This is a genomic window from Thermophilibacter sp. ET337, from assembly GCF_024733715.1.
GTDB lineage: Bacteria > Actinomycetota > Coriobacteriia > Coriobacteriales > Atopobiaceae > Thermophilibacter.
In genome coordinates, this window is sequence record NZ_JANRHO010000001.1 from 338930 (window position 1) to 395508 (window position 56579).

Annotated in this window: 51 protein-coding genes and 1 pseudogene (2 of these 52 running past the window's edge); 33 read left to right on the top strand and 19 right to left on the bottom strand. The window is 68.9% G+C overall.

Features of this window, described 5'->3' with window-relative positions; genetic code table 11:
- From NW198_RS01535 to NW198_RS01555, 5 genes are all read right to left on the bottom strand, one after another.
- Positions 1–174, bottom strand: partial view of an MFS transporter gene (locus tag NW198_RS01535; RefSeq protein WP_258339743.1) — the start only. 1101 nt of this gene lie to the left of the window's left edge; 174 of the gene's 1275 nt are visible here — the first part of the coding sequence; the start codon lies at positions 172–174; its stop codon lies beyond the left edge, outside the window.
- 26 nt (positions 175–200) lie between these two features.
- Positions 201–1322 (bottom strand): butyrate kinase, encoded by a 1122-nt coding sequence (gene buk / locus NW198_RS01540; RefSeq protein WP_258339744.1) that lies wholly within the window; start codon positions 1320–1322, stop codon positions 201–203.
- Positions 1323–1446: 124 nt separating this feature from the next.
- Entirely contained in the window at positions 1447–2442 is a 996-nt protein-coding gene (locus NW198_RS01545) for a phosphate acyltransferase (protein ID WP_087313266.1), read from the bottom strand.
- 69 nt (positions 2443–2511) lie between these two features.
- A complete protein-coding gene (locus NW198_RS01550) occupies positions 2512–2763 on the bottom strand; it encodes an acyl carrier protein (protein ID WP_087313264.1) in 252 nt (83 codons plus the stop codon).
- An 85-nt stretch (positions 2764–2848) separates the two neighbouring features.
- Complete coding sequence (locus tag NW198_RS01555) at positions 2849–4642, bottom strand: CocE/NonD family hydrolase (protein WP_087313262.1); 1794 nt, start codon at positions 4640–4642, stop codon at positions 2849–2851.
- Between the two features lie 246 nt (positions 4643–4888).
- On the opposite strand from NW198_RS01555, the gene NW198_RS01560 reads away from it, so the two are divergent.
- The 6 genes from NW198_RS01560 to NW198_RS01585 all read left to right on the top strand — a co-directional run bounded on the left by NW198_RS01560 (position 4889) and on the right by NW198_RS01585 (position 14240).
- Positions 4889–6445, top strand: a complete 1557-nt coding sequence (locus tag NW198_RS01560; RefSeq protein WP_258339745.1) for a CdaR family transcriptional regulator — start codon at positions 4889–4891, stop codon at positions 6443–6445.
- Between the two features lie 334 nt (positions 6446–6779).
- Positions 6780–7748 carry a flavodoxin family protein gene (locus tag NW198_RS01565; RefSeq protein ID WP_087313258.1) on the top strand — a complete coding sequence of 323 codons (969 nt, stop codon included), beginning with the start codon at positions 6780–6782 and terminating at the stop codon, positions 7746–7748.
- Between the two features lie 258 nt (positions 7749–8006).
- The gene (locus tag NW198_RS01570) at positions 8007–9491 is read left to right on the top strand and encodes an FAD-dependent oxidoreductase (RefSeq protein WP_258339746.1); all 1485 of its coding nucleotides are present in this window, start codon (positions 8007–8009) and stop codon (positions 9489–9491) included.
- Positions 9492–9632: 141 nt separating this feature from the next.
- Positions 9633–11759 (top strand): FAD-dependent oxidoreductase, encoded by a 2127-nt coding sequence (locus NW198_RS01575; protein WP_258339747.1) that lies wholly within the window; start codon positions 9633–9635, stop codon positions 11757–11759.
- Between the two features lie 14 nt (positions 11760–11773).
- A complete protein-coding gene (locus NW198_RS01580) occupies positions 11774–12859 on the top strand; it encodes an NADH-ubiquinone oxidoreductase-F iron-sulfur binding region domain-containing protein (RefSeq protein WP_087313252.1) in 1086 nt (361 codons plus the stop codon).
- Positions 12860–13250: 391 nt separating this feature from the next.
- Positions 13251–14240, top strand: a complete 990-nt coding sequence (locus NW198_RS01585; RefSeq protein WP_087313250.1) for a flavodoxin family protein — start codon at positions 13251–13253, stop codon at positions 14238–14240.
- A gap of 209 nt (positions 14241–14449) precedes the next feature.
- On the opposite strand, the gene NW198_RS01590 is transcribed toward NW198_RS01585, so the two are convergent.
- A complete protein-coding gene (locus NW198_RS01590) occupies positions 14450–15766 on the bottom strand; it encodes a CdaR family transcriptional regulator (protein WP_258339748.1) in 1317 nt (438 codons plus the stop codon).
- Between the two features lie 76 nt (positions 15767–15842).
- Between NW198_RS01590 and NW198_RS01595 the strand changes: the two genes are divergently transcribed.
- From NW198_RS01595 to buk (NW198_RS01620), 6 genes are all read left to right on the top strand, one after another.
- Positions 15843–16529 carry a TetR/AcrR family transcriptional regulator gene (locus tag NW198_RS01595; RefSeq protein WP_158094534.1) on the top strand — a complete coding sequence of 229 codons (687 nt, stop codon included), beginning with the start codon at positions 15843–15845 and terminating at the stop codon, positions 16527–16529.
- A 191-nt stretch (positions 16530–16720) separates the two neighbouring features.
- Positions 16721–18007, top strand: a complete 1287-nt coding sequence (locus NW198_RS01600) for a thiolase family protein (RefSeq protein ID WP_258339749.1) — start codon at positions 16721–16723, stop codon at positions 18005–18007.
- Positions 18008–18038: 31 nt separating this feature from the next.
- Entirely contained in the window at positions 18039–18458 is a 420-nt protein-coding gene (locus NW198_RS01605; protein WP_087313244.1) for a Zn-ribbon domain-containing OB-fold protein, read from the top strand.
- A 61-nt stretch (positions 18459–18519) separates the two neighbouring features.
- On the top strand, positions 18520–18753 hold the full coding sequence (locus NW198_RS01610; protein ID WP_087313242.1) for an acyl carrier protein: 234 nt from the start codon (positions 18520–18522) through the stop codon (positions 18751–18753).
- 12 nt (positions 18754–18765) lie between these two features.
- Complete coding sequence (locus tag NW198_RS01615; RefSeq protein ID WP_258339835.1) at positions 18766–19761, top strand: phosphate acyltransferase; 996 nt, start codon at positions 18766–18768, stop codon at positions 19759–19761.
- Between the two features lies 1 nt (position 19762).
- Positions 19763–20872, top strand: a complete 1110-nt coding sequence (buk, locus tag NW198_RS01620) for a butyrate kinase (RefSeq protein ID WP_258339750.1) — start codon at positions 19763–19765, stop codon at positions 20870–20872.
- An 88-nt stretch (positions 20873–20960) separates the two neighbouring features.
- On the opposite strand, the gene NW198_RS01625 is transcribed toward buk (NW198_RS01620), so the two are convergent.
- Together NW198_RS01625 and NW198_RS01630 are read right to left on the bottom strand one after the other, a co-directional pair.
- Positions 20961–21359 carry an ABC transporter ATPase gene (locus NW198_RS01625; RefSeq protein WP_258339751.1) on the bottom strand — a complete coding sequence of 133 codons (399 nt, stop codon included), beginning with the start codon at positions 21357–21359 and terminating at the stop codon, positions 20961–20963.
- A 123-nt stretch (positions 21360–21482) separates the two neighbouring features.
- Positions 21483–22562 (bottom strand): 6-phosphofructokinase, encoded by a 1080-nt coding sequence (locus NW198_RS01630; protein ID WP_087313234.1) that lies wholly within the window; start codon positions 22560–22562, stop codon positions 21483–21485.
- Positions 22563–22726: 164 nt separating this feature from the next.
- Between NW198_RS01630 and NW198_RS01635 the strand changes: the two genes are divergently transcribed.
- The 4 genes from NW198_RS01635 to tatA all read left to right on the top strand — a co-directional run bounded on the left by NW198_RS01635 (position 22727) and on the right by tatA (position 25603).
- Complete coding sequence (locus tag NW198_RS01635; protein WP_258339752.1) at positions 22727–23146, top strand: hypothetical protein; 420 nt, start codon at positions 22727–22729, stop codon at positions 23144–23146.
- A 390-nt stretch (positions 23147–23536) separates the two neighbouring features.
- Positions 23537–24838 (top strand): phenylacetate--CoA ligase family protein, encoded by a 1302-nt coding sequence (locus NW198_RS01640; protein WP_087313230.1) that lies wholly within the window; start codon positions 23537–23539, stop codon positions 24836–24838.
- Entirely contained in the window at positions 24838–25266 is a 429-nt protein-coding gene (locus tag NW198_RS01645; RefSeq protein WP_258339753.1) for a hypothetical protein, read from the top strand. Before NW198_RS01640 ends, NW198_RS01645 begins: the two co-directional genes overlap by 1 nt.
- Before the next feature lie 139 nt (positions 25267–25405).
- Positions 25406–25603, top strand: coding sequence for a twin-arginine translocase TatA/TatE family subunit (gene tatA, locus NW198_RS01650; protein ID WP_087313226.1), 198 nt, complete (start codon positions 25406–25408; stop codon positions 25601–25603).
- Between the two features lie 130 nt (positions 25604–25733).
- On the opposite strand, the gene NW198_RS01655 is transcribed toward tatA, so the two are convergent.
- Complete coding sequence (locus NW198_RS01655) at positions 25734–26576, bottom strand: LysR family transcriptional regulator (protein ID WP_258339754.1); 843 nt, start codon at positions 26574–26576, stop codon at positions 25734–25736.
- Between the two features lie 332 nt (positions 26577–26908).
- Between NW198_RS01655 and NW198_RS01660 the strand changes: the two genes are divergently transcribed.
- Positions 26909–27136: a hypothetical protein gene (locus tag NW198_RS01660; RefSeq protein WP_087313222.1), complete on the top strand. Its 228-nt coding sequence runs from the start codon at positions 26909–26911 to the stop codon at positions 27134–27136.
- A 117-nt stretch (positions 27137–27253) separates the two neighbouring features.
- Here NW198_RS01660 and NW198_RS01665 read toward each other — a convergent pair whose 3' ends face one another.
- Positions 27254–28414 (bottom strand): M20/M25/M40 family metallo-hydrolase, encoded by a 1161-nt coding sequence (locus NW198_RS01665; protein ID WP_258339755.1) that lies wholly within the window; start codon positions 28412–28414, stop codon positions 27254–27256.
- A gap of 383 nt (positions 28415–28797) precedes the next feature.
- Between NW198_RS01665 and fucO the strand changes: the two genes are divergently transcribed.
- Positions 28798–29961 (top strand): lactaldehyde reductase, encoded by a 1164-nt coding sequence (fucO, locus tag NW198_RS01670; protein ID WP_258339756.1) that lies wholly within the window; start codon positions 28798–28800, stop codon positions 29959–29961.
- 315 nt (positions 29962–30276) lie between these two features.
- Positions 30277–31446, top strand: coding sequence for an Mbeg1-like protein (locus NW198_RS01675; RefSeq protein WP_258339757.1), 1170 nt, complete (start codon positions 30277–30279; stop codon positions 31444–31446).
- Positions 31447–31458: 12 nt separating this feature from the next.
- On the opposite strand, the gene NW198_RS01680 is transcribed toward NW198_RS01675, so the two are convergent.
- On the bottom strand, positions 31459–31821 hold the full coding sequence (locus NW198_RS01680; RefSeq protein WP_258339758.1) for a phage holin family protein: 363 nt from the start codon (positions 31819–31821) through the stop codon (positions 31459–31461).
- Positions 31822–31923: 102 nt separating this feature from the next.
- Between NW198_RS01680 and NW198_RS01685 the strand changes: the two genes are divergently transcribed.
- From NW198_RS01685 to NW198_RS01740, 12 genes and pseudogenes are all read left to right on the top strand, one after another.
- A complete protein-coding gene (locus tag NW198_RS01685) occupies positions 31924–32211 on the top strand; it encodes a YerC/YecD family TrpR-related protein (protein WP_258339759.1) in 288 nt (95 codons plus the stop codon).
- An 84-nt stretch (positions 32212–32295) separates the two neighbouring features.
- Complete coding sequence (locus NW198_RS01690; protein ID WP_258339760.1) at positions 32296–35568, top strand: PD-(D/E)XK nuclease family protein; 3273 nt, start codon at positions 32296–32298, stop codon at positions 35566–35568.
- Positions 35565–39083: a UvrD-helicase domain-containing protein gene (locus NW198_RS01695; RefSeq protein ID WP_258339761.1), complete on the top strand. Its 3519-nt coding sequence runs from the start codon at positions 35565–35567 to the stop codon at positions 39081–39083. Before NW198_RS01690 ends, NW198_RS01695 begins: the two co-directional genes overlap by 4 nt.
- Before the next feature lie 275 nt (positions 39084–39358).
- Positions 39359–43189, top strand: coding sequence for a DNA polymerase III subunit alpha (gene dnaE / locus NW198_RS01700; protein WP_258339762.1), 3831 nt, complete (start codon positions 39359–39361; stop codon positions 43187–43189).
- 124 nt (positions 43190–43313) lie between these two features.
- Positions 43314–43700, top strand: coding sequence for a desulfoferrodoxin (locus tag NW198_RS01705; protein WP_087313206.1), 387 nt, complete (start codon positions 43314–43316; stop codon positions 43698–43700).
- 129 nt (positions 43701–43829) lie between these two features.
- Positions 43830–45653 carry a nitrilase-related carbon-nitrogen hydrolase gene (locus NW198_RS01710; protein ID WP_258339763.1) on the top strand — a complete coding sequence of 608 codons (1824 nt, stop codon included), beginning with the start codon at positions 43830–43832 and terminating at the stop codon, positions 45651–45653.
- Between the two features lie 71 nt (positions 45654–45724).
- Entirely contained in the window at positions 45725–46231 is a 507-nt protein-coding gene (ruvC, locus tag NW198_RS01715) for a crossover junction endodeoxyribonuclease RuvC (RefSeq protein ID WP_087313202.1), read from the top strand.
- Positions 46228–46869, top strand: coding sequence for a Holliday junction branch migration protein RuvA (gene ruvA / locus NW198_RS01720; protein ID WP_258339764.1), 642 nt, complete (start codon positions 46228–46230; stop codon positions 46867–46869). The genes ruvC and ruvA overlap by 4 nt, the downstream gene beginning before the upstream one ends.
- Positions 46869–47930: a Holliday junction branch migration DNA helicase RuvB gene (gene ruvB / locus NW198_RS01725; RefSeq protein ID WP_258339836.1), complete on the top strand. Its 1062-nt coding sequence runs from the start codon at positions 46869–46871 to the stop codon at positions 47928–47930. The genes ruvA and ruvB overlap by 1 nt, the downstream gene beginning before the upstream one ends.
- A 105-nt stretch (positions 47931–48035) precedes the next feature.
- A complete protein-coding gene (locus NW198_RS01730; protein ID WP_258339765.1) occupies positions 48036–48491 on the top strand; it encodes a fructose PTS transporter subunit IIA in 456 nt (151 codons plus the stop codon).
- A 72-nt stretch (positions 48492–48563) separates the two neighbouring features.
- A complete protein-coding gene (locus NW198_RS01735) occupies positions 48564–49142 on the top strand; it encodes a DJ-1 family glyoxalase III (protein ID WP_258339766.1) in 579 nt (192 codons plus the stop codon).
- Between the two features lie 89 nt (positions 49143–49231).
- Positions 49232–49528: pseudogene (locus NW198_RS01740) on the top strand (peptide chain release factor-like protein); the annotation flags it as partial.
- Between the two features lie 196 nt (positions 49529–49724).
- Here the strand turns inward: NW198_RS01740 and NW198_RS01745 are convergent.
- The 7 genes from NW198_RS01745 to NW198_RS01775 form a co-directional block, all read right to left on the bottom strand.
- Positions 49725–50717 (bottom strand): Fic family protein, encoded by a 993-nt coding sequence (locus NW198_RS01745; RefSeq protein WP_258339767.1) that lies wholly within the window; start codon positions 50715–50717, stop codon positions 49725–49727.
- Positions 50718–51031: 314 nt separating this feature from the next.
- Positions 51032–52297, bottom strand: a complete 1266-nt coding sequence (locus NW198_RS01750; RefSeq protein ID WP_258339768.1) for an ABC transporter permease — start codon at positions 52295–52297, stop codon at positions 51032–51034.
- The gene (locus NW198_RS01755) at positions 52290–53225 is read right to left on the bottom strand and encodes an ABC transporter ATP-binding protein (RefSeq protein WP_258339769.1); all 936 of its coding nucleotides are present in this window, start codon (positions 53223–53225) and stop codon (positions 52290–52292) included. The genes NW198_RS01750 and NW198_RS01755 overlap by 8 nt, the downstream gene beginning before the upstream one ends.
- A gap of 41 nt (positions 53226–53266) precedes the next feature.
- Positions 53267–54031, bottom strand: coding sequence for a hypothetical protein (locus NW198_RS01760; RefSeq protein WP_258339770.1), 765 nt, complete (start codon positions 54029–54031; stop codon positions 53267–53269).
- Positions 54028–54537 carry an RNA polymerase sigma factor gene (locus NW198_RS01765; RefSeq protein ID WP_258339771.1) on the bottom strand — a complete coding sequence of 170 codons (510 nt, stop codon included), beginning with the start codon at positions 54535–54537 and terminating at the stop codon, positions 54028–54030. The genes NW198_RS01760 and NW198_RS01765 overlap by 4 nt, the downstream gene beginning before the upstream one ends.
- Before the next feature lie 149 nt (positions 54538–54686).
- Positions 54687–54986, bottom strand: a complete 300-nt coding sequence (locus NW198_RS01770; protein WP_258339772.1) for a HigA family addiction module antitoxin — start codon at positions 54984–54986, stop codon at positions 54687–54689.
- A 19-nt stretch (positions 54987–55005) separates the two neighbouring features.
- Positions 55006–55284 carry a type II toxin-antitoxin system RelE/ParE family toxin gene (locus tag NW198_RS01775; protein ID WP_258339773.1) on the bottom strand — a complete coding sequence of 93 codons (279 nt, stop codon included), beginning with the start codon at positions 55282–55284 and terminating at the stop codon, positions 55006–55008.
- A 100-nt stretch (positions 55285–55384) separates the two neighbouring features.
- Here NW198_RS01775 and NW198_RS01780 point away from each other — a divergent pair, with 100 nt between their 5' ends.
- Entirely contained in the window at positions 55385–56107 is a 723-nt protein-coding gene (locus NW198_RS01780) for a DNA alkylation repair protein (RefSeq protein ID WP_258339774.1), read from the top strand.
- 38 nt (positions 56108–56145) lie between these two features.
- Complete coding sequence (locus tag NW198_RS01785) at positions 56146–56391, top strand: hypothetical protein (RefSeq protein WP_158094529.1); 246 nt, start codon at positions 56146–56148, stop codon at positions 56389–56391.
- Between the two features lie 32 nt (positions 56392–56423).
- Here the strand turns inward: NW198_RS01785 and NW198_RS01790 are convergent, their stop codons facing one another.
- A protein-coding gene (locus NW198_RS01790) for an MmcQ/YjbR family DNA-binding protein (RefSeq protein WP_258339775.1) crosses the window boundary here: on the bottom strand, positions 56424–56579 show its 3' portion. Its footprint extends 228 nt past the window's final position; the window shows 156 of its 384 coding nt (coding positions 229–384); its start codon lies beyond the right edge, outside the window — the gene reads right to left on this strand; it ends in the stop codon at positions 56424–56426.

Below are 56579 nucleotides of genomic sequence, written 5' to 3' on the forward strand. Positions count from 1 at the left end.
GAACTCCGCGGTCGCCACCCCAAAGTACTGCGAGACCGGCGTGAAGAAGATGCCGGCGCACGACAGCACGAGCGCGCAGGGGAGAAACGTTATCGCTATGCAGGACGCGACGATGGCGTAGGCGTAGTGGAACCCGCCCGCCCTCGCGCCAGTCTCGACGTTCTTCTCGGTCATGGGCCTTGCGTCTCCTATCTCTTGTCCTAGCCCTCGACGTCGGCGATGGCGCCGTCCATCGTGAAACCCTTCCAGTTGGGCTCGCCGGTGTAGGTCATGACGGGCTCGGTGCCCTCGAGCGCGCGGATGGCGCCCGCGGCGAGCGCGTCCATCTCGAAGTCGCCGGCGTAGACCTTGACCGGGGCGATCCAGCCCACGCGCTCGGTCACGTAGGACACGAAGCGCGGGTCGTGGGAGACGCCGCCGGTGAGCACGATGCCGTCGACCTTGCCGGCGAGGACCGCGGCGAAGGCGCCGATCGCCTTGGCGACCTGGTAGGCCATCGCGTCGTAGACGACCTCCGCCCAGGCGTCGCCGGCCTCGATGCGCGCCGTGATCTGGCGCGCGTCGTCGGTGCCGAGCAGCCCGAGCAGGCCGCCGGTCTTGCCGATGACGCCGTCGAGCTCCTTCTTGGTCGCGCCGGAGTAGGCGAGCTTCACCACGGGCTTGAGCGGCGCGTCGCCGGAGCGGTTGGGCGCGAAGGGGCCGGAGCCCTCGAGGACGTCGTTGGTGTCGACCATGCGGCCGTGGTCGTGGCAGGCGACGGAGAGGCCGCCTCCCACGTGCGCCACGATGAAGGAGCCGCCCTCGTAGGTGAGGCCGAGCTCGGCGGCGCAGCGGATCGCGCACTCCTTCTGGTTGAGGCAGTGCACGTGGCTCTTGCGGTAGACGCCGGGAAATCCGGTGATGCGCGCCACGTCGACGAGCTCGTCGGTGTCGGGCTGGTTGACGGCGTAGGCGGGCTTGCCGGTCGCCTGCGCAAAGGCGTGCAGCAGCGGCGCGCCGAGGATGGCGGGGTGGTTGACGCCGGCGTTCATGACGTGGTCGCAGACCGTGTCGTCGATGGCGAAGATGCCGCCGACGGTGGGGCCCATCGCGCCGCAGTAGCCGGAGAAGGCGTCGATGTCCTCGAGGGCGATGCCCTGCTCGGCGAGGGCGTCGAGGATGGTCTGGCGGCGGTACTCGAACTGGTCGGCGGCGTTGTCGAAGGCCGCGATCTCCTCGGCGGGGTGGGTGACGTTGAGACGGAAGAGCGCCTCGGTCCCGTCGAAGACGGCCACCTTCGTGGAGGTGGAGCCGGGGGAGAGCGTGAGGATCTTGTGGCCCATGCGGTTCCTTTCTGCGGGCGCGCCGTACGGCGATTGTGCGCGGCGCGGCGGCCCCTGTCTTTGTGCGGACACAACAAAATGCGGGCGAGAAGAACGGACGCGTCCCTCTCGCCCGGCGTCGGCGCTAGCGGGCGGCGAGGACGAGCATCGCGATGTCGCCGACGATCTCGTCGACGGTGGCTCCGCGGGAGGAGTCGGCCACGGGGCACTTGAAGCCGGAGAGCGTGTGACCGTAGGCGGCGCCGTGGGCGAAGCGCTGGACGATCTTCACCGCGAGGTTGGCGGAGTTGAGGTCGGGGAAGATGAGCACGTTGGCGCGGCCCGCGACGGCCGAGTCGCGACCCACCTTCTTGGCGGCGACGGCCTCGTCGATGGCGGCGTCGAGCTGGAACTCGCCGTCGGCGGCGATGTCGGGCCTGCGCTCGTGCACGAGCGAGATCGCCTCGTTCACGCGGTCAACCGAGCTGCCGGCGCCCGAGCCGCAGGTGGAGTACGAGAGGAAGCCCACGCGCGGCTCCCAGCCCATGATGGCGGCCACGTTGTCCGCCGCGGAGATGGCGATGGAGGCGAGCTCGGAGGCCGTGGGCTCGGGGTTGAGCCCGCAGTCGGCGAAGCAGACGACGTTGCCCTCCGGGCCCTCGAAGCCCTCGGTCTCCACGAGTGCGAAGATCGACGGGACGTCCACGCCCTCCTTGAGGCCGATGATGGTCTGGGCGGCCATGAGGACGTCGCCGGTGGTGTTGGTGTGGCCGCAGAAGGTGCAGTCCACGTCGCCGAGCTCCTCCATGACCATCGCGTACCACATCGGGCTCTTGATCTTGCGGCGGGTGCCCTTGGCGGAGAGCAGGCGGGCGCCGCCGGCCATGTAGCGCTCGGCCAGCGCGTCGGCGGCCGCCTCGTCGGAGGAGTCGACGATCTCCATGCCATCGAGCGCAACTCCGGCCTCGGCGGCCGTGGCCTCGATGACCTCGCGCGGGCTCACGAGCACGGGCGTCCCCACGCCCTCGTCGAGCACGCGACGGGCGGCGAGCAGGGTCTTTGCTGCTTCGCACTCGGGCAGGGCAACGCGGCGCGCGGGCGCCGCCTTGGCGTCCTCCACGAGCTTCTCGATAAGCGTCATGTCAGGTCCTTTCGATAGAAAAAGGGCCCGGCGGCGGCCGAGAGGGGCCGCGCTGCCGGGCCGTTCGTGCTACATGGACAGGGCGTCATCCACGAACTTGGCGGCGTCGGCGAAGGTCGCGCACTTGTTGAGCTGCATGTAGGGGACCTCGACCTCGTACTCGTCCTCGAGCGCGGACGCAAACTGCACGATGTTGACGGACTTGCAGTGCAGGTCGTCGACGAAGCGCGTCTCGGCGGACAGGGTGGAGGCGTCCACGCCAAAGATCTCGGCCGCCTTGTTCTTGAGGATGTCCACGACCTCTTCCTGGAACTCGTTCATCTTGCTTCCTTTCGCTTGTGGAAGAGGGACCGCCCCTCTTCCGCGTTTGCCGTATGTGGAGAGGGGAGCGCCCCTTTTCCTCGCGTTAGCCGCGGTAGACGTAGTCGCCGACCTGGTACTTGGGCGGCACCACGGGGATCTGCAGGTAGGAGTCGTGCTCGCCGCCGGTGTGGATGACGTGCATGCCGTCGCCGTTGTCGGTCTTGTGGTTCATGTCGTTGTCGTGGAACCACTCGGTCTTGATGAAGCGGCCGGCGATGACCACCTGGATCTTCTCGCCCTTGTGCCAGAAGCGGGAGTGCGGATACATCTCCACGTCCACCGGCACGATCTCGCCGGGCTGCATGCGCTCCTCCTTGGTGTGAGCGTGCACCGGCTGGAAGTCGCTCGCGTACTTGGGGTCGAGCTCGCGGTGGCTGCAGCGCAGGAACCCCCATGCGCCGCGGAAGGGCGCACCCATGACGCGGATCGGCACGTAGTTGCCGTCCTTGTCGAGCTTGATGACCCAGGGGAACAGGTCCATGTTGTCGTAGCCGCGGCACTCGACGTTCAGGTGCAGCTTCATGAAGCCCGTGATCTCGGTGTCCTCGGTGAACTGATAGGTGAACGTCGTGGTCTCGGTCTTGGGGTCGTAGACGACCTCGGCCTCCTGCCCGGGGTTCTCAAAGCTCGCGGAGCCGTCGGCGGCGTTGAGGTAGAGCTTCTTGTACTCGGTGCGCTTGAGCGGGAAGGACTCCTCCGGGCGGCGGTCGGCGTAGTCAAAGTCATAGCCGTCCATGACGTCGATGCGCACGCGCGGCGTCATCTCCCAGCCGTTGTGGATGTCCTTGCAGTAGCGGTCGAAGAAGCGGCGCAGGTCCTCGAGATTCTCGGGCTTGTAGCTGTCGGGCCACTCGAAGTCGCGGTGCGCGCGCATCCACTTCTTGGGCGAGCGGATGCGGCGGAAGCCCTCGAAGGCGCCGCGCAGGTGGTGGTGGACCCAGCCGGCCGTCACGTACGTGGGGATGCGGATCTTGTTCCAGTCGACGATCTTGTCCTTGTAGTACGCGTTCATGAGCGGGTACTGGGCGACCATCGCCGGCGTGTCCTCGATGTAGTTGTTGACCGCGAGCGCCTGGATGATGTGGGTCTCGTAGTCGGGGTTGGGGATGCCGCCGCAGTAGTAGCTCTCGCGGTAGAGGTCGCCCTGGCCCTCCCAGGCCGCCAGGCACGCGAGGTGGGGCGGACGGGTGGCGGCGATGCGCCAGTGGGCCATGCACACGCCGGAGTTGCCGATCATCGTGGCCTTTCCGTTGCACCACTCCTGAGCGGTGACCCACTCGATGAAGTCATAGCCGTCCTGGGCGTCCTGGCTGCCCCAGAGGTAGACGTCGCCCTCGGAGTTGCCCACGCCGCGCGGGTCCACGTTGGCCACGGCGTAGCCGTAGTGGCACCAGTAGCCGGGGTCGGGCGCCTCGAACTTGGCGTACTGGGAGACCGTCTTGGGCGGCACGCCCATGAGCTGCCAGGAGTCCATGCCCTCGGAGGGGTTCTTGCCAAACGGGGCAAAGACGCAGATGACCGGCACCTTCTCGGTGGTGTTGGCGGGACGGTAGATGTCCGCGTAGATGGTGGTGCCGTCGCGCAGGACGCAGGCCTGGTCGCGCTCGCACATGACGCCGGGGATCTCGGTCATGTAGGTGTGCGGCTGGTAGGGGGCGCAAAATCCCATCGTGGCGACCATCTCGCCGTCGCCGGCGTCGGGGTCCTCGGCCAGGCGGCGCTTGATCTCCTCGAGCTCCTCGCGGGACTTGCCGGGGTTGCCCTTGGCAAAGGGGACCTCGAACTCCTCCCCGCCGAAGGTCATCTTCTTGACGATGCCCTCTCTCTTCTCGGCCATGCGGCGCTCCTCTCTGACGAGCCCCCGGGCGTGCCCGGCGGGCGCTTTCCCTGCCCCAGAGTGTGGGCGTTTGGGCCAAGAACTTCATTGGACTGGGTTACAAACTTTGGGGCCCCGTGGCGGGCCCGCGCGGTACCGCTGCCCATCGCCCAGCTCAGGGCCCTTGGTCAACAGCACAACGCGCTGCTATCATGGGGGCGAGAAGAGCGGGCGGGCCGTCCCGCCGTCGGGTCCGGAGGGGGAGCCATGAAGCTGAGAACGGTCGTCAACGAGCTGGCGTGCGGGGCGCTCTGGCCGGCGCGACCGGAGCTTTTGGACGCCAACGTCCTGCTCACCCCCGAGTACGGCTCGACGACCCCGGGGGACATGCTGTTCGTGCGCCTGTGCCGCCTCGAGGACTGGGCGGACGGGAGGGTCAGCGCGGGCGAGCGCGAGCTTCTGCTCGTCCACGCGGGGCCCAAGATCCCCGCCGACGCCTCGCCCGCGGGCAATGTCGTGCTCATCTCCCATCCGAGCTGCTACGAGGACCTGCGGGCCCAGTTTCTCGACCTGCCCTCCCGCATCGCGGTGCTGGAGCTGCTGCGCGAGCGGATGTTCAACGCGTTTCTCGGCTCCTACGACGTGGCGCAGTTCGCGCGCCGCTCCTCGGAGGTGCTCGGCAATCCCGTGATCGTCCTCAACTCCGACCAGCGCGTGCTCGCCACTGCCGGCGAGTTCCCGGTCGACGCCCTCGACGTGCAGGAGGTCCTCGCGCAGGGCTACATCTCCGAGATGGTCAACGCCGACATGGAGGCCGACGGCATCATCGAGGGCGTGCGGCGCTCGCATCACTCCATCCTCGCCTTCAGCGCGCGCTACGCCCGAAGCTGGGTCACCTCGATGGTCCACTTCCATCATCTCGAGATGGGTCGCTTCGACGTGATGGAGAAGGACCGCCCGATATCCGGCATCGACCTCGAGCTCATCGACTACGCCTCCCAGCTCGCGGGCATCCTCATCGACCGCCTCGGCCTCGCCGGCGAGCGCGTGGGGTTTGGCTCCTCGGTCCTGCACGACCTCGTGACCGGCGGCTTCGTCAACGAGGAGACCATGCGCGCCCAGCTTGGGGTCACGCACCTCCCGCGGGACGGGTCCTACGCGATGCTCACGTTCTCCGGCCAGCGCGACGCCGACCGCGACTACCTCGCCCGCGTGGGCTCGATGGTGGGCCGCGCGGTGCGCAGCTGCCTGTGGTGCATCGAGGACGGCGTCCTGTGCGCGCTGGTGCCAGTGGGCAGGAGCGAGGCCGTTGGCTACGACGACTACGCGCGCTGCGTCCGGCGCCTCTCCGCCAACTCCGCCCTGGCCTCGATGCTCGAGAACAACGACCTGCGCGCCTTCGTGAGCGAGCCCTTTGACGAGGTCGACCGCGCCGGCGCCCGCCTCGAGCAGTGCCGGCTGCTCATGCGCGTGCCCGACCCGCGCGCCCGCGGCCGCGTCTGCTACTTCTGGGAGAACCGCTTTGGCGTGCTGGCTGCCGTCGCGGGCACGCGGGAGCGCGTCGACATGATGCTTGACAAGCGCGTGGTGGCGATGGACGCCTACGACCGGGAGCACGGCACGGCCTACCTCGAGACCGCCATCATGTCCGTGCGCCATCCCGGCAGCCCCGCCGAGGCGGCCGCCGCGCTCTCGGTCCACCGCAACACCTACTTCTACCGCATGAACAAGGTCAAGGAGCTCTTCTTCGTAGACCTCAAGGACGGCGAGGACCGCCTGGCGCTCTCCTTCACCGCGCAGGTCCTCGAGGCCTCGCGCCGGTAGCGTGCGCCTGTTGACAGTGGCGTCAGGTTATATTGTCAACTTGACAATCGCGTCAGGTTATATTGTCAAGTTGGCCGAGAAGAACGTCCGGATGCCGCACGGGGCTGACGGTGGCGTCGGGGTTGACAGTGGCGTCAGGTTATATTGTCAACCCCTGTCGGGGGTTGACAATATAACCTGACGCCACTGTCAACCCCGACGCCACCGTCAGCCGTCCAATGTGCAATCGCACAGACACGTTCTTCTCGCCTGGGCGTTTATCAAACGTCAGCCTAACGGGTTTGCCCATACGCTTTTCCCAACGGAACCCAAGCCGGAGAGGAAAGGGGTCGCCATGACCAAGATCGTGGGCGTTTCGTTTGGCACCAAGAACGGCAACAACGACTGCATCTGCAAGGAGGTGCTCAAGGCCTGCCAGGAGGAGGGCTGCGAGATCGAGTTCATCCGCGCGATGGACCTTGACATCAAGCACTGCACCGGCTGCATTACCTGCGTCAAGATGCTCATGAGCGGCACCAAGAACATGTGCGTCCACAAGGACGACTTTGACTGGCTCGCCTTCGAGATGTTCAACGCCGACGGCGTCATCATGGTCGACCCGATCTTCGAGACCGGCGCGTCGGGCCTCTTCCACACCATCATGGACCGCTTCGGGCCCCGCATGGACACCGGCAACAACTTCATCGGCACCCAGATCGCCCAGGGCCGCCTTGCCCAGGGCGGCGCCGCCGCCAAGGGCGTCGAGGTGCCCAACCCCGCGATCATGAGCCCCAAGGTCGTCTCCTACATCGGCATCGGCGGCTCCGACTGGGGCACCCACGTCCAGTCCGAGCACCAGCTCCAGGCCATGACCCCCAGCTGGAAGGTCATTGACAACGAGTGGGTCGCCTGGTCCAAGACCGCCCTCATGGACGACTCCCTGATCGAGCGTGCCCACCAGATCGGCGTCAACCTGGCCAACGCCGCCAAGGACATCGAGCACGCCACCTACCAGGGCAAGCCCGGCATCTGCCCGCACTGCAACTGCAACGACTTCTATCTCGTCCCCGGCGAGAACCGCGCCATCTGCTGCGTCTGCGGCCTCGAGGGCACCGTCTCGGTCGAGGACGGCGTCGTGAAGGTCACCTACGCCGACGAGGACCTGCACAAGGCCCACGACATCCAGTCCGGCAAGGAGATCCACGGCAAGGACATCGCCGAGAACGAGGGCAAGCTCGCGGAGATGAAGAAGACCCAGGCCTACAAGGACCGCGTCGCCTACTATCGCGATCTCATCCAGCCCACGATGCCCCCGCGCGCCTAGCGCGTCGGCAGGCCAGAAGAACTGCCTTTAGGACCCGGCCGCGACCACGTGGCCGGGTCTTCTCGTCCCGTGCGGGGCTCCCGGGCGCCAGGCCCGAGACCGTCGAAAAGCGCATGGGTCGAGCGCACAAACCACGCGGGACATTTTGGCCCGATATGTGTTGCGCGCACATTGTTGGCGAGACGCCCGTGCGCGATGGTGTACGCGTGCAAGAAGGTGCCGAGAGGCACACATGGCAGCAGATAGAGGAGGATTCGCATGAAGCAGCTTGAGACCGACGTCGTCGTCATCGCGGCCGGCCTCTCCGGCCTCGCCGCGTCCGTGGCGGCCGCCGAGAGCGGCGCGAGGGTCATCACCCTCGAGAAGGCGTCCAACACCGGCGGCGCCGCCAACATGGGCATGGGCCCGGCCGCGGCCGGCTCGCCCCTCCAGAAGGCCTCGATGATCGAGGTCACCCCCGGCGAGCTCTTCCGCCGTCACATGTTCTACACCCACTACCAGGTCGACGCCCGCCTCGTGCGCGACTACTACTTCAAGAGCGGCGACACCATCCAGTGGCTCATGGACATGGGCGTCGAGTTCAACAGCGTCCGCCCGGCGTTCCGCGCCCGCGAGCGCACCCGCGCCTACGCCGACGGCGAGTACACCTGGCATGTCGTCCAGCCCGAGGACGGCTCCGAGCCCGGCCCGCGCGCTGCGACCACGATGACCAAGCGCATGACCGAGCACGCCCAGGAGCTCGGCGTCGAGTTCATGCTCGAGTGCCCCGGCACCGGCCTCATCACCAACGACGAGGGCGCCGTCGTGGGCGTCACCGCCAAGGACAAGAACGGCGAGGAGTACGAGATCTCCTGCTCCTCGGTCATCGTCGCCACCGGCGGCTTTGGCCACAACGCCCAGATGATCAAGGACACCATGGGCTTCGAGTGGGGCAAGAACCTGTTCTCCTTCGCCATCCCCGGCATGGACGGCGACGGCATCAACATGTGCCACTCCGTGGGCGCCGGCCACACCCCGGTCACCATGGAGATGATGTACCAGATCCCCGACAACATGAACCACTTCTACGTCGAGGGCGCCTTCCGCCAGCCCTGCTACTGGTGCAACCGCATGGGCGAGCGCTTCATGCCCGAGGACGAGATCTTCAACACCACCTTCGTGGGCAACGCGATCAACCACCTGCCCGGCAAGGTCGCCTACGCGATCTTTGACTCCAAGATGCTCAAGCACTGGAAGAAGGACGGCCCGGACATCGTCTCCCACGTCCACCCGCACGACCTCTACGAGGGCTTCGACGAGCAGTGGGAGCGCGACCTCGCCGACGGCTACGAGCCCATCTGCCAGGCCGACACCCTCGAGGAGCTCGCCGAGAAGGCCGGCATCGACGTCGACGGCCTCATCGCCAACGTCGAGGAGTACAACGAGATGTGCGAGAGCGGCTGGGACGAGATCTTCGAGAAGGAGCGCGAGTTCATGCAGCCGCTCGAGAAGGGCCCGTTCTACTGCTGCAAGCAGTACATCGGCGCCTACGGCACCCTGGGCGGCGTGCTGATCAACCACAACATGGAGGTCATGACCGACGACTACAAGGTCATCCCCGGCCTCTACTGCGTGGGCACCGACGCCTGCACCATCTACGGCGACTCCTACAACTACTGCATCCCGGGCAACACCATGGGCTTCTGCCTCAACTCCGGACGCATCGCCGGCGAGAACGCCGCCGCCAAGCTCTTCGAGTACTAGTTCCGTGACGCGCGGGGCCCTGCGGGGCCCCGCGCCCAAGCCGCGGAGAGGCGAGAGGGACGCGGGCTTGCGGACTTTCGAAGGGGGGAGCCGCGAGCCCGCGTCCTTCTCGGCGCGGCACGATCTGACAGAGGGGGTCATGTGAAGCTCACGATCAACGGCCAGCAGGTCGAGGCACGCGAGGGCCAGTCGGTCCTCGACGCGGCGCTCGAAGCCGGCATCTTCATCCCGCACCTCTGCAAGCACCCCGACCTCGAGGCCGTGGGCGGCTGCCGCCTGTGCATGGTCGAGGTCGACGGCGCGGAGGAGCCCGTGTGCGCCTGCAAGACCGAGGTGCGCGAGGGCATGCAGGTCAACGTCAACGGCGAGCGCGCCGACCGCGTGCGCCGCATGGCGATGGAGCTCATCCTCGCCACGCACCCTACCGACTGCACCGGCTGCCCCAAGTACGGCAAGTGCGAGCTGCAGTCGATGTACCAGTACCTGGGCGTCTCGCCCACGCGCTGGCGCGTGAAGAGCCGCCCCGTCGCCACCGACGAGTCCAACCCGCTCATCACCCACATGTTCACGCGCTGCATCCGCTGCGGCCGCTGCGTGCGCGCCTGCCGCGAGCTGCGCGGGGTTGGCGTCCTGGACTACCAGCACACCGAGGAGGGCATCCGCATCGGCACCGACGGCTCGGTCTCGCTCGAGGAGGCGGGCTGCCGCTTCTGCGGCGCGTGCATCGAGGTCTGCCCCACGGGCTCGATCATCGACGTGCTCTCCCGCGTGCACGAGGACCGCTCCCGCGAGGAGGACGTCGTGCCCTGCCGCTTTGGCTGCCCGGCGCACATCGACATCCCGCGCTACCTGCGCCACGTCCGCGACGGCGAGTGGGAGGCCGCGACGGCCGTCGTGCGCGAGAAGGTCCCGTTCCCCGAGACCCTCGGCACCATCTGCAACCACAACTGCGAGAGCGAGTGCAAGCGCAACGACCTGACCGCGCCGCTCTCGGTCTGCCGCCTCAAGCGCGCGGCAGCGGTGCGCGACACCGGCGAGTGGAAGAGCCGCGTGCGCCACGAGCCGCTCACGGGCAAGCGCGTGGCCGTCGTGGGCGCCGGCCCCGCGGGCCTCACGGCGGCTCTGTTCCTCGCCGAGAAGGGCCACCTGGTGACGGTCTTCGAGGCCAACGAGAAGGTCGGCGGGCAGCTGCGCTACGGCATCCCGGCCTACCGCCTGCCCGACGCCACCGTCGACCACGAGGTCGACATCATCCGCGAGATCTCCCAGGGCACCGACGCCGAGCCGCGCATCGACATCCGCTGCGGCGAGCGCGTGGCCGATCCCAGGGCGCTTCTCGGCGAGGGCTATGACGCCGTGCTCGTGGCCGTGGGCACCCACGTGGGCACCCGCCTTCCGATGGAGGGCTCCGACCTCGAGGGCGTCTACGTCAACACCGACTTCCTCAAGGCGGCCCGCACCGGCGAGCCGATGGACGTGACCGGCCGCGTGGTGGTGCTCGGCGGCGGCAACGTGGCCTACGACTGCGCTCGCACGGCCGTGCGCCTGGGTGCCGAGAAGGTCGACGTGGCCTGCCTCGAGTCCATCGATAAGATGACCTCCACGCCCGAGGAGCGCGAGGAGGCCGCCGAGGAGGGCGTGGAGCTCCACGACGCCTACGCCTTCACCTCCATCAACGAGTCCGAGCCCGGCTCCGGCCGCGTTGGCTCCGTCACGATTCACAAGATCGAGCGCTTCTACTTTGACGAGAACCACCGCGCGGTGACCGAGCTCGTCGAGGGCGGCGAGCTCACGATCCCCGCCGACCACGTGATCTTTGCCGTGGGCCAGAAGCCCGAGGGCACCGACGCGATGGGCCTCGAGCTCACGCACGGCCCCTACATCGCGGCCGACGCCGAGCTCGCCACGAGCGCCGAGGGCGTCTGGGCCGCCGGCGACTGCGTCACGGGCACCAAGTCCGTCATCGCCGCCATCGAGCAGGGCCGCGAGGCCGCGAGCTCGATCGACCGCCACCTCGGCGGCGACGGCGACATCACGGCCGAGCTGCTCGACGCCGACGCGCCGCAGCAGCGCGTGGGCAAGGTCCCCGAGGGCTTCTACGGCGGCCGCGTCGAGCCCAAGATCGCGCCGGCCGAGGAGCGCGCGCACACCTTCGACGTCTTCGAGTGCCCGTTCACCGAGGACGAGGCCCGCTGCGAGGCGTCGCGCTGCCTGCAGTGCGATCTGCGCCTGACCCTCACCACCCCGCGCCTGTGGAACGAGTACTAGGAAGGGAGCGAGAAATGACGACTATTGTGAGCTTCATGCCGACCTACGCGGCGGCGCCCGTCTCCCTTCACCTCCTGAAGGCCGACGTCGAGGGCGCGGCAGAGAGGATCGCCGGCCTCGGGGGAGAGGTGGCGGTGCTCGTGCCGTCCTCGGAGCCCGAGCTCGCCGCGCGCCTGCGCGAGCTTCTCGGCGACGCCGCGCGCGTGGTCGAGGCCGACGCGTCCCTCGGCTTTGTCTACGCCAACGACACCGCGTGCGCCTGCGTGCTGGCGGGCGAGAAGCCTCTGCCCTCCGAGGTCACCGGCACCACCCCTGAGCTGCGCCTCGTTGCCGGCTCCGAGCTCCTCGGCGCCGAGGGTTCCCGCTGGACCTGGTTCGAGGGCGTGCAGGCCCCCGTCGAGCTCCCCGCGTCCACGACCGTGGGCGCGCTCGTCGCGGCCTCCGGCGTGAGCGACGCCAAGGCGGTCTACGTGGGCTATCCCACCGGCGCGTTCTTCTCGGCCTCGAACGCCGACGCCGCCGTCGAGCTCGGCAGCGACTACGTGCGCGTGTACGGACAGGAGTCGTGCATGGCGAGCGCGCTCGACCAGGTGTGCCAGCTCTACCGGCACGAGACCTGCGGCCGGTGCGTCTTCGGCCACGAGGGCGGGCACCAGATCGCGCAGATCGTGAGCGACATCTGCCGCAAGAAGGGCAAGGCCTCCGACGTGGCGCTGCTGCGCGACCTCTGCCCCGTCATGGAGACGCAGAGCCTCTGCGAGATGGGCCGCGTGATGGCGCGCACCGTGCTCTCCGCGCTCGACGCCTTTGGCGACGAGATCGAGCAGCACTTCACCAAGAAGGTCTGCCCGGCGGGGGAGTGCAAGGCGTACATGACCTACCACATCCTGCCCACCAAGTGCGTGGGCTGCGGCGAGTGCGTCGACGCCTGCGAGGACGAGGCCATCCTCGGCAAGCCGCGCTTCATCCACGTTATCGACCAGAAGGCGTGCACGCAGTGCGGCAAGTGCGTGAGCGTCTGCGACGAGGAGGCCATCATCATGGCCGGCGCCGACAAGCCGCGCACCCCGCCGCGCCCGATCCCCATCCGCAAGCGCTAGCAGCGCGTTGGGGACTGTCCCCAACGTGCAGGTGACGTCCCTGGGCCGCCTCCCCCGAGGCGGCCCTTTTCGTCGGCCGAGAAGGGCGCGCCGCCGCGGATTTGTCCCGTGCGCACAAAGGCGGCCCCTCCCGCCCGCCAGGCTCTGGTCCCGCGAACATGCCGCCGCGTCGGGCGCCGTGCGATACTACTCGCAACATGACCCTCTCGCGCTCTGTTTGCCATGCCGGAGCCCGAGGGGGTCACGCCTTTGTCCGTGCGCACGAAGCCGCGCCCGCCACGACCAAAAGCGTCGTTCGCCCAGACGGTGAACGCCCGCGCGCGCCGCCGTAGCATTCCCTCAGAATGCGCGGACGGGGGTCCGCGCCCGACGCTCGAGGAGAGGAGCGGACATGTCTTTCAAGGTCATGGCAATCTGCGCCGGCAGGCACGGAGGCAACGGCGAGGCGCTCGCCAAGGAGGCGCTCTGCGCGGTCCAGGAGGCCGGCGGCGAGGTCGAGCTGATCAACCTCTTTGACTACAACATCTTGCCGTGCACCGGCTGCGAGGGCTGCACGATGCAGATGGGCAAGGTCGGTGCGGGCCTCCAGAAGGAGTATCACGGCTGCGTCCTCAAGAACAAGGACGACGTCGACGCCATCGTGAGCGAGCTGCGCACCTGCCACGGCGTGATCTTCGCCGTCCCGACCTACGACCTCACCCCGAGCTCGGTCTACACGCGCTTCGCGCAGCGCTTCCTTGCCTACGAGCTGTCGTTCCTTCTCGCCATCGGCGCGGTGAAGGAGAACCCGCACACCGTGGCCGGCCTGATCGCGGTGGGCGGCTCCATGCACGACTGGCAGAGCCTCGCCCTCGAGAGCCTGCAGGCCACCATGTTCACGATGTCGCTGCAGGTCGTCGACCGCTACATGGCGCAGCGCGACGGCCGCCCGGGCAATGCCTTCGTCTGGGGCGACGACGTCGAGTGGGGCGGCCAGCTCGCCCGCGCCCGCAAGATGGGCGAGAACATCGTCAAGGCCATCCAGACGCCGGTCGAGGAGCGCACCTGGCTCGGCGACCCCGATGACGGCGTGTGCCCCAACTGCCACAGCTCGCTCGTCTACCCCGGCGACAAGCACTGGGACGGCATCGAGTTCCCGTGGGAGTGCGCGGTGTGCGGCGCCGGCGGCGACCTCGCCGTCAACGAGGAGACCGGTCGTCCCTACCTCAAGATCGCCGAGAACGGCCTCATCCGCGACCGCAACGACGACAAGGCACGCGCCGAGCACCTCAACGAGATCAACAAGACGCGCGACGAGTTCTTCGCGCACCTCGACGAGGTCAAGCCGCTGATGGAGAAGTACGCCAAGATGGAGTTCCCGACGCTCAAGATCGAGCGCTAGTCAGACGGGCCAGAGGGGGAGTCGTCCCCTCTGGCCCGCGTGCGGATTCCGGACGGTTTGGACCGCGAAAGCGTCCGGAGTCCGCACGTCTCCGGAAGAGGTGCGAGTTCCGGTCGTTCTTCTCGACAAAAGCGTCCGGAATCCGCGCGCTTCCTCGAAACGTGCGGGTTCCGGACGATCCGGCCGAGAAGGGCGACCTCCTCGCGCCCTCACTTGTGGTGCGCGCGGAGGTCGTCGCTCGTGCGCGGCTTGGTGCGCGTCTCGAGCAGGCCCAGGTAGATCAGGGCGCGGATGGAGAGGTGGAACAAGAACAGGTCCTCGCCGGACGTGAGGTCGTTCTCGCAGATTTCCTTGATGCGGCCCAGGCGGTAGAGCAGCGTGTTCTTGTGCAGGCACAGCAGAAGCGCGGTGCGCGCGGTGCTGGAGCCGTTTTGCATGTAGGCGTAAAGCGTCTCCACCAGCTCGCTGCCGTGGCGCTGGTCGTGGTCGTAGAGCGCCCAGATCGCGGGATGGACGTAGTTGAACAGGTTCACCCGGTCGTTGGCTAAGTCGAGCAGCTCCATGTAGGTGTAGTCGCAGTAGTTGTAGACGTGGGTGTCGTCGAGCACCTTGGTGTAGGAGGAGCCAAAGTGGATCGCGGAGCGCGCCTGGGCGAGGTGACGGCGCACGTCGCAGATGTCGTCGAAGGCGTTGCTCACGCCCACGAGCACATCGTTGTCCTTGGCGACGCGCGCGAGCAGGCGCCGGTCGTAGGCGGAGAGCATCGGCCCCTCCGCACGGCTCGCCACGATCACGAGGTCGCCGCCGTAGGAGGTCGTGAGGCTCTTGACCAGCATCGGCTGGAGCTGGCCGCGCAGGCTCTCCTCGTCCCGAGCGCCGAGGGCGCCGCCGGACGCGTCGCGGACCACCACGACGAAGAGCGTGGGCAGCGGCTCGAGGCCAAGAAGCGCCAGGCGGCGCGCGGTGGCCTGGGGCGTGGGCTGCTCGTCCTCGAGCAGGCGGCGCAGGAAGTAGGACTCCATCTGGGCGCTGCCCACGGTGAAGACCTCCCCCTTCTGCAGCTCCTGCCCGACGACGTTGCACAAAAGCGAGAAGTCCTCGACGTCACCCTCGGCGAAGGGCCTCTCGTGGGCCATCATCATGACGCGCGCCAGGCAGATGCCGTGTACCATGACGTTTTGCGTCATCGTGGTGAGGGCGAGGTTGGCGTTGTCGCGCACCACGGGCCCGCGGGCGCGGGCGAGCCGCTCGTTGATGCCGTCGTCCTCGATGAAGGCCACGCCGTCCTCGAGGATGTCGCCGAAGGCCATCTCCTCGCGCATCACGCGCGCGTAGGCGGAGTCGTCATCGGCCGCCGGGGACACGCCGCCGCTCGCGACGTAGTGGTAGCTCGGGTCCACGACCACGATGGGGTTGCCGAGGGCGTCGGCCGCCTCGTCGACGAGGTGCCTGATGCCCCGGTCGGAGAGGAGCGCCGCGAGGATGCGGTCTCTTCTCGCCTGCGTGGAAGGGTCGCCCTGCTCCATTCACGGCTCCTTTCGGCGGTGCGCTGCTGACGGATTTCCGCGACACATGATAATGGAAATGAAAGGGAGGGCGACCATGACGGTCTGGGGAGGCAGCGACAGGATGGACCCCGTCGACGCGCGCATCGAGGACGCGGTCTTTACGCTCATGGAGACGACCGACATCCCCGACATCCGCGTGGCGGACGTCGTGCGCCTCGCCGGCATCTCCCGCTCGACCTTCTACCGGCGCTTTGGCTCGGTCGACGACGTGGTCAAGGCCTTCGAGACCGACGTGCTGGCCAACATGCACTCCATCAACAGCTACGCCCTCAAGGCCCGCTTCGGCCAGTCCGAGCTCGACCCCACGCCCACGATGATCCGGCGCATGGAGGTCCTCGCTGAGCGGCGCGACAAGATCGTGGCGCTCAACGGCCCGCACGGCGACCCGCAGTTCGTGCACAAGGCCACGATCCTCATGCACGACCACTTCCGCGAGCGCCTCTCCGACGTGGAGGGCTCCGACACCTACCGCGATTTCTACCTCGCCTTCGTTCTCGCCGGCCACCACAACGTGATCCAGTACTGGCTCGAGGAGCGCCCGGAGGTCTCCCCGGAGGTCGTCGCCGGCGTGCTCAACCGCCTCTTCTACGCGCCGTTTTTCCTCGACGAGACCAACGCGCGTCACGTGCCCGCGTCGCCGTTCCGCGGAAGGGGCGCGCGGGGCGAGAAGGACGGGCGGGACGTGCGGGACGAGAAGGGCGAGCGGCGCCGCCAGCGGTAGGTTCCGACCGCCGAGCGGCAGACCCGCTCCCTCTCGAACAATACCTTTCACCAGCGAAAAGAAACACCGTACGCAAAGTTGTCCCACAGGGCGGAACGCCCTGAGCCCAGAGGTTCTTCTCGGCATTTGGCATGCGGCATAGCATGCGAGACATGGAAGGTACGCAATGCTTCGGAAAAGGATGTGATGCTATGGTCAAGCTTGGCAGGAACATGCGCAGCGTCTCGATCGTGGGCGTGGGCTGCACCCCGTTCAAGGACTTCGAGGACCACCCAGAGACCCAGGGGATCGGCGAGGGCGAGGCGTTTGGCTACGCCGCGCTCGAGGCGATCGCCGACGCGGGCCTCGAGCCGCGCGACGTCGACTTCTTCTATCACGGCGCCGCCAACCCCTATCTGATCAACGACTGCATCACCCCCAACATGCAGGTGGCCGACTGGCTTGGCATGCGCTCCAAGGGCTCGGTGCACCACTCCGAGGCCTGCTGCACCGGCTACGTGGCGCTCGAGCAGGCCGTGATGGCCGTCGCCTCCGGAACCTACGACGTGGTGCTCTCCGGCGCGGTGGACCTCGCCTCGACGCTGCCCGTCGAGCACATGCCCTCCCACGTGCGCCAGGACTTCCCGCTCGAGGTCATGATCCCCTCACTCGACAAGATCTACGACCGCGCCTACGGACGCCCGCTCGACGGCGCCTTCGGCGTCTCCTTCGACAACTGGATCAACGAGTACTCGATGATCTACGACCTCGACGCCGACAAGATCGACGACGCGCTCAACGGCCTCACCAAGAGCCTGCGCCGTGGCGCGGTGGCCAACCCGCTGGCCTACTACGAGACCACCGTCGAACAGGACGCCGCCGAGATGGGCTTCGAGACGGCCGACGAGTACCTCAAGAGCATGTACAACCCCAAGGTCACCCAGTACCTGCGCGTGACCGGCTTCGAGAAGAAGTGCGACGGCGCCGCCGCCATCGTGGTCATGCCCACGGAGAAGGCCAAGGCCATGGGCGTGCCGCACGCCCCGATCGAGGTCCTGGGCACCGGCGCCTCCGCCGTCGAGGCGGGCCTCGTGCACAACGAGCACTGGGCGACCGAGATCGCGGCCAAGCAGGTCTACGAGCTCACCGGCGTCTCTCCGGACGAGGTCGACCTGTTCATGTGCAACGACTTCTTCCTCGCGTCCGAGATCTGCTCCGCCGAGGAGTGCGGCTACATCCCGCGCGGAGAGGCCTGGAAGTACGCCATCGAGGGACGCACCGCCTTTGACGGCGACAAGCCCATCAACCCGCACGGAGGCCGCTGCAACTTCGGCCACGCGCACGGCGCCTCCGGCATCGCCGACATCTACGAGGCCGTCAAGCAGATGCGCGGCGAGGCCGGCGCGACGCAGATGGCCAAGGTGCCCCGCACCACGTTCCTGCGCGGCTTCGGCGGCTCCCAGAACGTCCGCTGCCAGATCCTGCGCACCGTCGAGTAGAAGAGCCGAGAGGACAAAGGAGGCATACCCCATGCAGCTTGATCAGATGGAGCCCGTCGTCAAGAAGTTCTACCAGGGCCTCGAGGAGGGCAAGCTCTACGGCCGTCGCTGCCTCGAGTGCGGCGCGATCGAGTTCCCGCCCCACCTGGCCTGCAACGCCTGCGGCTATCACGCGACCGAGTGGTGCGAGGTCTCCGGCCACGGCCGCCTCATCGACTTCACGCTTCCCGGGCCGCAAAACGACAAGCCCTACCTGCGCGAGGTCGGCAAGTACGCCTACGGCGCCGTCGAGCTCGACGAGGGCCCGGCCTACACCTACGTGATCTTCGGCATCACCAAGAAGAAGGCCGCCGACATCCGCGCCCGCCTCATCGCCGGCGAGAAGGTCGGCGTCCACCCCAAGATCATCGACCGCCCCGGTTACAAGGAGCTCTGCTTCGAGCTCGACTAACGACGAAAGGGGACAGACCCCTTTTGACCCATTCTGAACACGACAAAAGAAAGGAAACGCCATGAGCCAGGAAGTCCTCGAGCAGGTCTGCGAGTTCGCCAAGTCCGCCTACAAGTACGACGGCGAGGTCACCGCCGAGACCACCTTCGCCGAGCTCGGCAAGGGCTCGATGAAGATGATCGCCCTCACCTCCATGATCGAGAACGAGCTCGACGCCGAGGTGCCCATCCGCGAGGTCATGACCATGAAGACCATCGGCGAGCTCGTGGAGCGCGTCGAGGAAGAGATGGAGTAAGCCGTGGGCCTGATGGAGACCCTGCGCGATCGCGCCGCCGCGCGCCCGATGCGCGTCGCCTTCCCCGAGGGCGACAACGACACCATGATGCGCGCCGTGGCCGAACTCACCGAGGCCGGCCTCGCCAAGTGCGTGCTCGTGGGCGACGCCAGCGAGCTCGCGCGCCTCGCCGAGGAGCGCGGCGTCAGCCTCGACGGCGTCGAGGTCGTGGACGTCACCGACGAGGCGGGCAACGCCGCCTGCGCCGAGCGCTACCTCGCGCACCCCGACTGCAAGTACAAGGCCAAGGGCGTCGCGCGCCGCATGACGCGCCCGCTGGAGCGCGCCCTGATCATGCAGGTGCTCGGCGACGTGGACGTCATGTTCGCCGGCATCGCGAGCGCCACGGGCGACATCATCCTCGCCGCCCAGACCATCGTGGGCCTGGCCGACGGCGTGGACACCATCAGCTCCTGCGGCATCGCCGACGTGCCGGGCTGGGACGGCGGCGAGGGCGGCCTCATCGGCTTCGGCGACTCGGCCGTGTGCGTGAACCCCACGCCCGAGGAGCTCGCCTCGATCGCCATCGCCTCGAGCGAGACCGTCGCGGCGCTGACCGGCTGGGACGTGCGCTGCGCGCTTCTCAGCCACTCCACGGACGGCTCGATGGACAACGAGCTCGTGGACAAGGTGCGCGCGGCGCGCGACATCGCCAACGAGCGTCGCCCCGACCTCAAGATCGACGGCGAGTTCCAGTTCGACGCCGCGATCAACCCCAAGGTGGCCGCCAAGAAGGTGGCCCGCGAATCCGAGGTCGCCGGCCGCGCCAACCTGCTCATCTGGCCCGACATCAACGTCGGCAACATCGGCGTGAAGATCATCCAGAACCTCACCGGCGCCGACGCCTACGGCCCGATGCTGCAGGGCTTCAAGAAGATCGTGTGCGACTGCAGCCGCTCCGCCCCCGTCTCCGAGATCGTGGGCAACGTCGTGATGAGCTGCGTGCGCGCCCAGGCGCTGGAGGGCTAGCATGGCCGAGAAGAACTATCGCGTGCTCGTGATCAACCCCGGCTCCACCTCCACCAAGGTGGGCCTGTTCGACGGGGAGACGGAGGTCTTCTCCGAGAACGTCGCGCACTCCGCCGAGAGGCTCGCGCAGTTCGGCGGCATCTCCGAGCAGATGCCCTACCGCCGCGACACCATCCTCGAGATGCTCGACGCCCATGGCGTCGACCTCGCGAGCGTCGACGCCTTCGTCGGGCGCGGCGGCGGGCTTCTGCCCACGCCGGGCGGCACTTACGCGGTGAACGAGGTCATGCTGCGCCACTCCCACGACGGCGCCAACGGCATCCAGCACCCCGCGCAGCTCGGCCCGCAGCTCGCGAGCGAGTTCGCCCAGGCGGCCGGCGGCAAGCCCGCCTTCGTGGTCAACCCGCCCGACACCGACGAGCTCTGCGACCTTGCGCGCATGACCGGCGTGAGGGGCGTGTACCGTCGCGTGCACCTGCACGCGCTCAACCTCAAGGAGACGGCCATCCGCCATGCGGCGTCGCTCGGGCGGCGCTACGAGGACTGCCGCTTCGTCGTGTGCCACATCGGCGGGGGCATCTCCGTCTCGGCCCACGACCGCGGCCAGATGGTCGACGGCAACGACATCGTCGGTGGCGACGGCCCGATGGCGCCCACGCGCTGCGGCGCCGTGCCCGTGGTGGAGCTGCTGCGCTACCTGGAGAGCCACACCACCGGCGATGCGCGCGCCCTGTGCATGAAGACCGGCGGCTTCGTTGACCTTCTCGGCACCTCCGACGCGCTCGAGGTGAGCCGGCGCGCGGCAGCGGGCGAACCCGCCTGCAAGCGCGCCTGGGACGCGATGATCTATCAGATCTGCAAGACCATCGGCGAGATGGCCTGCGTTCTGGAGGGCAAGGTCGACGGCATCCTGCTCGGTGGCGGCATGGTCCATAACGAGGGCCTGGTCGCCGACATCCGCAGGCGCTGCGAGTGGATCGCCCCGGTCACGGCCTATCCGGGTGAGTTCGAGCTCGAGGCCATGGCGGCCGGTGCCCGGCGCGTGCTCTGCGGCCAGGAGGAGCCGCGCACCTACACGGGCGTGCCCGTCTTCACCGGCTTCGACGACTAGTTTTCCGGGCTTTGGGGGCAACAGGCGAGGGGCGCGGACGAGGTTTTTCTCGCCCGCGCCCCTTTTGCCCTCATGTTGGGAGAGATGATTACTCGCGCGGCTTGAGCGCGTGGAAGAGGACGACCGACGTCGCGTAGCCGATGATCACGAGCCAGACGTAGGAGTTGAGCCACGCCGCGACGAGGCCGGCGCCGCCCGTGTGCACGAAGGCTTCGGTGAGCGAGATGATCGTCACGAAGATGAGGTTTTCGATGAAGATCTGTGCGTAGACGCGCCATGAGGCGTCGCCGGCCCAGCCGGTGAGCGCGCGGGCGACGGCGCCGGTGGGCAGGACGAGCTGGCCGATGATGTTGGTGGCCAGCGCCACGCAGGTGAAGGTGTACCAGGTGTGGTCGAACGGCGCCCCGTCGATGATCGTCGCGCTCGTGTTGATGACGATGGCCAGGACGAGGTCCTGGATGATGACGTTGCGGTTCCACTCGCACATGACGCTGCCCCTTCTCGCTGGTTCTGTCGAGAAGAGCGTACGTCTCGTAGAGGTGCGCAAAAAAGGTGCGGGGTCTCAAAAGAGACCCCGCACGCAGGCGCTCGTTTGTGCGAGAGGCACAGCCTACTCGTCGCCGAAGCTGATGCCGAGGGCCTTGGCCTCCTTGACGAGGTCGCTCTTGGGGTCGACGTACTTGAGCTTGCCGGCGACCTCCTCGAGCGGGACGCGGCACATCTTGCCGTTGACCTGGGCGATCATGACGCCGAACTTGCCCTTGAGGCAGGCGAGGGCCGCCTCGACGCCGCACTGCGTCGCGAAGATGCGGTCCTGGGCGTCCGGCTGGCCGCCGCGCTGGGTGTGGCCGGGGACGGCGATGCGGATCTCGCGTCCGGTGCGCTTGTCGATCTCGGCGGCGATGTCGTAGGCGATCGAGGGGGAGGTGCGCTCGGCGACGAGCTTCTTGTACTCCTTCTTGGAGAGCGCGGCCTCCTCCTTGGAGATGGCGCCTTCGGCGACGACGACGATCGTGAAGCGCGAGCCGGCCTTGTCTCGCTCCTCGATGACGCGGACGACGTTGTCCATGTCATAGGGGATCTCGGGGATGAGGATGACGTCGGCGCCGCCGGCGACGCCCGCGTAGAGGGGGATCCAGCCGACCTTGTGGCCCATGATCTCGATGACGAAGACGCGGCCGTGGCTCGAGGCAGTGGTGTGGATCTCGTCGATGCAGCGGGTGGCGACCTCGACCGAGCTGGTGAAGCCGAAGGTCATGTCGGTGCCAAAGGTGTCGTTGTCGATGGTTTTGGGCAGCGCGATGACGTTCAGGCCCTCCTGAGAGAGGCGGTTGGCCGTCTTGGTGGAGCCGTTGCCGCCGAGCATGAACAGGCAGTCGAGCTTGAGCTTGGCGTAGGTGTCCTTCATGGCCTGGACCTTGTTGACGCCGTCCGCCTCGGGCGTGTCGAGGAGCTTGAACGGCGTGCGGCTGGTGCCGAGGACGGTGCCGCCGCGGGTGAGCAGGCCCGAGAAGTCGCGGTTGTCCATCATGCGGTAGCGCTCGTAGATGAGACCCTGGTAGCCGTCCTCGAAGCCGTAGACCTCGACGGGCTCCTTGGACTGGCGGTAGAGCGTCTTGACGATGCCGCGCATGGTGGCGTTGAGCGCCTGGCAGTCGCCGCCGCTCGTGAGAAGACCGACTCGAAGCATAGCTGTTCCCTTCCTCTTGTCCACAGATAGACGCATTATTGCGCTTTCAGCCAGCCGTGCGGCGTCGCGTCCGCAAACGGTATCGTTCTCAGCGGCGTGTGTCGCGCCTCGTCGTCCCACATCTGTCACACTGGTCGTGAGGGACATTGGGAAGGGGGAGTGTCGTGACGGCAGATGAGAGGCGAGAGGTGCGCGAGGCGGTGCTTGCCGGGAGACGGGCGCTGGAGAGTCTCGAGGAGGCGTCCGAGGCGCTCGACAGCGCGAGCAACTGGGGACTCTTCGACCTGCTCGCGGGCGGTCTCATCACGAGCCTGGTCAAGCATGCGCGCCTGGGTGACGCTCGCGAGGCGCTCGAGCGGGCCCGCGCGGACCTCTACGCCTTCACGCGCGAGGTGGACGACGTGCGCACCATCGAGAGCCTGCGCGTCGACGTGGGCGGTATCGCGACGGCGCTCGACGTGATCGCGGACAATCCGTTCGTGGACCTCTACGTGCAGAAGAAGATCGACGACGCCCAGGACGGCGTCGAGGCGGCCATCGGGGCCACGCGCACCGTGCTCGCGCGCCTCGAGGCGCTTCGCTAGCGTCTGACCGGCGCGGGCGCCTGCACTTCTTGCCTTCAGTCCATATTTCGCGGCGCCCAGAAACAAAACCGGGCTTCGATCCATGAGTTTTGGCAGCTTCTCAAGCGTTGCCCTCTCTATGACTTTGCATCATTAAACCAATAGTGAACTGATGCTGATGGAGATGCCGCCAAGGGGCCAAATCCGCATGGATCGAAGGCGACTTTTGTATCCGAAGGGATCGCAATATGGACCGAAGGCACGTTTTGCATGCCGCGAAGCGCCCGTCACGTCCGTGACCCGCGTTCCCATGGTTTCCGTTTGCGAACGCGCCGCCCGCCCGCGTCCTTCCCGCACGTCGCACGCCGTAAAATCCCTGTGTCCGCGTGCTTTCAGGAAAGGGCGAGCAAGATGCAGGAGATCCTCCACGCGCCCCACGAGCAGATCGAGCAGATCCAGCTCGAGGGCATCAAGAAGACCGTGATCGCGTGTTACGAGAACGTGCCGTTCTACAAGAAGAGCTTCGACGAGGCCGGCTTTGACCCGTATGCCGTCAAGAGCCTCGACGACCTCCAGAAGGCGCCGTTCGTGACCAAGCAGGACCTGCGCGACAACTATCCCTACGGCATGTTCGCCACGCCCCTTTCCGAGGTCAAGGAGATCCACATGTCCTCCGGCACCACGGGCGTGGCGACGGTGGGCGGCTACACCCAGCACGACCTCGACATCTGGGGCGAGTGCTTTGCGCGCGGCATCGAGTACGCAAACGGCGGCAAGGACGACGTCGTGCACGTCTGCTACGGCTATGGCCTCTTCACCGGCGGCCTGGGCGCCCACTACGGCGGCCTCTACTCCGGGGCAACCACGATCCCCATGTCCGCGGGCAACACCGAGCGCCAGATCCGCGTGCTCAAGGAGATGGGCTCCACCATCATTTGCTGCACGCCGAGCTATGCCATGCACATCGCTGACACCGCCCTCGAGATGGGCATCGACCCGGCGCGCGACTTCCATCTGCGCGCGGGCATCCACGGCGCCGAGCCCTTCAGTGACAACTTCCGTCGCGACCTCGAGCGCAAGCTCAACTACCACGTCCTCGACGTCTACGGCCTCACCGAGACCATGGGCCCGGGCGTCGCCATCGAGTGCTGGGAGCAAGATGGCCTGCACCTGGCCGAGGATCACTTCTACGCGGAGATCATCGACCCCAACACCGGCGAGGTCCTGCCCGACGGCGAGTGGGGCGAGCTCGTCCTCACCACGATCGACCGCGAGGCGTCGCCCGTGGTGCGCTACCGTACGCGCGACATCACGCGCATCCTGCCGGGGGAGTGCGCCTGCGGCTGCACGCACCGTCGCATCGACCGCATCCACGGCCGCACCGACGACATGCTCATCATCCGCGGCGTCAACGTCTTCCCGAGCCAGATCGAGGACGTCATGAAGACCTTCGACCAGGTCTCCTCCTGGTACCAGATCGAGGTCGACACCGATCACCGCTCGCTCGACATGGTCACGCTCAAGGCCGAGGTCAACCCCGACTTTGCCTTCGACTCCGTCGCTGCAGTCGAGCGCCTGCAGAAGGAGATCTCTGCGCGCCTCAAGACGGCGCTGTCCGTGGGCGTCAAAGTCAAGCTCGTGGAGCCCAAGACCATCGCGCGCAGCGAGGGCAAGGCCAAGCGCATCGTCGACCTGCGAAAGGGGATCAAGTAATGATCGATCAGATTACGGTTTTCCTCGAGAACAAGCGCGGCCGCATCGCATCGCTGTGCCGCACCCTCGGTGACGCCAACATCAACATGGCGGCCCTCTCCGTGGCCGACACCACCGAGTACGGCATCGTGCGCATCATCTGCAGCGACACGGCCGCCGCGCTCGCGGCCCTCGAGGCCGGTGGCTACCGCGCCATCAAGACCAAGGTCATGGCGATCTCCGTCCCGCACCACCCGGGCGGCGCTGCCGACCTGCTCGAGAAGCTCGACGACCTCGACGTGGACATCGAGTACTTCTACTGCTTCTCCACCACCGACGACATGGCGGTGCTGGCGCTCAAGATCGCCGACCCGGCGAGCGCGGCGGAGGCGAGCTGGGCCATCGAGAAGGCGGGCTTCCACGTGTTTGATCAGTCAGAGGTCGAGTAACGACAGCTTACGGAATGCGTCTGAGGGGACTGCCATATATCGTTTATATGGCAGTCCCCTTTACTATGTATTTTACGATTGCCAGCGGCAGGCCTACCATGGTCTCGTACGGTGACGAGATCTTCTGGAGGCGACACGCATGATTCTTGGCATGGGCATTCCCGAGCTGGCGGTGATCCTTCTCATCGTGCTCGTTATCTTTGGTCCCAAGAACCTGCCCAAGCTGGGGTCTGCCCTAGGAAAGACGGTCAAGAGCGTTCGAGAGGGCATGGAGGAGGGCTCTGGCGACTCGGAGCCTTCCCCCGCGTCCACGACCGAAGACGACCTCGCGCAGTAGCCTCTTCGAGCAAGCCTTCCTCCCAGCCCCCGGGACCCTTTCCCGCCCGGGGGCGTTTCTGTGCGTCGGGACCTTCCGGCCATGGTCCGCGCGCTGTCCTCGACGCGCGGGACTCGAACGGACGAGCGGGTTAGGCGAGCTCGCCGAGAAGGGCGACGGCACGCTCGGCGAGCGGGGAGAGCGCACGGTCGGCCTTCCAGATGACGGCGGCGCGCGACTCCAGGTCCTTCTCGGCGACGACCTTGATAAAGCACGCCCCCGTGTCGCAGGTCGAGAGCAGCGACCGCGGCACAAGCCCCACTCCCAGGCCTGCGGCGGAGCAGGCGCATGTGGCGCGATCGTCTTCGGTGAGGCAAAACGGCGTCTGAGCGAGCTGGGCCGCCACGCGTCGCGAGCAGGCGAGCGGGACGTCGGCGAGCTCGGTGAGCCTGACCTCGAGCTCGTCGCCGCGCTCGAGCTCCTGGGGCATCACGGCGACGAGCGGCTCAGCGGGGGCGTATCGGCAGCGCAGCCCCTGGGAGGAGAAGGGCGTGCGCACGACCCCGACCTCGGCAAGGCCGCTCGCGACGAGCTCGAGGACCTTGGGTACGCTCCCGTCGAGCATCTCGATCGAGACCTCCGGCGCGAGGCGCGAGAGCTCCGCGAGCCGAGTGCCCGGGGCAAGTCCGGCGGCGGAGTCGCAGACCGCGAGGCAGAGCGTTCCCGTGAGCCCCTTTCCCACGCTCGAGACCTCGCGTGCCGTGGCGGTCGCCATCGCGAGGATGCGCGCGGCGCGCTCGTGCAGGAGCCGGCCCGCCTCGGTGAGCGTGACGCCGCGCGGCCCACGGCGCACAAGCTGCGTGCCGAGCTCGCGCTCGAGCTGGGCGAGCTCGTAGGAGAGCGGGGGCTGCGAGATGTGCAGACGTCGCGCGGCTGCGGTGATCTGGCCCTCCTCGGCGATGGCGACGAAGTACTCGAGCTGCTTGAGATTCACGAAACCTCCTGCGAACGGCTGCGATATAGCAAGATTGTATCGTTTGACAGCAGCGTGACGTCGCGCGGCGCCGTGCATGCCCCACGACACAAAACCAAGCGTCTGATGGGGCGTTTCTACCCTCTGCGGCATGCTGCCGCGAACGGTCGACCGTGAACGACTCGTGAAGGCGTCGGGACAATGCGCCTCTCGACAGACATTTTATAAACCCCAGCTTAACGACGTCTTAACGACTCATGTAGGAGTTGTAAACGTTCTGTCAAGCCTCTTTCGGTTAGCGGGCAAATTGGGTATAAAAATCGCGTCACGATACAGACGAAAGGAGGGAAGGCATGACCAAGATCAAGGACATGAGCAAGCGCGAGCGCAAGGTGCTCGACGCGTGTCACAACGGCTGGTTCATGAGCGGCGAGTATCGCGCCATCATGGACGGCCACGAGCGCCGCTTCCATGCGGACAGCAAGGGGCTTCTGTTCAAGGACGTTGACGAGTGGTTCTCCTCCCACGAGCAGAATCACGCGGATTCGCCCCTGCTCGTCAAGTGCGTGTGCGCGGCGTAAGCGTCACATATCCCACTTAGGGAGGAGGAGCCTGCGGGCTCCTTTTTCTTTGTCGAAGTGCCAGGCAGGAAAAACCCTGCTTTGTAGGTGACGAGAGCCGTGCGTCGGACGCCGCGCTCACGCCCGCGCGTGCGCGAGCAGCAGGGCGAGCGTGACGGCGAGCCCTCGACGAAGGCTGTCCTTCTCGATCCACTCCTCGCGCGTGTGGAGCAGGTCTCCCTCGACGGCGCCCACGGTATGGGCGGGGATGCCGAGTGAGAGCGGGATGTTGGCGTCGGTCGAGGACTCCTGGTGCGTGGGCTCCACGCCGCCGAGCTCGCGCAGCACCTCGTCGGTGCGGGCGATGAGCTCCCACTGGCCCTCGGGCGTGTGCTCGCCGGAGGCGGGGCGGCGGCCGATCAGCTTGGCGTCGATGCGCGTGTTCTCCTTGAGGTGCTCCTCCACGAGCACCACGAACTTGCCGTACATCTGCTCGAGGCACTCCTCGGAGGCCGAGCGGTACTCCACGAGCACGCTCGCGTCCTCGGCGATCGAGTTCACCGTGGTGCCGCCCACGAAGCGGCCCACGTTGATGGTCGTCTTGGCCTCGCGGGGCAGCTCGAGCGCATAGAGGTCCTCGATGAACGAGCAGAGCGCCTCGATCGCGTTGTCGCGTCCGAAGTTCTCCCAGGAGTGGCCGCCCTCGGTGTGGCACTTCACGCGCCAGCGGTGGCTGCCCACGGCAGACACCACGTGCATGCCGAGGTAGAGGTCAAAGCTCGTGAACTCGGCCACGCGTCCGGCGTAGTGGCGGAAGAGCTCGCGCGTGCCCGCGAGGTTGCCGAGGCCCTCCTCGCAGGAGTTGGCAACGATGAGCAGGGGTCGGTCGAGCGGCACCTGGTTGCGCAGCAGGTAGCGCCCGGCGAGCATGAGGCCCACGAGGTTGGCCGTGTCGTCTCCCACGCCCGGGGCGAGCAGGCGCGTCCTTGACTCGGCGAGCGGCAGCGGCTCGGTGTCGGGGAAGACCACGTCGGTGTGGGCGGCAAAGACCGCGATGCCGCCGTCGGGCTCGGCGTGCGGGCCGGCGGGCAGCGACAGGATGACGTTTTTCGCCTCGTCGATGCGCACCGCGCCCACGGGCGCGCCCTGGGCGAGCCACCAGTCGCGGATGAACTCCGCGCGCCTCTCCTCGTGGCCGGAGGGGGCCGGGATCTGGGCGAGCTCGCGCAGCAGCTCGAGCTCCTCCTCGAAGCACGCATCGGCGTAGGCCGTCGCGATCTCTCTGGTCTTCTCGTCCATGCTGGCCGCTCCCGTGATGCGTGGTCTTTTGCCTTGAGCTTACCTTAGCCGCGACCTTCGGGGTGGCGGAGCGGCCGGGCGGTGGCAAAAATGGCGCGATGTGAGCGGCGCGCGAAAGGGGCGCGGCGTGCGGGGGCGCCTGCTCCACGGGTTTTGCCAGATGGCGATCGTCCGCCCGCAGCGGGCCCGGCGGCGCGGCATGCACAAGGGGCAGAAAATGCCAACAGCCGGCTTGAGTGGCGCCCCGTCGTCCATGCGCGCCCGCTTCCCGCCGAGAAGTACGTGCCGTCGGCGGAGCGGTGCGCCTGTGCGGGGGCGGGGAGGGGCATACTACCCCGCGGAACGCTGGCGTTCCGGCACGCATCAACCCAAGGGGGAATCAGATGGCTGTCAACCGTTTCGTCCTCAACAACATCTCCTTCCACGGCTCCGGGGCCATCAAGGAGATTCCCGGCGAGCTCACCCGCCGCGGCTACCAGAAGGCCTTCGTCTGCTCCGACCCCGACCTCGTGAAGTTTGGCGTCGTGTCCAAGGTGACCGACCTGCTCGACGAGGCCGGCATCGCCTGGGAGCTCTACTCCGAGATCAAGCCCAACCCCACGATCAAGAACGTCCAGGACGGCGTCGAGGCGTACAAGGCCTCCGGCGCCGACTGCATCGTCACCATCGGTGGCGGCTCCTCGATGGACACCGCCAAGGGCATCGGCATCATCGTCGCCAACCCCGAGTTCGCCGACGTCGTCTCCCTCGAGGGCGTGGCGCCGACCAAGAACCACGCCGTCTTCACCATCGCCGTGCCCACCACCGCTGGCACCGCGGCCGAGGTCACGATCAACTACGTGATCACCGACCCCGAGAAGGTCCGCAAGTTCGTGTGCGTCGACGTCAACGACATCCCCGACGTCGCCGTCGTCGACCCCGACATGATGGCCTCGATGCCCGCCGGCCTCACCGCCGCCACCGGCATGGACGCGCTCACCCACGCGATCGAGGGCTACACCACCCAGGGCGCCTGGGAGCTCTCCGACATGTTCCACTACAAGGCCATCCAGCTCATCTCCCAGCACCTGCGCGACGCCGTCGCCGAGGCCAAGAGCGGCGTCCCGGGCTCCGGCCGCGAGGGCATGGCGCTCGCCCAGTACATCGCCGGCATGGGCTTCTCCAACGTGGGCCTGGGCATCGATCACGCCATGGCGCACACGCTCTCCGCGCACTACGACACCCCGCACGGCGTCGCCTGCGCGATGCTGCTGCCCGTCGCCATGGAGTACAACAAGCCCGTCGTGACCAAGCGTCTGGCAGAGGTGGCCGTTGCCATGGGCGTCGACACCGCCGGCATGACCGACGACGAGGCGGCAGACGCCGCGATCGCCGCCGTCCGCCAGCTCTCCGCCGACGTCAACATCAAGCCCACCTGCGACGGTCTCGTCGAGGCCGACCTCGACCAGCTCGCCGACGACGCCATCGCCGACGCCTGCTTCCCGGGCAACCCGCGCGAGGCCGACCACGCCGCCGTGGTGGGGCTGTTCCGCAAAGTCATGGCGTAGCGTCCTTATCGTCGGGATGGCGCCCCGCTTCCTTGCTAAGCAAGCTGCTTCGCGCTTCGCGCTCAGAAAGCTTGCTTAGCAAGGAAGCGGGGCGCGTCGCTGCGGGGCTGCTTGGCAACCAAGGGAAGCGATTTCGCGCTTCGCGCTCAGAAAACATGCTTTGCAAAGGGGCGGGGCGCCGACGTATCGGGGCTGCTTGGCGACCAAGGGAAGCGATTTCGCGCTTCGCGCTCAGAAAGCTTGCTTAGCAAGGAAGCGGGGCGCGTCGCTGCGGGGCTGTTTGGCGACCAGGGAGAAGAGAGGGGTGGTGACGGGGTGGCGGACGTTCGGGACTATCTGGAGCTGAGGGGCGACGTCACGCTTTCGGAGCGGCCGTTCAACGACGTCGACAACCTCGCGCTGGCGACGCTTTCCTACCTGGACCTCACGGGCATCGTGGGCGGCCCCGGCGAGCGGGGCGTCCGGCTCACCGATGCCTGCGGCGAGCTGCTCGCCCGGTCGGGCGGGGACCTCGCCGCGCGCGTGCGCTCGCTCGCGACGGTTGACGAGCGCTTCGTGGTGGCCCTCGGCGGCTCGGCGCGGCTCGGCGACGCCGTGCTGCGCGACTACGTCGACGTGCGCGACGACGAGCGCGTCATGCAGTTCTCCGCCGTCACCGCGGACCTCGACGACGGGCAGACCTACGTCGCCTTTCGCGGGACCGACACCACGCTCGTCGGGTGGCGCGAGAACTTCGTCCTGAGCTTTGCCGTCACGCGAGCCCAGGAGGCCGCGGCGGAGTACCTGGCGGCGCAGCTCGCGCGCGCGGGCGCCTCGGGGCGGCCCGTGCGCGTGGGAGGCCACTCCAAGGGCGGCAACCTTGCGGCCTATGCCGCGACCAGTGCGCCCGTTTCGCTCGCCTCCTCGATCGCGTGCGTCTACAGCAACGACGGGCCCGGCATGGACCGCTCCGTCATGCCCGTGAGCTGTCACGACTTGATGGGGGAGCGCTACGTGCGCATCATCCCCGCCTACAGCGTGGTGGGGAGGTTCTTCTCGGACGACGCGCCGGCGACGATCGTGCGGAGCTCGGCGGAGCGCAGCCTCCAGCACGACCCGCTGACCTGGCAGGTGGGGCCTGCGGGCTTTCTCGAGGCGGACGGGCCCGACCCCGAGTGCCTCGTCGTGGCAAGGTCCTTCTCGTCGTGGCTCGAGCGGCTGGGGCCCGAGGACCGCCGTCAGCTCACCGACGAGCTCTTCGACGCGCTGGCGGCGGGCGGCGCGACGACGTTCGAGGACCTCTTCTCGAGCCCGGCGGCGGCGCGCGAGGTGATGGCCGCCCTAGGCGGGGTCGACCCCCGGACGCGCGACATGATGCTCGGGCTCGTGCGCGAGCTGGTGGGCGCGGCCGGGGCCGCGACGCGGGAGGCCGTGGTGCGCGGCGTATCGGAGGCCGCGGCGGACGTGGCACGGCGCGTGACGTCCCGCGCGCAGGGGGAGGCGTGAGCCGCCGGCGCGCTACTCGTCGCCCACGACGCCGGAGAGCAGCATGCTCACCACGGATATCACGATCGCCCCAAGGACGGCCGAGAAGAGCGAGTCGATGGCGATCCCCGCGTGGAAGATGTTGCGCGACAGCCAGCTCGCGAGCTCGAGCACGAAGGCGTTCACGATCACGTAGAAGATGCCGAGCGTGGCGATGGTGAAGGGGATGGCGAGCGCCTGAAGCACGGGCTTGACGGTGGTGTTGAGCAGCGCGAGCACGAGCGCGCAGAACACCGCGCCCACCCAGGTCCCGCCCACCGGGACGATCCCGGGGACGAGCCAGATGGCCACGGCGCAGGCGATGGTGGTGACGACCCAGCGTGTGATGAAGCTCATGGAGACCTCCTTGTCTGCCTGGGGATAGCGTACCCGAACCTCCTCGCGTCGAACGCTTTAATCGGCTAAAGTGTCTCCTTGAGGAAAGGGAGAGGGGGACGCATGACGCATGCAGGCGAGAACAGCGACGGCCTCGAGCGGCTGGCGCGGGCCCTGTGCGCGCTGGAGACGCCCGATCAGGCCCGCGCGCTGCTCTCCGACCTCTGCACCCCGCGCGAGCTCGCGGACCTCGCGCAGCGCCTCGAGGTGGCGAGCCTGCTCGCGCAGGGCCGCTCCTACGTGGACGTCTCTCGCGCGACGGGCGCCTCGTCCACCACAGTGAGCCGCGTCTCCAAGTGCCTTAACGGCCCGGCGGGCGGGTATCGGGCGGTGCTTTCCCAGCTCGACTGAGCGGGGCCCGTCAATTGTTGTCCGGTCGCCGCGCTACCATCGTTGCGTGAGAGGTGTCGAGAAGCGCAAAAGCGAGAGGAACCCATGTCGCTGAACCTCGTGAGAACAACCGACGAGCGCCTCGTGGGCGCCGGGGTCGAGCGCGCCCTGCGAGCGGGGCTTGCCGCTGCCGGCCGCGCCGTGCTGCTCGTCCCCTCGTTTCCCCAGGCGCTCGACGCCCAGCGAGCGCTCGCGGCGGCGGGAGGGCTTTCGCTCGGCGTCACGGTGACGACGCCTTCCGCCTGGGCCGAGGAGCGCTGGGGCGTCTGGGGGGACGGCCGCCGTCTCGTCGACGACGTCTCGCGCGACGTCCTCGCCAGCCGCGTGCTCGCTCGCGCGGCGTGGCGCCCCGGCGCGCCCGTGACGAGCTCTCCGGGGGCGGCCGCCCTGCTCGCGGACCTCGCGCGCGCGGGCCTGCCGTGGCTTCTCGACGCCCCCGTCCCGGAGGGCGTGAGCGCCGCCGAGGCGGCCGTGGTCGCGCTGCTCGGGGACTATGCGGCCGAGCTCGACGCGCGCGGTCTCGTCGAGCCGTGCGCGGCCATGGCGTCGCTTCCCGGCGCGCTCGAGGCGTCCGGCGCCGCGGTCCCCCCGACCGTGCTGGCCGGCTTCGTCGAGCTGTCCCGCGCCGAGCGCGAGCTCGTCTGCGGCCTCGCCGCGCGCCAGGAGCTCACCGTCGTCTTCCCTGACGCGCCGGGCCCGGCTCACGCCCAGACGCGCGAGCTTGCGCTCCGGCTGCTCGCGCTCTGCGTCGAGCGCGGGGTCCTAGTCGAGCAGTCCTGCGACGACGCCCCCGTCCCGGCCCTCGGGCGCGCCTCCGAGCTCTCCGCCCTCCTCGGGTCGCTCTTCGTTGGCGCGGCGGAGGCGCTTGACCCCACGGGGGCGGTGCGCGTCCTTCTGCCGGCCGGGCCCTCCGCCGAGGCGGAGCTCGTCGCCCGCGAGGTGCGCGCGCTCGCCGGCCGGGGCGCGAGGGAGGTCGTCGTCGTCGCTCCGGACCCGGAGCGCGCCTGGCGCTCCCTCGCGGGCAGGCTCGTCTCCCGGGGCGTGAGCGTGCGCGCCCAGATGACGCCCGACCTCGCCTCGCTCGAGTGCGGTCGCGCCTTTCTCGAGTACGTCTGCGGCGTGGCCCGCCTCGCCGAGCTCGCGGCGTCCTGGCCGCCCGCGGAGCCGGTCCCGGACGCGCCCAAGGCGGGCACGACGCGCGTGCGCCTCGCGGACATGTCCTGGTGGCCGCCGCGCGACCTCTCCGACTTCCTGCTCTGCGACATCTCGCACACCGACGCCCGCCGCGCCCGCGACCTGGACGCCGCGTGGCGCGGCAACCGCCTGCTCACCCCCGCCGCGGTGCTCGCGCAGCTGCAGTCCGAGCGCGACGTCTCGCCGGAGGTGGCGGCCGCCACGCGCGAGCTTTTGCGCGGGAGGCTGGGGTCTGCGGCCTCCAAGCTCCTCGCGCCCTACGTCCAGGGCGAGAAGCGCGACGCCCCGCTGGCCGCGGAGGCGACGGCGGTTCTCTCCACGGTCCTGGGCGTCGCCAAGAGCCTGAAGGAGCTCGGCTTCACGGCGGACCCGTCCGTCCCCGGCCACGTGGGCCTCTCCGAGCTCGTCGAGCTCGCTGCCGGGGTGCTGCGCCGCTCGCGCGCGGCGCTCCGTCTCGAGCGTCCGGCGCCCGGCGCGACCTGCGCCGCGCTCGTCACGTCCCCGCGCGCGGCCTCCCGGCTCGCGCCCTGCTCGGTCGACGCCGTCGTGCTGCTCTCCCAGACCTCCGCGTCCTCGGCGGTCTCCACCCCCGACGACGTCCGCACGGCCCTACTTTGCGCCTACGGCGTCGAGGTGGCCCCGAGCGCCATGGACCTCGCCCGCGCGCGCTTCGCGGCGACGGTGCGGGCCGCGCGCGACGCCGTCGTGCTCGAGCGTCCGCTCTTTGGGGAGGACGGGAAGCTGTGCTATCCCTCGGTCATGATGACCGAGGTCCAGGCCTGCTATGGGCTCGAGGCCGACGCCAAGCCCCAGGACCTCGTCGAGCGGCTGGCCGACGCCGCCGTCGCGCGCTCAGAGACGCTCGTCCGCGAGAACGTCGCGAGCACGGGCGCCGCGCCGGGCGTCGAGACGGTCGAGACCCCCGCCCCGGCCGGCCGCATCCAGGCCCACGAGCGCTCGTGCGTCTCGCCCCCGCCCGAGGGCGTGCCCGTCGAGGGGTCGCGGCCCATCCTCTCCGCCTCCCAGATCGAGACCTATCTCGAGTGCCCGTACAAGTGGTTCAGCCTGCGCCGCCTTCGCCTGTGCGACGCCGACGCCGGGTTCACCGGCGCCGAGATGGGCACCTTCGCGCATCGCGTCCTCGAGGTCGCGCGCCGCGAGCTGCTCGCCCGGGCGGCCGAGCGCGCGCGCGGGGAGACCCGCCTCGCCGCCGAGCGCGAGGCACGGGCCGACGCCATGCAGCAGCCCGACTATCGCGAGCTGGTCGCCGCCCTCGAGGCCCGGGCGCAGGAGGATCCCTCGGCCCGGTTGCCGGGGTCTTCGGTCGCCGACCCCGAGGCGCTCGAGGAGGCTCGCGAGGTGCTGCTCGAGGAGTTCGACGCCCATCTCGCGCACCAGTATCAGGTCGACCGCAGGAACCACCCCCTGCCGCAGGCGCTCGTCCCGCACAGCGCGCGCCAGGACGGGCAGCTGCGCGTCCTGAGGCGCGACCTCTCGACCCTGCTCGACTACGAGGCGCAGATGCTCGCGGGCTTTGAGCCGCGCTTCTTCGAGTGGGGGTTTGGCCGGGGAGGGGCGTGCGTCGAGTACGCCGGAGTGCGCCTCACGGGCACGATCGACCGCATCGACGTGGACGCGCACGGCCAGGCGGTGGTCATCGACTACAAGCACAAGTCGGACGCGGGCTTTGCCGCGGAGTACGACGTCTTCCCCGCCAAGGGGGCGGACGCCTCGGCGCTCGCGCTGCCGCGCCGCGTGCAGTCGCTCGTCTACGGGCAGGTCGTCAGGCGCGCCTTCCCGCAGCTCAAGGTCCGCGCCGCGGTGTATCTGTGCACCAAGGGGGGCCATGCGCTGGCCGGCGCGGTGGACGAGAACCTCGTGGACAACGTCTTCGGCGCGCGCCCGGTCTCCGAGAAGCGCCTCGCCCGCATATGCGTCCCGCGCGACGCGAGCTTTGGCCGCGCCGACGAGAGCGGCATGGAGGCGCTGCTCGACGCCTGCGAGGAGCTGGTCGCGGCCCGCATCGAGCGCATGCTCGCGGGAGACATCGAGGCCGCCCCGGTCGACCCCGAGGCCTGCCTGTTCTGCCCGGTCCTCAACTGCGAGAGGAGGCTCAGGAAGTGAGCAGCCCCGTCGACCTCTCCGGCCTCAACGAGCGCCAGCGCCAGATCGCCGAGACCCTTGACGAGCCCCTGTTCGTGGAGGCGGGCGCGGGGTCGGGCAAGACCTTCACGCTCACCCAGCGCATCGCGTGGGCGCTCTGTCCGGGCTCCGGCCCGGACGGCGCCCCCTTCCTCGACGACCTCGGCCAGGCGCTCGTGATCACCTTCACCGAGGCCGCCGCGCGCGAGATCAAGGAGCGCGTCCGCTCCACGCTGCGCCGCTCGGGCATGGCGGACGAGGCGCTCTCCGTCGACGACGCCTGGATCTCCACGATCCACGGCATGTGCCGGCGCATCCTCGCGCGACACGCCCTCGACCTCGGGCTCGACCCGTCCTTCTCGGTCATCGCAGACTCCCGCCAGCAGGCGCTTCTCGACGCGGCCATGGACGAGGTCATGCGCGCCGCCCGAGCAGACGAGTCCTTCTCGCCGGTCTTCTCCGAGTTTGACATGGGGACGCTCTCCGCACAGGGCTACACCGGGGCGATGGGCGTCGTCGAGCGCCTCGTCCGCGAGGGGGCCGCGCTGCCGGGCGGCCTGGACGCCCTCGCGCCGGCGCCCCGCGACGCGCGCGCCCTGGACGCCGCGGTCCGCGACCTCGCGATGCGCGTGGAGGAGCTCGGCGCGTGCGGGCTCACCGCCGCGGCGGCCGAGAGGGTCGCGCCCGCCCTCGAGACGCTCCGGGGGCTCGCGGGTGCCCGGCCGGGGTCGCTCGCCCCGGAGGAGGCCTTGTCCGCGCTCGAAGGCGTCTCGCTCCCTCAGGCGCGCGGCGCCATAAAGGAGCAGGTCGCGGCTGCAAAATCTGCCCTCGCCCTCGCGCGCGCGGAGGCGGCGTTTCTGCGCGCGGCGCCCGTCTCGGGCCTCCTGCTCGAGCTCGCGCGGCGCGTCGCGGCGCGCTACGACGAGCTCAAGCGGTCGCAGAGCTGCCTTGACAACGACGACCTCGTGCGCCTCGCGCTCGCGGCCGTCCGGGACCACGAGGAGGTCCGGCGCGACTACGCGGGCCGCTTCCGACTGGTGATGGTCGACGAGTTCCAGGACACCGACGAGACGCAGCTCGAGCTCATCGGCCTGCTCTCGGGGGAGGGCGCGCGCCATCTGTGCACCGTGGGCGACGCCCAGCAGTCCATCTACCGCTTTCGCGGGGCGGACGTCGGCGTGTTCCGCGGGCGCGGCGCGAGCGTGGGCGAGCGGGGCGCGGTGCGCCTCGACGTCAACTACCGCAGCCACGCGGACGTCCTCGCCCTCGTCGAGCGGGTCTGCGCCGGGGCGGGCGCGGCGCGCGGCGCCATGCCCGACTTCATGCACCTCGACGCCTGCGCCACGCGCGAGGACCGCTATCGCGCCCGTGAGCTGCCGCGCGTCGACATCGAGGTGTGCGCCGGGACCGGGCGGTCGGGCCGGCCGAGCCGCCATCAGACGTCGGTCATGGCGGCGCAGGTCGCCGACGCCCTCGCGCGCTACCGCGACGCCGGGGAGCGGCCCGGGGACATGGCGCTTCTGCTCGGCGTGACCACGCACGCAGACGCCTACATCGACGCGATCCGCGCCCGCGGGATGGGGTGCGTGGTCACGGGCGGCTCCACCTTCACGGGCACCGACGAGGTCAAGGTCGTCTGCGCGCTGCTGCACGCGCTGGCCAACCCCAAGGACACGCAGTCGGGGCTCTTCCCGCTGCTCGCCAGCGAGATGTTTGGCCTCGACGCCAACGACTTCTGTGAGCTGGGGACGCGAGCCCAGGACAAGCTCGACGCCCCGACCAAGCGCTCGATCGACCGCGGCATCCTCGACATGACCTTCTTCCACGACCGTGAGCCGTCGGCCCGGCTGCGCCGGTCGCACGAGGTGCTCGCCCGCGCCTTCGAGCAGGTGCGCTGGCGTCCCGTGGCCGACGTCTGCGCCGACGTCGCGCGCGACTCCGGGTGGCTCGCGCGCCTCGAGGCGGGCGGCCCCGAGGGGCTCGCGCGCGCCGCGAACGTGCTCGCGGCGATCCGCTACGTGCGCGACCTCACCTCCGAGCTCGGGCTCGGGGCCGCGCGCGCGGCGACGGAGTTCGACCTCTGGCTCGCCGCGGCGAAGGTCCCGCCCGCCTCGCTCGCCGGCGGCGAGGAGGAGGGTGGCGGGACGGTGCGCGTCATGACCGTGCATGCCTCCAAGGGCCTGGAGTTTGGCGTCTGCGCCGTGGCCGAGTGCTGGGGCAACCCGCGCGCCGACTCGAGGCTCGCGTGCGGGCCGTCCGCGGCCGGAGGGCGCTCCTTCGTGCTGCGCCCCGCCGACGTGGTCCCCTCCGTCCTCGCCGCGATCGACCCCGAGGCGCTCGAGGAGGGGGCGGACCGCTCCGAGGCGCGCCCGCTCGCCGCGCGCTACCTCGCGCTCAGGGAGTCCGACCTCCGCCAGGAGTCCCAGGAGAAGGCGCGCTTGCTCTACGTGGCGCTCACGCGTGCCCGCGAGGCGCTCGTCGTGGGCGTGGCGGGGGCCTCCGGCAAGCAGGGCGTGTGCTCGGAGCTCGCCGCCGCGACGCTCGAGGCGCTCTCGGCGGGGGAGTGGGACCCCGTCCCGGGGGAGCGCACGATCGACTACGGCGGGTCCGCCCCGGCGCGTCTGCGCTGCGTCGTCGTGGAGTCGGAGGGCGAGGGCGAGAGCCGCCGCGAGCTCGCCCGCTCCGGCGGCGCGCTGCCCGGCTTCGACGGGCCGCTGCCGGAGGACCCCCTCGACGTCGTGGCCTGGGGGCTCGGAGACGATGACGGGGCGGCGGCCGAGAAGGACGGCGAGGTCGCGCCGTTTGTGCTCTACGAGGCGGAGGCGCCCGGCGCCGACGAGGCCCCGGGGACCTGGCGCGCCCGCGAGGGCGTCTTCAGCTACTCGAGCGTGCACGCGGCGCTCGCCCCCGAGGGCAGGCCCGCGCCCGTGCCGTCGCACGCGGAGCGCGAGGCCCGCTCCGCCGGCGCGCCCGTGACGGAGGACGCCGACAAGGCGACCAACCTCGGCTCCGCCTTCCACGAGCTCGCGCAGGCGATGGTCGAGCTGGGAGGCCCGGTCGACGAGGCGCGCGTGGCCTCCCAGGTGCGCCGATGGAACCTCTCAGAGCGCGCGGCGGCCCGCCTTCGCGCGGCGCTCGCGCGCTGGGAGGGCTCGACGCTGCGCGCCGAGGCGCTCGCCTGGCCGAGCGTGCGCCCCGAGGTCCCGTTCTTCCTGCGGGTGGACTCCCCGCACGGCGAGTACCTCGAGGGGGCGATCGACCTGCTCTGCGCAGATCCCGCCGCGCGCCGCGCGCTCGTGGTCGACTACAAGACCGGCGACGCCGGGCTCTCGCCCGAGGAGGTCCGCGAGCGCCATGCCATGCAGGCGGAGTTCTATGCGGGCGTCCTTCTCGACCAGGGCTTCTCGAGCGTCTCGTGCGCCTTCGTCTGCGTGGAGCGCGATGACCCCGCAGACCCCGGCGAGCCGCTCGTCGCGCGCTACGCCTTCGGGGGCTGACGGCGTCTCGTGCCTCTCGCCCCGCCGGCCCGCCCGCCCTTCGCCGCGGATGGGCCGGCGGCGCCTGCGAAGCCGGTCTGCGCGTCCCGCGCGCCGATTCGTAAGCCCTGCCCCGCGCCCCGCGTTCTTCTCGTCATGAAGATTCCCTGTGGTCACGACCTGCGAGAACGCAATTGAGCGCAGCTCAGCGCCCCACCTCGTCGCGTCCCGCCGCGCGGTCGAGGCGCTATCCTAGGAGACACGCCACTGACACCAAGCTGACGGGGAACCACCACATGGCTTTCGTCCACCTTCACAACCACTCGGACTTCTCGATCCTCGACGCCGCTACCCGCGTCTCGGACATGGTCAAGCGCACCGTCGACCTCGGGATGCCGGCGCTGGCCCTGACCGACCACGGCTACATGTTTGGCATCCCGGACTTTGACATGGAGTGCCGCCGCTACAACGACGCCCAGAAGGACATGGGCCAGTGGCGCCACGACGTCGAGTGCTTCCAGAAGGGCTGGGAGCTCGAGGAACCCGAGCCGGACGCCCCTGACGCCGCCCCGCACGACCGCGTCCACGCCCAGTGGGCCTCCGACGTGCGCGTCTGGGAGCAGACCCACGACCTGGACGCCGTGCGCGCCAACCGCCCGAGCCTGCTGATTAAGCCGATCTTTGGCTGCGAGGCCTACTTCATCACGGACGACTGCATCGAGAAGGGCACCCGCCAGCATCGCTACCACCTGATCCTGCTCGCCAAGAACGAGACCGGCTACGTCAACCTCATGAAGATGATGAGCGAGGCGGCCTCGGGCGAGATGTTCTACTACTACCCGCGCACCACCCTCGACATGCTGCGGCGCTACCACGAGGGCATCATCTGCACCTCGGCCTGCGTCTCGGGCATCATCCCGCGCATGTTCTTCGAGGGCCGCGCGGACGAGGCCCGTCGCTGGGCGCTCGCCTACAAGGAGATCTTTGGCGACGACTTCTACCTCGAGGTCCAGGACCACGGCCTGGCCGACCCCAACTGGGGCGGCTTCACGGACCGCACCCTCTCCGAGCAGATCGTGAAGATGGGCGCGGAGCTCGGCATCAAGGTCATCGCCACCAACGACAACCACTACCTCACGCGCGACGACGCCCCCACCCAGGACGTGCTCAGCTGCATCGGCACGGCCTCCAAGCTCGACGACGCCAACCGCAAGCGCATGACCGGCACCGAGTTCTACATCAAGAGCGAGGAGGAGATGCGCGAGCTCTTCTCCTGGTGCCCCGAGGTCATCGACAACACGCTCGAGGTCGCCGACAAGTGCTCCTACGAGCTCGACTGGTCGCACATGTACCTGCCCAAGTTCCCGGACCTCGACCCCGGGGAGACCTCGGAGGAGCGCTTCCGCAAGGAGTGCGAGGTCGGCCTCGCGCGTCGCTACGGCGAGAACTGGCGCGAGCTCACCATCGGCGGCGAGAACGTGCGCGAGCGCTTCGAGTACGAGTACAAGGTCATCTGCGAGAAGGGCTTCGCCGACTACTTCCTGATCGTCCAGGAGTACGTGCGCTGGGCCAAGCGCAACGGCATCGGCGTGGGCCCGGGCCGCGGCTCGGCCGCCGGCGCCATCGTCGCCTACGCGATGGACATCACGACCTTCGACCCGCTCGACAACGGCCTCATGTTCGAGCGCTTCCTCTCCCCGCAGCGCTCCGAGATGCCCGATATCGACATGGACTTCGACGACGAGCGTCGCCTCGAGGTCGTGGAGCACGTCCGTCAGCTCTACGGCCCCGAGCGCGTCTGCCACGTCATCACCTACTCCACGATCAAGGCCAAGCAGGCCATCAACGACGCCGCCCGCGTGCTCGGATTTCCCGTCTGGCAGGGCCAGAAGCTCTCCAAGATGCTCGCCAACGACCCCAAGCTCACGCTCGACCACGCGCTGCACAAGTCCGAGAAGGCGCCCGACCAGTACTCCCCGGACTTCGAGGAGGCCTACAACAAGGAGGCCGACTCCCGCAGCATCATCGACGCCGCGCTCTCCATCGAGGGCCTGCACCGCGGCGAGGGCGTGCACGCCTGCGCCGTCCTGATCACCCCGACGCCGGTGAACGACCACGTGCCCACCAAGATCGATACCAAGGGCGGCGTCGAGATCACCCAGTACGAGGGCCACTCCGTGGCGGACATGGGCCTGCTCAAGATGGACTTCCTGGGCCTGCGTACCCTCACGGTCATCTCCAAGGCGCTCGCCAACATCAAGGCCAACCACGGCGTGGACATCAACGTCGACGAGATCCCCTTCGACGACCCGGAGATCTACAAGCTCATGCGCGAGGGCCGCACCGCCGGCGTCTTCCAGATCGAGTCCGCGGGCATGACCTCCACGATCAAGAACATGCGGCCGACCGAGTACAAGCAGGTCGTCGCCCTCATCGCCCTCTACCGCCCGGGCCCTCTGGGCGCCGGCATGGTCACGAGCTACATCAACCGCATGAACGGCCGCGAGGAGGCCGTCTCCTACGACCCGCGCCTCGACGACATCCTGGGCGAGACCTACGGCACGATGGTCTACCAGGAGCAGGTCATGAAGATCTCGATGAAGATGTCGGGGTTCTCGGCCGGTGAGTCCGACTCGCGCATCAGAAAGCCGGTGGCCAAGAAGAAGATCAAGCTCCTCACCTCGACGGTCTTCCACTGGGACGACGGCAAGGACGAGACGACCTACGACCACTGGATGAACGGCGCGGTCACCAACGGTTACAAGAAGGAGATCGCCCAGCGCATCTGGGACGACGTCCTGGAGTTCGCCTCCTACGCGTTCAACAAGAGCCACTCCGCGGGCTATGCCATTCTCGTCATGCAGACGGCCTGGCTCAAGGCCCACTACCCCAAGGAGTACATGGCCTCGGTCCTCACGTCCTACATGGGCAAGACCGACAAGATCGTGCACTACGTCACCGCCTACCGCCACGAGGGCGTGGCCATCCTGCCGCCCGACATCAACGAGTCGGGCCGCGACTTCACCGCCACCGCCGACGGCGTGCGCTTTGGCTTTGCCGGCATCCGCGGCGTGGGCGAGGGCGTGGGCGAGGCCATCATGGCGGAGCGCGATAAGAACGGCCCGTTCGCCAACCTCCACGACTTCGTGGACCGCATGGACACGGGCCAGGCCAACCGCCGCGTGGTCGAGGCGCTGATCTGCTCGGGCGCCTTCGACTCGACGGGCTACACGCGCATGCAGCTCATGCGCTTCGTCGACAAGGCCAACCCCGAGAACATCATCGACGCCGCGACCAAGCGCCAGAAGGAGCGCGCCGCCGGGCAGTTCTCGATGTTCGACCTCTTTGGCGACGTGGCGGGCTCGGGCTTTGAGAACACCGTCCCCGAGCCCGACGGCGTGGAGTGGGACCGCTCGGTCAAGCTCGCAAAGGAGCACGAGGTCCTGGGACTGTACGTCTCGGACCACCCGCTGCGCCCGTACGAGTACGCGCTCGCCAAGAACCGCGACTACACCATCGCCGACATCGAGGTCGCCGAGGAGGTCACGGACGCCTCCGGCGGCGTCCACGAGCGCTTCAAGGTGCCCGAGGGCAAGGTCATCCGCCTGGCCGGCATGGTCACGGCAGTGCAGAAGAAGACCACCAAGAACGGCGACTCCATGGCCATCGTCACCCTCGAGGACATGGAGGGCGAGGTCACGCTCGTGGTCTTCCCCAAGCTCTACAAGAAGTGCGCCTCGGCGCTCGCCGGCGAGGTCGACGAGGAGACGGGCGAGAGCTCGGGGGACGTCTTCGTGAAGGTGGAGGGCAAGCTCGAGCGCGGCGACCGCGGCAACCAGGTCATCTGCATGGCGGTCGAGCCGCTCGTGCTCGACGAGAAGTCCAACCGGCCCAAGGTCATGGAGGTCAACATCCCCGCGGCGCTGCTCACGCGGCCCTACATGGACAGCCTCGGGCAGATCCTCGGGCGCTATCCGGGCCTCGATCACGTGGAGCTGCGCGTGGAGTCGACCTCCGGCGACGTCATGCGCATGGAGCTTCCCACGCGCGTCGACGCGCGCAACATGGTCCTTCTCGCCGAGATGATCGACCTGGTGGGACGTCAGGGCAAGGTCCTCGTGGCGTAGGTGCCCCGCGGAGCTCGCCGCCCGCGCCCCCGTTCGCCCTTCTCGGTGTAAAAATGCGAGCCTATGGGTATCAATAGGGTATTGCGGCGCGCAGAGGGCGCCCGCGCACGAGAGAGGAACCGCCATGGCCGAGGTCAAGTTCTATCGCTGCAACCACTGCGGCAACATCGTCACCGTTGTGAGGGACGGCGGCGTCACGCCGAGCTGCTGCGGCGAGCCCATGGAGCTGCTCGTCGCAGGCTCCACGGACGCCGCCACCGAGAAGCACGTGCCGGTCGTGAGCAGAGACGGCAACCACATCGTCGTGAGCGTGGGCGAGGTTGCCCACCCCATGCTCGAGGAGCACTACATCGAGTGGGTCGCCCTGGCCACCGACGGCAAGCTCTGCCTGAAGCACCTCGCCCCCGGCGACGAGCCCTCCGCCAAGTTTGGGGCCTGCTGCTCGGCGGGCGGCACCGTCTACGCCTACTGTAACCTGCACGGCCTCTGGAAGGCCGAGGTCGACGCCTAGGCTAGACGCTGGCTTCGGGGCAGGATCCGGGCGGGGCGCGGGAGACCGGCCCCGCCTCCTTTGTGCCGCGGCCGGTCACGCCCGGGCGTGTGGCACAATTGAGCGAGAAGAGCGACGACTGGAGGGCGCATGAGAATCGCGATCGCCCAGATGGGCACGAGGGCGGGGGAGTTCGCCGCGACGGCGGCGCGCATGGTCGAGCTGTCCGAGCGCGCGGCGGGGCAGGGGGCCGACCTGCTCGTCTTTCCCGCGCCGGCGCTCTGCGGCGTGGCCCCCGTGAGCTACGCCGACCGCGAGGGGTTCCTGCTCGACCTCGCCGAGTGCCTGCTCGGGCTCGTCGACGAGCTGGCGTGCCCCTGCCTGGTGCCGGTGCTGGCCGACATCGACGGCGCGCCCCTCCCCGAGGCGATGCTGATCGCAGACGGCGGGATCGCCCCCGTCAGGCTGGCGGCGTACCTCCAGTCGGTCGCGGCGAGCCAGGGGTCCGGGGCGCCCGAGGCGCGGCCCCTGCCCGAGCTCGAGTTCGCCGGCGCGCGCCTGGGCGTCGCCTTCGACTACGACGACCTCGACGAGTACGACGAGTTCGAGTACGACGTCGACGTCATCGTCTACCTCAGCGGCTACGGGTTTGCCCTCGATGACGCGTCGAGCGCGCTCGGCAGCTCGCTCACCGAGGGCCGCTTCCTCGCCGACGCCGAGGCGACGGGCGCCTGGATCGTGGGCGTGGGTGCCGTGGGGTCCTACGACTCGCAGGTCTTCTGCGGCTCGAGCTTTGTCCTCGCGCCGTGGGGTGAGCTCGCCGCCCAGGCTCCGAGCCTTGAGGAGGCCCTGCTCGTCTGCGACGTCGACCCCTCCGCCGAGGGCCCGCTCGCCGCCCCGCTCACCCCCGAGGTTTACGACGGCACCCTCATGGCCTGGGGCGCGCTCTCCCGGGGCGTCTCGGACGCGTGCGCGCGGCTCGGGGCGCAGGGGGCCTGCGCGCTTCTCGACGGCAGCCTCGGCTCGCTGGTGACGTGCGCCCTTGCCACCGACGCCCTCGGCCCCACACGCGTGCGCGCGCTCGTGCTCGCCACCGGGGACGCCGTCGCGGACGACGCGTCCGAGCGGCTCGTCTCCGCGCTCAGGCTCCCCGCGGAGAACGTCTCGCGCCTCGACCTCTCGGGCGAGAGGGACCGCGCGCTCGCCGCCGACCTCGCGCAGGCGCGCCTCGCCGAGCTCGCGCGGCGGACGGGCTGCGTCGCGCTGGGGTCCGCCGACAAGACGGGCCGTGCCCTCGGCGACGGCGCCGGCCTGAGCGCGGCTGCGCTGAGCCCCCTCGCCGACGTGTATCGCTCCGAGGTCGTTGCCCTCGCGCACCTGAGAAACACCATCTCCCCGGCCATCCCGGCGGGGGCCTTCAGGCGCCTCGGCGTGCCTGAGGTGCCCGGGCTCGAGGCGCTCGCCTCCGACGAGGTGCGCCTCGAGTTCGTCGACCTCGTGCTCTCGAGCTACGTCGAGTGGGAGCAGCCGCTCTCCGACATCGTCGCCGACCACGGGCGTCCCGAGGCCGCCGCCGCCATCGTCGAGCTCATGCGCGCGGCCCAGGAGCGGCAGGGCATGGCCGCGAGGTCGGTCGCCCTCACGTCAAAGACGCTCTCGGAGGCCCGCGGGCCGATCGGGCTCGCCTGGTCCGACCGCGTTCGCGCCGACGACGAGCGCATACGCGTCGAGGAGGCCGTGGAGGCCCTCGCGCAGACGGGGGCGCTCGCGCCCGGGCGCCCGGACATCCCGGCGGTCTCCGAGCGCGATCGCGAGCGCGAGGTGCACGACCTTCTCGGCTACCTCAGGGACTTCTCCCAGGGCGGGGCGTTCTCCGGTCCCGCGCACGGGGCGCCTTCGGAGGGGCACGGCCGCCATCCGGGACAGGGCGAGGGCCCCCGGCCGCTCTGGGAAGGCCCCTTCTCCGAGAACTGACGCGACCCTTGCCAAGCCGTGGCCGTGTGCTATGATAGAACGAACGTTCTAGTAATGGCAGAAGGGGGCTCATGGTCATTCTCGGCATAGACCCGGGACTCGCCCACACCGGATGGGGCGTGGTCGAGACGCGCGGCCCCGTCTGCCGGGCGCGCGCCTACGGCTGCGTGACCACCACGGCCTCGGAGCCCATCGACCTGCGCCTCGGCCGCATCTACCGCAGGCTCAGGGAAGTGATCGAGAGGTACGGCCCCACGGAGCTCGCCATCGAGAGCATCTACTTCGGCGAGAACACCAAGTCCGCCATCGCCACCGCGCAGGCGCGCGGCGCCGCCATCGTGGCGTGCTCGACGGCGGGCCTCTCGGTGGGCGAGTACACCCCCATGCAGATCAAGCAGGCCGTGGTCGGCACGGGCGCGGCGGACAAGCGCCAGGTCATGTACATGGTGCGCACGGTCCTCGAGCTCGACCACGAGCCCCGTCCCGACCACGCGGCGGACGCGCTCGCCGCCGCCGTCTGCCACGCCAACTTCACCCGCACAAGGAGCCTCGAGCAGGCAAGGAGGGTTCTCGCGTGATTGTCCAGCTGACCGGCACGCTCGTCGAGGTGCTGCCCACTCATATCGTGCTCGACGTGGGCGGGGTGGGCTTTGAGCTCGGCGTGTCCTCGACCACCGCGGCGTCGCTGCCGCACGTGGGGGAGGCCGGTGTGACCGTGCTCGCGCGCATGGTCGTGCGCGACGGCTCGATGGAGCTCTACGGCTTCGCCACGCGCGAGGAGCGTGCCCTGTTCGACCAGCTGCGCGCCATCTCGGGCGTGGGCTCGAAGCTCGCCCTCGCCGTGCTCTCGACCTTCTCTCCCTCCGTCCTCGCCCAGATCGTGACCACGCAGGACACGGCGCGCATGGCGCAGGTCCCGGGCGTGGGGCGCAAGAAGGCGAGCCGCCTGATCGTCGAGCTCTCGGACGTCTTCTCCAAAAACGCCGAGCTCCGCGGCCTGGTTGGCCTCTCGAGCCCGGACGCGGCGTCGCTGCCGCTGGGATCTGTCGCGGCGGCGGGCGCCGGCGTGGAGGCGGACGCGACCGAGGCGCTGCTCTCGATGGGCTTCACCTCCCAGGAGGCCGAGCTCGCGCTCGAGGGCCACGCCGAGGCGGGGGCCGTGAGCGTCGAGCAGGTGCTCGCCTACGCGCTGCGGCGCCTGGGGAGTGGTAGATGATGTGGGAGTCGAGCGAGAAGGACCTCTTCGCCGGCGCGGGCGCCTCCGAGCGCCGCCCGGTGGGCCCGCGCGACGTCTCGGGCGAGCTCACGGTCGAGGACCTCGACCAGGACCGTACGCTGCGCCCGCGCACGCTCGACGAGTACATCGGCCAGGAGCGCGTCCGCGAGAACCTGCGCGTGCTCATCCAGGCTGCGCGCGACCGCGGCGAGGCGCTCGACCACGTGATCTTCTCGGGCCCCCCGGGGCTGGGCAAGACCACGCTCGCCGGCATCGTCGCCAACGAGATGGGCGCAAAGATGCACACCACCTCGGGTCCCGCCATCGAGCGTGCGGGCGACCTCGCGGCCATCCTCACCAACCTCGAGGCCGGAGACGTCCTGTTCGTGGACGAGATTCACCGCCTCAACCACCAGATCGAGGAGATCCTCTACCCGGCGATGGAGGACTTCTTCCTCGACATCGTGATCGGCAAGGGGCCGGCGGCGCGATCGATCCGCATCGACGTCCCGCGCTTCACGCTCGTGGGCGCCACCACGCGCACGGGGCTTCTCACCGGCCCGCTGCGCGACCGCTTTGGCATCTCGTACCGCCTGGACTACTACACCACCTCCGAGCTCGCCGTCATCGTGGGGCGCTCGGCGCAGATCCTCGGAGTGCAGATCGACGAGCAGGGCGCGGCGGAGATCGCCTCGCGCTCGCGCGGGACGCCGCGCCTGGCCAACCGCCTGCTCAAGCGCGTGCGCGACTACGCCCAGGTCAAGCGCGAGGGAACCATCACCTGGGAGGTCGCCGCGGAGGCGCTCGAGTTCTTCGAGATCGACGCGATGGGCCTCGACACGATGGACGTGCGCATCCTCACGGCGCTCTGCGAGACCTTCCGCGGGCGCCCGGTGGGGCTCACCACCGTCGCGAGCGCGGTCTCCGAGGACCCCTCCACCCTCGAGGACGTCTACGAGCCCTACCTGCTGCAGCGCGGTCTCATCGTGCGCACGCCGCAGGGCCGCCAGGCAACGTTTGCCGCCTTCGAGCACCTCGGGATCGAGCCGCCGTCACGATAGGCCAAGAAATCCCAGCTTCTGGGTTCTTCTCGCGTACAAACTAGGTATGATGGGCTTGACTTTGGGTGCGGGGGGAGGACTCCCTCGTGATGAAGGAGGACTTACGTGAGCGACTTTGTCAAGGCTGGGAACGTCTTCGTCGGGCAGAGCCTGGCCACGCGCGAGGACATGCTTCGCTTCATTTCCGACAAGGCTGCCGAGCTCGGCGTCACCGATGATGCCGACGCCGTCTATCAGGCGTTCGTTGCCCGCGAGGAGATGGGCGAGACCGGCATGACCGACGGCTTCGCCGTTCCGCACGCCAAGTCGACCGCCATCAAGGAGCCGGCCGTCATCGTGGTCAAGAACGACCACGCCATCGAGTGGCCAAGCTTCGACGACAAGCCCATCGACGTCGCCATCTCGCTGCTCGTCCCGGACGACGAGGCGGGCACCACCCACATCAGGCTCCTCTCCAAGACCGCCGTCCTTCTCATGAAGGACGAGTTCAAGGCGTTCGTCCGCGACACCGACGACGCCGAGGCCATCGCCGCCGCCGTGGAGGCCGGCATCGAGGACTAGGCGAGGCCGCAGGCGTTCACCCGAGGGCCCCGCCTGGCATGCCGGTGGGGTCTCGTCACAAGGAGGCATCACATGTTCAAGCAGGCAACCGACAGGCGTGTCGCCGTCCTCATCGCCCCGGGGCTCGAGGAGATCGAGGGCCTCACGGTCGTGGACCTGCTCTTCCGCGCGGGCATTCCGTGCGACACCGTCGCCATCACGCCCGAGCGCACGGTGACCTCCTCCCACGAGGTGACCATCGTCTGCAAGCGCTCCATCGACGACGACGGCTTTGCCTTCGACGACTACGACATGCTCGTGCTGCCCGGCGGCATCCCCGGCACGCCCAACCTGCGCGCCTGCGAGCCGCTCTGCGCGGAGGTCGTCGCCCGCGCCGAGGCGGGAAGGCCGCTCGCCGCCATCTGCGCCGCCCCCTCCATCTTTGCTGAGCTCGGGCTGCTCAAGGGTCGCCGCGCGACCTCCAACCCCGGCTTCCAGCACGTGCTCGCCGAGCAGGGGGCGGAGCTTCTCGCCGACGAGCCCGTCGTCGTGGACGGCAACCTCATCACGAGCCAGGGCGCGGGGACCGCGATGCCCTTTGCGCTCGAGATCGTCCGCCACTACCTCGGCGACGAGGCCGTGGAGCGCGTCCGCGCGGGCGTGGTCCTGTAGGGGGCGCGGTGGGGGAGACAGGGCTCACGCATCGCGACTACGCCGCCTTCGCGCGACAGACGCCCGAGGAGATTGCCCGTGCCTGTGAGGTGCAGGTCTTTCGCGCGACGGGACCGGGCGGCCAGGGCGTGAACACGACCGACTCCGCGGTGCGCATGCGCCACGTCCCTACCGGCATCACCGTGGTTTCGCGCGAGAGCCGCAGCCAGCTGCGCAACCGCGAGCGCTGCGTCGAGAAGATCCTCGAGATCTGCCGGCGCCGTGCCCGCCCGCCTCGGCCGCGCAAGAAGACCCGCGTTCCCGCCTCCCAGAAGCGCAGGCGTCTCGATTCCAAGCGCGCCCGCGGTCAGGTCAAGCAGCTCCGTCGCCGCGTGGACGGGGAGTAGGGCCGGCAGAGGTCCCGCTGACGTTGTGCGCACCCTCTTGCGTTGTGTACACCTTCCTGCGTTGTGCGCACTTCTCGACAGCTCGTCTACCTGCACATCCGCCGAGAAGGACGTCGAGGACCGTGTACACGACGCCGAACGGTGTACACAACAAAGCGGAGATGTGGGCTCCCGCCCTCGTCAATGGCTTCCCGTCTCACCGCGCGAGCATGCGTCGAACGCCCGCCATGCTCGATATCTCCTCAAGGACGTCGATGAGCTCGTCGCTCTGGTAGAAGTCGCCCCGCCGACGCGTCCCCAGGGGACGTAGCATCCCATACCCGCACGCTCTCGCGACCAGGGTCGAGGCGGCACGCGAAGTGATTTCCAGACGCTCCGCGACATACGCGACGGTCACAACAGGCTGCTCTGCCAGCAGAGGAGGGAGACGCCAGATGGCCGATCCGGCGCGCTCGGCTATGGCGGACTTCCAGCCTTCCATCACACTGTCAATGAGAGCAGAGACGTGACCGCCGATGACGAGGGCAAGCTCGAGCGCGCTCAGCACGCTCTCCACTATGGGCAGGTAGTCGCCACCCTGATAGGCCTCAATCGACTCCATGTAGGCGTCGACGTCGTGGAGGAGCCCTGCGGAGACGGGAAGCGTGGCGCGCGTGAGCACGCCCTCGTTCCTGAGAATACGGTGGAGAAGGACTCTGCCCGTGTGCCCGTTTCCGTCGATGAATGGATGGATTGTCTCGAACTGAGCGTGAGCGACCGCCGCCTTGGCAATGGGACTAATGTCATCCCTGCCGACAAAAGCGACAAGATCCTCAAGACAGCCCATGATTCGACTTGGGGCGGGCGGAACGAAGAGCGCCCCATGCGGGCCGTATGCCGTCCCGCCGACCCACACCTGCTCGTCTCGCAGCTCTCCCCTAAACGACGCACCCGTCGGCTCGATCAAGGAGCGATGGTTGGCCTTGACCTGATCGATCGAGATATCCGACGGCAGTCTGAGCGCCGCGCGCATGGCCGCGACATTACCCTGAACGATGCGCGCATTGGCCGGAGCGTCGTTCGAGAGCTCGGCAAGAGCGATATCGCGGACGCTCGAGGTGAGGTGCTCGATCTGGGAACTTGCCGCGGACTCGCTTCGCAGCAGGAGCGCAGGCAGGTCGTAGCCACGTCGTAGCCTGTGCCTCGTCAAAGCGGGCGAGCCTCATCAGCAGGTCGTCAATGCGTGCCGAGGCGGCCTCCGGAACAGCTGGGCTGAGATTGGAAATAGAGGCTGGAATGGACGCCTGGTAGGTCGCGGACATCCTCCTGCGGGCGCTTCGGGGGATGAGGTCCCTCTCGTTTGGATCGATATGCCAAGGAAGCTCCTCGTAGCCGACCGCTGACAACATGCTCCTCACCCCTCACTCGGACCTCTCGCTGGGTCTATTTACTTCTCGTAGCCTCAATTAGCGGAAGTGAATCAGATTTCACTTCCGCTAATTGATATCTATGGAAGCAAGGCTCTTACGCCACCTGGTGCCGCCTGAAGGAGAATGCCGCCAGAGGCGTTGACACGAGGGCGAGCAGGGCGTAGACCGCGACCACCATGCCGATCAGGTCGAGCACCAACGGGCCCAGTGGGTAGGACTCGAGCGCCGAGAAGGGCACGCTGAAGTTGGCGAAGTTGAGCGGGAAGAGGGCGAGCACGCGCTCGAGGATCCCGACGCCGCCCGACGGGACTAGCCCCGTGAGCAGGACGAGCACCACGTCCGTCAGGAAGACCGCGAGGGTCGAGCTCATGCGCGAGGACAGGGCGAGCGTGAGGCACGCGAAGCCCAGGCACACGACGTACATGAGGCCCACCAGGACGAGCGCCGCCTGGCCCGCCGTGAGCGGGTAGGGCGAGGAGAGCGCCATGCTCTGGATGGAGAGCCCAAAGCCGTCCGCCCCGTAGAAGACAAGCGAGAACCCCACGATGATGGCGGAGCAGAGCAAGAGGTACGCCGTCGCGTAGGCGAGCCCCGCCACGACCTTGGCGGCAACGAGCGTCGAGCGGCCCCGCCTCGTGGCAAGCACCACCGCGTCCGCGCCGGACTGGTACTCGAAGGAGAACGTGGGCGCCAGCGTCACGCACACCGCCAGGATCGAGAAGACGAGAAACGCCGCGCAGTTGACGACGTTGTCCCAGCCGCCCGAGTAGCCGTATGCGACGGGCTCCGGAACGGAGGCTCGCATCTCGGTCCAGTAGGCGCGCTCCGCCTCGGAGTACTCCCACATGCCACCCTGCCCTACGTCGAGGGCGTCCTGCGTCAGCTCGGAGACGGCGCCGTACCAGTCCGCCGCCATCTCGGGCGTCACGCGCGCCGCCGTCTGGGCCGGCTCCTCGCCCGAGACGCGCCACGGCCTCAGCAGCCAGCTCCAGTACGGGTTGTAGAGCTCGTAGACCTCCTCGTCGGAGAAGCTCTGGAACATGAGGTCATAGACGGCCGAGCCCGTCATCTGGGTCACCTCGTCGCGGTCAAGGCGCGAGAAGAGGCGCTCCTGGTAGGCGGCGATGTCCGCCGCGGCGCGCTCGACGGTGACGGGCCCGGCGTGCTTCTCGGCCTCTGCGCGCATCTGCGCGATGGCGTCTGTGCCCGAGATGATCGCACCCGTGGCGTCCGTCGTCTTGGTCTGCACCACGTTGAGCGCCATGATGGCCACAAGGAACACGATCACGCCGACGTTGGCCGCGAGCGCCGTGCGCCGCGCGAGCATCTTCTTGAGCTCGAACAGGATGAGCCTAGCCATGACGTTCCTCCTTCATATGGGCGCCGCGGCGGCCACGCGGGGCCTGCTGCCGGGAGGCGTGCGCGTCGTCGCGGAACACGTACAGGTAGAGGTCCTCGAGGGTGGGATCGGCTGGCACGGAGCCCGCGATCTGCGGCTGGTCTGCGACGTAGCGCACGAGGGCGCTCCCGCCGTCGAGGTGGCGCACGTTGCTCGCGCAGAGCCTGGCCTCGAGCGCCTCGGCCTGGCCGGCGGGGACGACGGCCTCCCACACCCTTCCCCTCGCCTCGGCCACGAGACCGGCGGGTGCGCCCGAGAGGACGACGGAGCCCGCGCGCATCACGAGAATCTCGTCGGCGATGCACTCCACGTCCGAGACGATGTGCGTGGAGAGTAGGACGATCTTGTCCTGGGCGAAGCCGGCGATGAGGTTTCTGAAGCGCACGCGCTCCTTGGGGTCGAGCCCGGCCGTGGGCTCGTCGAGCACGAGGACCTCGGGGTCGTTGAGGACGGCCTGCGCGATGCCGAGGCGCTGGCGCATGCCGCCGGAGAAGGTCCGGATGCGGCGGCGCTCCTCGCCGCCGAGGCCCACGCGCTCCAGCAGGGCGAGCGAGCGGTCGCGCGCGTCGCGCCGGCCGAGGCCCTTGAGGGCGGCCATGTACTCCATGAAGTCGAGCGCCGTGAACTCAGGGCAGTAGCCGAAGTCCTGCGGCAGGTAGCCGAGAAGGGCGCGGTAGGCGTCGCCCATGCGCGCGACGGGCGCGCCGTCGTAGCGCACCTCGCCCGAGGTGGGGTGCAGCACCCCGCAGATCATCCTCATGAGCGTGGTCTTGCCGGCGCCGTTGGCGCCGAGCAGGCCGTAGACGCCGGGTCCGAGCGTCGCGCTCACGCGGTCCACGGCGATCTTGGACCCGAACTCCCGGGTCAGCCGGTCGAGCGTCAGTTCCATGCTGGATTTCCTCTCTGGTAGTCGGTCTTACGGTGGGGTCGCTAGAGCGCGCCTGCGGACGCGGGCGCGTCGGCGAAGCCGGACGCCGCCGCGCGCAGCCACGCGCGGGCCTGCGCCGCGGCGAAGGCGAGGGCCGCCGCCGCAGCCGCCCACCAGGCGAGCGCCGCCGCCGGGCCGAAGGCCGCCGGACAGAGGGTGCGCGCGAGGGCGCAGGCGGCGCACACCCCGGCCGCCGCGGAGACGGCAGCGACGGTCGCGTCAGGGCTCGCCGCGCGGCGGGCGGCGAGAAGCCCCGCCCCGAGGGCGGCGAGGTAGGGCGCGAGGCCCTGGGCGAGCACGGCCCAGGGCGTGCCTCCGACTGGCTCCGCGAACGCGGCAAGCAGGGCGAGGGCGAGGGCGTCTGCGCAGCAGAGCACGAGCCCCCGGGCGCACGCCGCGGCCTGGGCGTTCACCGGGCATGACGCCTCGAGTTCGGCCATGCCGCAGGAGCGCGAGCGCGTGACGCCTGCGAGCGAGGCGAGCGCGAGCGCCGCTCCGAGGGCTGCCGCGACCGTCCCGACGCCGATCCCGGAGAGGGCGCACGGCACGGCGAGAAGTACGAGCGCCGCGTGCAGCGCCCACGCCCCCGCCCCGATGCGGCGGGCCTGCCCGGCGACGACCTCGGCCGCCCGCGGCCGGGAGGGCCGGTCCATCTCTGCCGCGACCGCCTCCACGAGCGCGCGGGGCACGGCGGCGTCGGTGCCGCGCAGCGCCCGGTAGTGGTCTCGCAGCGCCTCCTCGAGGGCACGCTTTTCTCGCCTTCTCATCGTGTGCCTCCCCACTCGTTCGTCGAAGCGTCCAGGTCCGCCCGTAGCGCCTCGAGCCCAGACGACAGGGCGCGCGCCGCAGCGAACCTGCTCATGCCCAGCACGGCGCCCACCTCGCCGACCGTGAGGCCCTCGCCGTACCTGAGCTCGAGCGCCTCGCGCTGGGCGCGGGGCAGCCGCGCGAGGGCCGAGGCCAGGTCGCGGCGATCGTCCGCCTCGCCCGGGTCGCCCCCGCCGGAAAGCTCCTCCGGGAGCTCCGCCCACGAGGACGCGCGGTCGCGCGCCATGTCGGCGCAGACGTTGCGGGCGATGGTGACGAGGTAGGCGCGGGCGCGGCCCCGCTCCCGGTAGCGCGAGCGGGCGCGGACGAAGCGCAGGAACGTCTCCTGGGCGGCGTCCTCGGCAAGCCCCGCCGGCGCATGCCTGCGGCAGTACCGCAGCACGTCCGCATAGTGCTCGCTCACGAGGCGCTCCGCCTCCTCCGTCCGCCCGTTCTTCTCGCCCACGACGCCACCTCCCTCTATCCCTATTAACGCAGCGACGCCCCCGGATGAGCGGTCGGATTGATTTTTCTTTGCCTGTCGGATGACAAAAGGCCGCCCTTTGGGCGGCCTCGAGTGGCGAGAGATGTTTGGCAGAGTCCGCGTGGTGCGGACTACAGCGCAGCGGCAATCTTGGAGAAGGGCTTTATCTTCCTGAGCTCGGGCTCGATCTTGCGTCGGGCCACCTCGATGTCGTACTCCGCCTGCGCACGCAGCCAGTACCCGTCAGACAGGCCAAAGAAGCGACAGAGCCTCAGGTCAGTGTCGGCAGTTACGGAGCGGCGTCCCAACACGATCTGTCCGATGCGCTGCGCGGGTATGCCCGTCTCCTTGGCAAGACGGTACTGCGAGATGCCCATGGGCACGAGGAACTCGTCGCGCAGCAGTTCGCCTGGAGTAATGGGGGCAACCATCTCTCCCTCGTGAACAGGCTCAGTGATAGTCGACGATTTCGACACCCTCGGCACCTCCCTCGACCCATCGAAAACAGACTCGGAACTGGTCGTTGATGCGAATGCTGAATTTCCCAGCTCTATCTCCGCTCAGCGCCTCGAGACGATTTCCCGGCGGTATTCTGAGGTCAGACAGCTCGTTTGCGATTTGCAGCTGGCGAATCTTTCTCAGTGCAACACGCTCGAACGCCACGAACCGTGCAACGCGAAATCCCGACGAGAGCCGCTCGGTATCCTTGTCTGCAAATGACCTAATCATAGTATCGCCTCGCGTTACTATTGTCAATGTCAATTTCGGAACCACAGCTCGTGTGGTAGATTCATTGTATAAGAACACATGTTCGTGTCAAGGGAGCTACATGAGGAGAGAGACACCGAAGGGCGGCACTGCTGACCGCATCCGTCACGAGCTCGAAGCACTCGCCGACCCCGCGTATCGGGACTTCCAGGCGAAGCTCGTGCCGACCGTCGACCCTGCGCGCATCCTTGGCGTGCGCACACCGGCGCTGCGCGACTACGCCCGCAGGCTCGCACGCGAGCGACCCGAAGAGGCGCGCGCGTTCCTCGCGGCGCTCCCGCACGAGACCTACGACGAGAATAACCTGCACGGCGCGCTCATCGGCCGGATGGCGAAGACGCCCGCCGAGGCGTTCGAGCTCCTCGACGCCTTTCTCCCTCACGTTGACAACTGGGCGACCTGCGACCTCATCCGCGTCCCCGCCTTCAGGCGCGACCTTCCGGCGGCACTCGAGCGCATCCGCGGATGGGTTGCCGCGGAGCCGGAGTACACGGTGCGCTTTGGAGTGGTCCAGCTCATGACGCTCTTCCTGGATGACGCCTTCGAGCCCGAACACCTCGCGCTTGTCGCCGGCATCAACCGTCCTGAGTACTATGTCAACATGGCGCGCGCCTGGTACTTCTCGTTTGCCCTCATCAAGCAGCCCGCGGCGACGCTGCCCCTCTTCGAGCGGAGGCCGACCGCCCTCGACCCCTGGACGCGCAACAAGGCGCTCCAGAAGGCCCGCGAGAGCCGCCGCATCACACCTGAGCGGAAGGCGTACCTGCAGTCGCTCAAGGTGTGACGCGAGACGGGGGCAGAGGCGCTCCCCTCGTCCTCATAGTGGACGACGAGGCCGACATCGCCGACTTGCTCGAGTCGTACTTCAGGCTCGAGGGGTATCGTACGCTCGTGGCGCGCGACGCCGCGGGCGCGGTCGAGCGGGCGGCGGTCGCGGGCGAGCTGCGTCCTCACGCGGGCGCCGAGGACCTCGAGCGAGAAGGGCTTGGTCACGTAGTCGTCGCCGCCCTCGTCGGCGCCGGCGCGGCAGCCTACGCTGCCGTGAGGCGCCGGGAGGCCGCGAGGTAGGGTCGCGCGCCGAGCAACGGATCTTTGCGCGGCTACTCTCCGGAGACCTCTCGCTGCACGCGCTTCGGCAGCTTGGAAAAGACAAGCTCGTAGCTCATGTCGCAGAGGCCGAGCACGAGATCCTCGGACAGGTCGGCGTCAAGGTCGATGGAGACCCATGTGCGCCCGTCCGAGTAGTATCCGGGCAG

Excerpts from the sequence above, each read along its gene's own strand:
- NW198_RS01605 (WP_087313244.1), top strand. The coding sequence starts at position 18,039 with ATGCAGCTTGATCAGATGGAGCCCGTCGTCAAGAAGTTCTACCAGGGC.
- buk (WP_258339744.1), bottom strand. The coding sequence starts at position 1,322 with ATGGGCCACAAGATCCTCACGCTCTCCCCCGGCTCCACCTCCACGAAG.
- fucO (WP_258339756.1), top strand. The coding sequence starts at position 28,798 with ATGGCTGTCAACCGTTTCGTCCTCAACAACATCTCCTTCCACGGCTCC.
- NW198_RS01565 (WP_087313258.1), top strand. The coding sequence starts at position 6,780 with ATGACCAAGATCGTGGGCGTTTCGTTTGGCACCAAGAACGGCAACAAC.
- NW198_RS01640 (WP_087313230.1), top strand. The coding sequence starts at position 23,537 with ATGCAGGAGATCCTCCACGCGCCCCACGAGCAGATCGAGCAGATCCAG.
- ruvC (WP_087313202.1), top strand. The coding sequence starts at position 45,725 with ATGGTCATTCTCGGCATAGACCCGGGACTCGCCCACACCGGATGGGGC.
- NW198_RS01770 (WP_258339772.1), bottom strand. The coding sequence starts at position 54,986 with ATGGTTGCCCCCATTACTCCAGGCGAACTGCTGCGCGACGAGTTCCTC.
- NW198_RS01590 (WP_258339748.1), bottom strand. The coding sequence starts at position 15,766 with ATGGAGCAGGGCGACCCTTCCACGCAGGCGAGAAGAGACCGCATCCTC.
- NW198_RS01780 (WP_258339774.1), top strand. The coding sequence starts at position 55,385 with ATGAGGAGAGAGACACCGAAGGGCGGCACTGCTGACCGCATCCGTCAC.
- NW198_RS01665 (WP_258339755.1), bottom strand. The coding sequence starts at position 28,414 with ATGGACGAGAAGACCAGAGAGATCGCGACGGCCTACGCCGATGCGTGC.
- NW198_RS01645 (WP_258339753.1), top strand. The coding sequence starts at position 24,838 with ATGATCGATCAGATTACGGTTTTCCTCGAGAACAAGCGCGGCCGCATC.
- NW198_RS01615 (WP_258339835.1), top strand. The coding sequence starts at position 18,766 with ATGGAGACCCTGCGCGATCGCGCCGCCGCGCGCCCGATGCGCGTCGCC.
- NW198_RS01705 (WP_087313206.1), top strand. The coding sequence starts at position 43,314 with ATGGCCGAGGTCAAGTTCTATCGCTGCAACCACTGCGGCAACATCGTC.
- NW198_RS01550 (WP_087313264.1), bottom strand. The coding sequence starts at position 2,763 with ATGAACGAGTTCCAGGAAGAGGTCGTGGACATCCTCAAGAACAAGGCG.
- NW198_RS01660 (WP_087313222.1), top strand. The coding sequence starts at position 26,909 with ATGACCAAGATCAAGGACATGAGCAAGCGCGAGCGCAAGGTGCTCGAC.
- dnaE (WP_258339762.1), top strand. The coding sequence starts at position 39,359 with ATGGCTTTCGTCCACCTTCACAACCACTCGGACTTCTCGATCCTCGAC.
- NW198_RS01600 (WP_258339749.1), top strand. The coding sequence starts at position 16,721 with ATGGTCAAGCTTGGCAGGAACATGCGCAGCGTCTCGATCGTGGGCGTG.
- NW198_RS01595 (WP_158094534.1), top strand. The coding sequence starts at position 15,843 with ATGACGGTCTGGGGAGGCAGCGACAGGATGGACCCCGTCGACGCGCGC.
- NW198_RS01690 (WP_258339760.1), top strand. The coding sequence starts at position 32,296 with ATGTCGCTGAACCTCGTGAGAACAACCGACGAGCGCCTCGTGGGCGCC.
- NW198_RS01580 (WP_087313252.1), top strand. The coding sequence starts at position 11,774 with ATGACGACTATTGTGAGCTTCATGCCGACCTACGCGGCGGCGCCCGTC.
- NW198_RS01755 (WP_258339769.1), bottom strand. The coding sequence starts at position 53,225 with ATGGAACTGACGCTCGACCGGCTGACCCGGGAGTTCGGGTCCAAGATC.
- NW198_RS01585 (WP_087313250.1), top strand. The coding sequence starts at position 13,251 with ATGTCTTTCAAGGTCATGGCAATCTGCGCCGGCAGGCACGGAGGCAAC.
- NW198_RS01570 (WP_258339746.1), top strand. The coding sequence starts at position 8,007 with ATGAAGCAGCTTGAGACCGACGTCGTCGTCATCGCGGCCGGCCTCTCC.
- NW198_RS01685 (WP_258339759.1), top strand. The coding sequence starts at position 31,924 with ATGACGCATGCAGGCGAGAACAGCGACGGCCTCGAGCGGCTGGCGCGG.
- NW198_RS01555 (WP_087313262.1), bottom strand. The coding sequence starts at position 4,642 with ATGGCCGAGAAGAGAGAGGGCATCGTCAAGAAGATGACCTTCGGCGGG.
- NW198_RS01560 (WP_258339745.1), top strand. The coding sequence starts at position 4,889 with ATGAAGCTGAGAACGGTCGTCAACGAGCTGGCGTGCGGGGCGCTCTGG.
- NW198_RS01750 (WP_258339768.1), bottom strand. The coding sequence starts at position 52,297 with ATGGCTAGGCTCATCCTGTTCGAGCTCAAGAAGATGCTCGCGCGGCGC.
- NW198_RS01630 (WP_087313234.1), bottom strand. The coding sequence starts at position 22,562 with ATGCTTCGAGTCGGTCTTCTCACGAGCGGCGGCGACTGCCAGGCGCTC.
- NW198_RS01710 (WP_258339763.1), top strand. The coding sequence starts at position 43,830 with ATGAGAATCGCGATCGCCCAGATGGGCACGAGGGCGGGGGAGTTCGCC.
- NW198_RS01625 (WP_258339751.1), bottom strand. The coding sequence starts at position 21,359 with ATGTGCGAGTGGAACCGCAACGTCATCATCCAGGACCTCGTCCTGGCC.
- NW198_RS01760 (WP_258339770.1), bottom strand. The coding sequence starts at position 54,031 with ATGAGAAGGCGAGAAAAGCGTGCCCTCGAGGAGGCGCTGCGAGACCAC.
- NW198_RS01680 (WP_258339758.1), bottom strand. The coding sequence starts at position 31,821 with ATGAGCTTCATCACACGCTGGGTCGTCACCACCATCGCCTGCGCCGTG.
- NW198_RS01545 (WP_087313266.1), bottom strand. The coding sequence starts at position 2,442 with ATGACGCTTATCGAGAAGCTCGTGGAGGACGCCAAGGCGGCGCCCGCG.
- ruvB (WP_258339836.1), top strand. The coding sequence starts at position 46,869 with ATGTGGGAGTCGAGCGAGAAGGACCTCTTCGCCGGCGCGGGCGCCTCC.
- NW198_RS01735 (WP_258339766.1), top strand. The coding sequence starts at position 48,564 with ATGTTCAAGCAGGCAACCGACAGGCGTGTCGCCGTCCTCATCGCCCCG.
- buk (WP_258339750.1), top strand. The coding sequence starts at position 19,763 with ATGGCCGAGAAGAACTATCGCGTGCTCGTGATCAACCCCGGCTCCACC.
- NW198_RS01610 (WP_087313242.1), top strand. The coding sequence starts at position 18,520 with ATGAGCCAGGAAGTCCTCGAGCAGGTCTGCGAGTTCGCCAAGTCCGCC.
- tatA (WP_087313226.1), top strand. The coding sequence starts at position 25,406 with ATGATTCTTGGCATGGGCATTCCCGAGCTGGCGGTGATCCTTCTCATC.
- NW198_RS01775 (WP_258339773.1), bottom strand. The coding sequence starts at position 55,284 with ATGATTAGGTCATTTGCAGACAAGGATACCGAGCGGCTCTCGTCGGGA.